The organism is Schumannella soli, assembly GCF_006517435.1.
GTDB lineage: Bacteria > Actinomycetota > Actinomycetes > Actinomycetales > Microbacteriaceae > Schumannella > Schumannella soli.
In genome coordinates this window covers 57,672-114,000 of record NZ_VHQG01000001.1, presented here as the reverse complement: position 1 = coordinate 114,000, position 56,329 = coordinate 57,672, and the positions used below count along the sequence as shown (strand labels likewise).

At 72.3% G+C, this 56,329-nt stretch carries 52 protein-coding genes and 1 tRNA gene (2 of these 53 only partly in view); 35 read left to right on the top strand and 18 right to left on the bottom strand.

Annotated features, from left to right (window positions below; genetic code table 11):
- The 4 genes from FJ657_RS00505 to FJ657_RS00490 all read left to right on the top strand — a co-directional run.
- Positions 1-561 carry the 3' portion of a hypothetical protein gene (locus FJ657_RS00505; RefSeq protein WP_141161755.1) on the top strand. Its footprint begins 591 nt before the window's first position, so only the last 561 of its 1,152 coding nucleotides appear in the window; the start codon falls outside the window, past its left edge; it ends in the stop codon at positions 559-561.
- 63 nt (positions 562-624) lie between these two features.
- Complete coding sequence (locus tag FJ657_RS00500; protein WP_141161754.1) at positions 625-1,989, top strand: MFS transporter; 1,365 nt, start codon at positions 625-627, stop codon at positions 1,987-1,989.
- Between the two features lie 141 nt (positions 1,990-2,130).
- Positions 2,131-3,225, top strand: a complete 1,095-nt coding sequence (locus FJ657_RS00495; protein WP_141161753.1) for a hypothetical protein — start codon at positions 2,131-2,133, stop codon at positions 3,223-3,225.
- 10 nt (positions 3,226-3,235) lie between these two features.
- Entirely contained in the window at positions 3,236-4,201 is a 966-nt protein-coding gene (locus FJ657_RS00490) for a hypothetical protein (RefSeq protein ID WP_141161752.1), read from the top strand.
- A gap of 20 nt (positions 4,202-4,221) precedes the next feature.
- Here FJ657_RS00490 and FJ657_RS00485 read toward each other — a convergent pair whose 3' ends face one another.
- Positions 4,222-5,175, bottom strand: a complete 954-nt coding sequence (locus tag FJ657_RS00485) for a GlxA family transcriptional regulator (protein WP_141161751.1) — start codon at positions 5,173-5,175, stop codon at positions 4,222-4,224.
- 249 nt (positions 5,176-5,424) lie between these two features.
- Between FJ657_RS00485 and galE the strand changes: the two genes are divergently transcribed.
- The 4 genes from galE (at position 5,425) to FJ657_RS00465 (ending at position 11,439) form a co-directional block, all read left to right on the top strand.
- The gene (gene galE / locus FJ657_RS00480; RefSeq protein ID WP_141161750.1) at positions 5,425-6,393 is read left to right on the top strand and encodes a UDP-glucose 4-epimerase GalE; all 969 of its coding nucleotides are present in this window, start codon (positions 5,425-5,427) and stop codon (positions 6,391-6,393) included.
- Between the two features lie 141 nt (positions 6,394-6,534).
- A complete protein-coding gene (locus FJ657_RS00475) occupies positions 6,535-6,864 on the top strand; it encodes a WhiB family transcriptional regulator (protein ID WP_141161749.1) in 330 nt (109 codons plus the stop codon).
- 158 nt (positions 6,865-7,022) lie between these two features.
- The gene (locus FJ657_RS00470; RefSeq protein WP_141161748.1) at positions 7,023-9,881 is read left to right on the top strand and encodes a glycosyltransferase; all 2,859 of its coding nucleotides are present in this window, start codon (positions 7,023-7,025) and stop codon (positions 9,879-9,881) included.
- Complete coding sequence (locus FJ657_RS00465; protein ID WP_141161747.1) at positions 9,874-11,439, top strand: DUF5719 family protein; 1,566 nt, start codon at positions 9,874-9,876, stop codon at positions 11,437-11,439. Before FJ657_RS00470 ends, FJ657_RS00465 begins: the two co-directional genes overlap by 8 nt.
- A gap of 172 nt (positions 11,440-11,611) precedes the next feature.
- On the opposite strand, the gene FJ657_RS00460 is transcribed toward FJ657_RS00465, so the two are convergent.
- Positions 11,612-12,046, bottom strand: coding sequence for a metallopeptidase family protein (locus FJ657_RS00460; RefSeq protein ID WP_141161746.1), 435 nt, complete (start codon positions 12,044-12,046; stop codon positions 11,612-11,614).
- Between the two features lie 120 nt (positions 12,047-12,166).
- Here FJ657_RS00460 and FJ657_RS00455 point away from each other — a divergent pair, with 120 nt between their 5' ends.
- From FJ657_RS00455 to ahcY, 3 genes are all read left to right on the top strand, one after another.
- Positions 12,167-12,379, top strand: a complete 213-nt coding sequence (locus FJ657_RS00455; protein WP_141161745.1) for a DUF3499 family protein — start codon at positions 12,167-12,169, stop codon at positions 12,377-12,379.
- 34 nt (positions 12,380-12,413) lie between these two features.
- The gene (locus FJ657_RS00450) at positions 12,414-13,829 is read left to right on the top strand and encodes a phosphomannomutase/phosphoglucomutase (protein WP_141161744.1); all 1,416 of its coding nucleotides are present in this window, start codon (positions 12,414-12,416) and stop codon (positions 13,827-13,829) included.
- Positions 13,830-13,930: 101 nt separating this feature from the next.
- Positions 13,931-15,406: an adenosylhomocysteinase gene (ahcY, locus tag FJ657_RS00445; RefSeq protein WP_141161743.1), complete on the top strand. Its 1,476-nt coding sequence runs from the start codon at positions 13,931-13,933 to the stop codon at positions 15,404-15,406.
- A 63-nt stretch (positions 15,407-15,469) separates the two neighbouring features.
- Here ahcY and FJ657_RS00440 read toward each other — a convergent pair whose 3' ends face one another.
- Positions 15,470-16,330, bottom strand: a complete 861-nt coding sequence (locus FJ657_RS00440) for an RDD family protein (RefSeq protein ID WP_141161742.1) — start codon at positions 16,328-16,330, stop codon at positions 15,470-15,472.
- A 17-nt stretch (positions 16,331-16,347) separates the two neighbouring features.
- Between FJ657_RS00440 and FJ657_RS00435 the strand changes: the two genes are divergently transcribed.
- Entirely contained in the window at positions 16,348-17,340 is a 993-nt protein-coding gene (locus tag FJ657_RS00435) for a stage II sporulation protein M (protein WP_141161741.1), read from the top strand.
- Positions 17,341-17,379: 39 nt separating this feature from the next.
- Here the strand turns inward: FJ657_RS00435 and FJ657_RS00430 are convergent, their stop codons facing one another.
- The 5 genes from FJ657_RS00430 to FJ657_RS00410 all read right to left on the bottom strand — a co-directional run bounded on the left by FJ657_RS00430 (position 17,380) and on the right by FJ657_RS00410 (position 24,079).
- Positions 17,380-18,696, bottom strand: a complete 1,317-nt coding sequence (locus FJ657_RS00430; protein ID WP_141161740.1) for a DUF58 domain-containing protein — start codon at positions 18,694-18,696, stop codon at positions 17,380-17,382.
- A 3-nt stretch (positions 18,697-18,699) separates the two neighbouring features.
- Positions 18,700-19,641: an AAA family ATPase gene (locus tag FJ657_RS00425; RefSeq protein WP_255447159.1), complete on the bottom strand. Its 942-nt coding sequence runs from the start codon at positions 19,639-19,641 to the stop codon at positions 18,700-18,702.
- A gap of 1,095 nt (positions 19,642-20,736) precedes the next feature.
- Entirely contained in the window at positions 20,737-21,993 is a 1,257-nt protein-coding gene (locus tag FJ657_RS00420) for a DUF4350 domain-containing protein (RefSeq protein ID WP_141161739.1), read from the bottom strand.
- On the bottom strand, positions 21,990-22,691 hold the full coding sequence (locus FJ657_RS00415) for a DUF4129 domain-containing protein (RefSeq protein WP_181408812.1): 702 nt from the start codon (positions 22,689-22,691) through the stop codon (positions 21,990-21,992). Before FJ657_RS00415 ends, FJ657_RS00420 begins: the two co-directional genes overlap by 4 nt.
- Positions 22,682-24,079, bottom strand: a complete 1,398-nt coding sequence (locus FJ657_RS00410; RefSeq protein ID WP_141161737.1) for a DUF7847 domain-containing protein — start codon at positions 24,077-24,079, stop codon at positions 22,682-22,684. The genes FJ657_RS00415 and FJ657_RS00410 overlap by 10 nt, the downstream gene beginning before the upstream one ends.
- 136 nt (positions 24,080-24,215) lie before the next feature.
- On the opposite strand from FJ657_RS00410, the gene mtrA reads away from it, so the two are divergent.
- The 6 genes from mtrA to secA all read left to right on the top strand — a co-directional run bounded on the left by mtrA (position 24,216) and on the right by secA (position 32,962).
- Positions 24,216-24,899: an MtrAB system response regulator MtrA gene (mtrA, locus tag FJ657_RS00405; protein ID WP_141161736.1), complete on the top strand. Its 684-nt coding sequence runs from the start codon at positions 24,216-24,218 to the stop codon at positions 24,897-24,899.
- 34 nt (positions 24,900-24,933) lie between these two features.
- Positions 24,934-26,559: an MtrAB system histidine kinase MtrB gene (gene mtrB / locus FJ657_RS00400; RefSeq protein WP_141161735.1), complete on the top strand. Its 1,626-nt coding sequence runs from the start codon at positions 24,934-24,936 to the stop codon at positions 26,557-26,559.
- Positions 26,556-28,262 carry an LpqB family beta-propeller domain-containing protein gene (locus tag FJ657_RS00395; RefSeq protein ID WP_141161734.1) on the top strand — a complete coding sequence of 569 codons (1,707 nt, stop codon included), beginning with the start codon at positions 26,556-26,558 and terminating at the stop codon, positions 28,260-28,262. Before mtrB ends, FJ657_RS00395 begins: the two co-directional genes overlap by 4 nt.
- A gap of 112 nt (positions 28,263-28,374) precedes the next feature.
- Positions 28,375-29,157 (top strand): ComF family protein, encoded by a 783-nt coding sequence (locus FJ657_RS00390; RefSeq protein WP_141161733.1) that lies wholly within the window; start codon positions 28,375-28,377, stop codon positions 29,155-29,157.
- Positions 29,158-29,295: 138 nt separating this feature from the next.
- Entirely contained in the window at positions 29,296-29,955 is a 660-nt protein-coding gene (gene hpf, locus FJ657_RS00385; RefSeq protein ID WP_141161732.1) for a ribosome hibernation-promoting factor, HPF/YfiA family, read from the top strand.
- 184 nt (positions 29,956-30,139) lie between these two features.
- Positions 30,140-32,962, top strand: coding sequence for a preprotein translocase subunit SecA (gene secA, locus FJ657_RS00380; protein ID WP_141161731.1), 2,823 nt, complete (start codon positions 30,140-30,142; stop codon positions 32,960-32,962).
- A 191-nt stretch (positions 32,963-33,153) separates the two neighbouring features.
- Here secA and FJ657_RS00375 read toward each other — a convergent pair whose 3' ends face one another.
- A complete protein-coding gene (locus tag FJ657_RS00375) occupies positions 33,154-33,606 on the bottom strand; it encodes an Rv3235 family protein (protein WP_219995834.1) in 453 nt (150 codons plus the stop codon).
- Between the two features lie 185 nt (positions 33,607-33,791).
- On the opposite strand from FJ657_RS00375, the gene FJ657_RS00370 reads away from it, so the two are divergent.
- Complete coding sequence (locus FJ657_RS00370; protein ID WP_141161730.1) at positions 33,792-34,385, top strand: hypothetical protein; 594 nt, start codon at positions 33,792-33,794, stop codon at positions 34,383-34,385.
- 86 nt (positions 34,386-34,471) lie between these two features.
- Here FJ657_RS00370 and FJ657_RS00365 read toward each other — a convergent pair whose 3' ends face one another.
- A complete protein-coding gene (locus tag FJ657_RS00365; RefSeq protein WP_141161729.1) occupies positions 34,472-34,759 on the bottom strand; it encodes a helix-turn-helix domain-containing protein in 288 nt (95 codons plus the stop codon).
- Positions 34,760-34,858: 99 nt separating this feature from the next.
- Here FJ657_RS00365 and FJ657_RS00360 point away from each other — a divergent pair, with 99 nt between their 5' ends.
- The 3 genes from FJ657_RS00360 to FJ657_RS00350 are packed head-to-tail and all read left to right on the top strand — an operon-like array spanning position 34,859 to position 38,554.
- Positions 34,859-35,494, top strand: a complete 636-nt coding sequence (locus tag FJ657_RS00360) for a hypothetical protein (RefSeq protein WP_141161728.1) — start codon at positions 34,859-34,861, stop codon at positions 35,492-35,494.
- Entirely contained in the window at positions 35,491-37,056 is a 1,566-nt protein-coding gene (locus FJ657_RS00355) for a CpaE/TadZ family protein (protein ID WP_141161727.1), read from the top strand. Before FJ657_RS00360 ends, FJ657_RS00355 begins: the two co-directional genes overlap by 4 nt.
- Before the next feature lie 4 nt (positions 37,057-37,060).
- Complete coding sequence (locus FJ657_RS00350; RefSeq protein ID WP_141161726.1) at positions 37,061-38,554, top strand: sensor histidine kinase; 1,494 nt, start codon at positions 37,061-37,063, stop codon at positions 38,552-38,554.
- A gap of 149 nt (positions 38,555-38,703) precedes the next feature.
- On the opposite strand, the gene FJ657_RS00345 is transcribed toward FJ657_RS00350, so the two are convergent.
- Entirely contained in the window at positions 38,704-38,952 is a 249-nt protein-coding gene (locus FJ657_RS00345) for a WhiB family transcriptional regulator (RefSeq protein WP_141161725.1), read from the bottom strand.
- Positions 38,953-39,135: 183 nt separating this feature from the next.
- Between FJ657_RS00345 and FJ657_RS00340 the strand changes: the two genes are divergently transcribed.
- Genes FJ657_RS00340 through FJ657_RS00330 form a run of 3 tightly spaced genes read left to right on the top strand, consistent with a single transcriptional unit; the run spans position 39,136 to position 41,979 of the window.
- Complete coding sequence (locus FJ657_RS00340; protein ID WP_141161724.1) at positions 39,136-39,624, top strand: hypothetical protein; 489 nt, start codon at positions 39,136-39,138, stop codon at positions 39,622-39,624.
- Positions 39,566-40,384 (top strand): ABC transporter ATP-binding protein, encoded by an 819-nt coding sequence (locus FJ657_RS00335; RefSeq protein ID WP_141161723.1) that lies wholly within the window; start codon positions 39,566-39,568, stop codon positions 40,382-40,384. Before FJ657_RS00340 ends, FJ657_RS00335 begins: the two co-directional genes overlap by 59 nt.
- The gene (locus FJ657_RS00330) at positions 40,366-41,979 is read left to right on the top strand and encodes a transporter (RefSeq protein ID WP_141161722.1); all 1,614 of its coding nucleotides are present in this window, start codon (positions 40,366-40,368) and stop codon (positions 41,977-41,979) included. The genes FJ657_RS00335 and FJ657_RS00330 overlap by 19 nt, the downstream gene beginning before the upstream one ends.
- 20 nt (positions 41,980-41,999) lie before the next feature.
- Here the strand turns inward: FJ657_RS00330 and bcp are convergent, their stop codons facing one another.
- Positions 42,000-42,476: a thioredoxin-dependent thiol peroxidase gene (gene bcp, locus FJ657_RS00325; protein WP_141161721.1), complete on the bottom strand. Its 477-nt coding sequence runs from the start codon at positions 42,474-42,476 to the stop codon at positions 42,000-42,002.
- 98 nt (positions 42,477-42,574) lie between these two features.
- Between bcp and FJ657_RS00320 the strand changes: the two genes are divergently transcribed.
- The 8 genes from FJ657_RS00320 to FJ657_RS00285 all read left to right on the top strand — a co-directional run bounded on the left by FJ657_RS00320 (position 42,575) and on the right by FJ657_RS00285 (position 49,543).
- Positions 42,575-42,650: transfer RNA gene (locus FJ657_RS00320), tRNA-Lys, on the top strand.
- 226 nt (positions 42,651-42,876) lie between these two features.
- Positions 42,877-43,794 (top strand): ribokinase, encoded by a 918-nt coding sequence (locus tag FJ657_RS00315; protein ID WP_141161720.1) that lies wholly within the window; start codon positions 42,877-42,879, stop codon positions 43,792-43,794.
- Positions 43,791-44,792: an ABC transporter permease gene (locus tag FJ657_RS00310; protein ID WP_141161719.1), complete on the top strand. Its 1,002-nt coding sequence runs from the start codon at positions 43,791-43,793 to the stop codon at positions 44,790-44,792. Before FJ657_RS00315 ends, FJ657_RS00310 begins: the two co-directional genes overlap by 4 nt.
- 95 nt (positions 44,793-44,887) lie before the next feature.
- Positions 44,888-45,913, top strand: coding sequence for a sugar ABC transporter substrate-binding protein (locus tag FJ657_RS00305; protein WP_141161718.1), 1,026 nt, complete (start codon positions 44,888-44,890; stop codon positions 45,911-45,913).
- Complete coding sequence (locus FJ657_RS00300) at positions 45,913-47,445, top strand: sugar ABC transporter ATP-binding protein (protein ID WP_141161717.1); 1,533 nt, start codon at positions 45,913-45,915, stop codon at positions 47,443-47,445. The genes FJ657_RS00305 and FJ657_RS00300 overlap by 1 nt, the downstream gene beginning before the upstream one ends.
- A gap of 26 nt (positions 47,446-47,471) precedes the next feature.
- Positions 47,472-47,927 carry a D-ribose pyranase gene (rbsD, locus tag FJ657_RS00295; protein WP_141161716.1) on the top strand — a complete coding sequence of 152 codons (456 nt, stop codon included), beginning with the start codon at positions 47,472-47,474 and terminating at the stop codon, positions 47,925-47,927.
- A gap of 40 nt (positions 47,928-47,967) precedes the next feature.
- The gene (gene deoC / locus FJ657_RS00290) at positions 47,968-48,675 is read left to right on the top strand and encodes a deoxyribose-phosphate aldolase (protein ID WP_255447047.1); all 708 of its coding nucleotides are present in this window, start codon (positions 47,968-47,970) and stop codon (positions 48,673-48,675) included.
- Positions 48,676-48,787: 112 nt separating this feature from the next.
- On the top strand, positions 48,788-49,543 hold the full coding sequence (locus tag FJ657_RS00285; protein ID WP_141161714.1) for a GntR family transcriptional regulator: 756 nt from the start codon (positions 48,788-48,790) through the stop codon (positions 49,541-49,543).
- A 307-nt stretch (positions 49,544-49,850) separates the two neighbouring features.
- On the opposite strand, the gene FJ657_RS00280 is transcribed toward FJ657_RS00285, so the two are convergent.
- The 4 genes from FJ657_RS00280 to FJ657_RS00265 form a co-directional block, all read right to left on the bottom strand.
- A complete protein-coding gene (locus FJ657_RS00280; RefSeq protein ID WP_141161713.1) occupies positions 49,851-50,258 on the bottom strand; it encodes an ArsR/SmtB family transcription factor in 408 nt (135 codons plus the stop codon).
- Between the two features lie 35 nt (positions 50,259-50,293).
- Positions 50,294-51,226, bottom strand: a complete 933-nt coding sequence (locus FJ657_RS00275) for a cation diffusion facilitator family transporter (RefSeq protein WP_141161712.1) — start codon at positions 51,224-51,226, stop codon at positions 50,294-50,296.
- A gap of 155 nt (positions 51,227-51,381) precedes the next feature.
- A complete protein-coding gene (locus FJ657_RS00270) occupies positions 51,382-51,702 on the bottom strand; it encodes a nuclear transport factor 2 family protein (RefSeq protein WP_141161711.1) in 321 nt (106 codons plus the stop codon).
- Positions 51,703-51,852: 150 nt separating this feature from the next.
- Positions 51,853-52,404 carry a carboxymuconolactone decarboxylase family protein gene (locus FJ657_RS00265; RefSeq protein ID WP_141161710.1) on the bottom strand — a complete coding sequence of 184 codons (552 nt, stop codon included), beginning with the start codon at positions 52,402-52,404 and terminating at the stop codon, positions 51,853-51,855.
- Positions 52,405-52,573: 169 nt separating this feature from the next.
- Between FJ657_RS00265 and FJ657_RS00255 the strand changes: the two genes are divergently transcribed.
- Complete coding sequence (locus FJ657_RS00255) at positions 52,574-53,584, top strand: AraC family transcriptional regulator (protein ID WP_181408811.1); 1,011 nt, start codon at positions 52,574-52,576, stop codon at positions 53,582-53,584.
- 384 nt (positions 53,585-53,968) lie between these two features.
- Here FJ657_RS00255 and FJ657_RS00250 read toward each other — a convergent pair whose 3' ends face one another.
- A complete protein-coding gene (locus tag FJ657_RS00250; RefSeq protein WP_141161707.1) occupies positions 53,969-55,546 on the bottom strand; it encodes an HNH endonuclease signature motif containing protein in 1,578 nt (525 codons plus the stop codon).
- 364 nt (positions 55,547-55,910) lie between these two features.
- Entirely contained in the window at positions 55,911-56,183 is a 273-nt protein-coding gene (locus FJ657_RS00245; protein ID WP_141161706.1) for a hypothetical protein, read from the bottom strand.
- Here FJ657_RS00245 and FJ657_RS00240 point away from each other — a divergent pair.
- On the top strand, positions 56,155-56,329 hold the 5' portion of the coding sequence (locus tag FJ657_RS00240) for a DUF2510 domain-containing protein (RefSeq protein WP_141161705.1). 761 nt of this gene lie beyond the right edge of the window; 175 of the gene's 936 nt are visible here — the first part of the coding sequence; it begins with the start codon at positions 56,155-56,157; its stop codon lies beyond the right edge, outside the window. The two genes, FJ657_RS00245 and FJ657_RS00240, sit on opposite strands and share 29 nt — an antisense overlap.

Sequence of the window (56,329 nt, the reverse complement as noted above, 5' to 3'; positions counted from 1 at the left end):
GAGCGTCGGGACGAGTTCGCGGCGATCGCGACGCAGGCAGCGTCGGCGATCGCCGGCACGGTGAGCATCGCCGCGCCGTGGAGTGCGCCGTACCCGAGCTCGGTCGTCCTGCCCTCCGAGTGCACGGACATCGATCCCGACGGCGTCATCGCTCGGAGCCTCGGGATCGACCGGCTCACGTGGTTCGCGACCGGGGGCGACGGGTACGGACTGCTCGAGAACGCCACGGTCTGGCAGGGTCCCTGGCTCTTCTGCGGCTCTGAGTCGATCGCGGGCGGCGCGAGCCCGCTGATCTCGTCTCTGCCGCTCAGCCGGTGGTCATGGGATCGGCTCGCAGGGCGGCTGGCGGCGGACGGCGCCGAGCGCATCGACGTCGCGGGCGCGGAAGGGGCGCTCCTGGCCGCGAGTCCCGCCCAGAATGGCGACGGGTCGCTGTCTCTCTCGCTCCTGCGCGGTGACGCTGTCATCCAGTTCTCGACCTACCACCCGTCGGATCCCGACGCCGCTCGCCGCGAGCTCGTGAGCGCGGTCGAGGCCTGGCTCGCCCGCTACGGAGGCTGACCCCGAGGCTCACGCTGGCGACTCGCCCTTCCGCCTGTCGGAGGTCATGTTTACAGTGTTCACATGCGGACCTTCGGGCAGATCCTGGTCAACACCGCCGTCGCCAACGTCACGACGAGCTTCCTCTGGTTCGCCCTGACCTTCTGGGTGTACCTCGAGACGCGGTCGGTACTCGCGACGGGCATCATCGGCGGCGCGTACATGCTGCTCGTGGCGCTGTTCTCGATGCTCTTCGGCACGATCGTCGACCGGCACCGCAAGCACCGGGTCATGGTGTTCGCCGGTGCGACGACGCTGATCTCCTTCGGCGTCGCCGGCGTGCTCTACCTGCTGTTCCCCGAGTCGCGGCTGCTCGATCTGGGCGGGCCGATGTTCTGGATCTTCTCGGCGATCATCCTGTTCGGCGCGGTGATCGAGAACATGCGCAACATCGCGCTCTCGACCACGGTCACCCTGCTCGTGCCCGAGGAGCGTCGGCCGAACGCCAACGGCCTCGTCGGCACCGTGCAGGGCCTCGCCTTCATCGTGACGAGCGTGTTCAGCGGTCTCGCGATCGGCCTGCTCGGGATGGGCTGGACCCTGCTGATCGCCATCGCGCTGTCGGCGCTCGCGCTCATCCACCTGCTGTTCCTCAGCGTGCCCGAGGAGCAGCCCGAGCGGGAGGGGGAGCGCCAGCCGCTCGTCGACATCCGCGGCAGCGTGCGGGCGGTGCGCGCCGCGACCGGGCTCTTCGCCTTGCTGATCTTCTCGACCTTCAACAACCTCATCGGCGGCGTCTACATGGCGCTCATGGATCCCTACGGCCTCGAGCTGTTCCCGGTCGAGATCTGGGGCGTCGTCTTCGGCGTCGCGGCGACGGGCTTCATCGTCGGCGGGCTGCTGATCGCGAAGTTCGGGCTCGGCAGGAACCCGATCCGCACGCTGCTCATCCTCGTGATGGTGATGGGCGTGCTCGGCGCGCTGTTCACGATCCGTGAGTGGTGGTGGCTCTACGCCGTCGGCATCTGGCTGTACATGATGCTCATCCCGGCGGTCGAGGCCTCCGAGCAGACCGTGATCCAGCGGGTCGTGCCGTTCCGCACGCAGGGGCGCGTCTTCGGCTTCGCGGCGGCGTTCGAGTCGGCGGCCGCGCCGATCACCGCCTTCCTCATCGCGCCGATCGCCGAGTTCGCGATCATCCCCTTCATGAAGTCGGATGCGGGGCGCGCGCAGCTGGGATGGCTCGTCGGCGAGGGGGAGGCGCGCGGCATCGCGCTGGTCTTCCTCGTCGCCGGTCTCGTCATGGTCGTGGCGGCGGCGCTCGCCTTCCTGACCCGTTCGTACCGCACGCTGTCGCGCCAGTATCTCGAGAGCCCGGCGCCGCAGCCGGATAGGACGGGCGACGGCTCCGGAGTGCCGGGAGGCGGGGTGTCGCCGGTCGTCAGCTGAGGGCGGTGCTCGACGGCCGCGGCGGGGTCTGCGGGCCGCCCCTGGCGCGTATTCCGCGAGCGGCATGAAAGATGAGCATTGTTGCGATTCTGTGATTCCGACAGCTGTCGGATGGACTCCGTCCGCCAGTAGATTCCGGACATGCCCTCCGCTCGCGCAGCCTTCGCGACCATCGCGACGCTCGCCTCCCTGACCCTCCTGGCCGGCTGCGCTCCCGCCGCCGACCCTGGCTGGGCCTCGAGCCCGAAGCCCGGCGCTTCCGCCTCGGCGGCGATCCCCGCCGGTGCGCTCTTCGACGGCGACTGCAGCCGCCTGCTCCCGCTCTCGGACGTCACCCGCGTCACCGGTGTCGCCGGCGAGCTCGATCGCAATGTCGGCGGGCACGGAGCCGCGCCGCGCGCGGTGGCCGGTCTCGACTGCGAGGGCCTGATCCGCGTCGGTTCGCACGACGACTGGGTGCAGTACTCCGTCGGAGTGGTGCCGGCTGGAGTCGGGTCGGCGCAGCAGATCGCCGTAGCCACCGGCGCCCAGCAGGGCTGCCCGGCCCCGGAGACGGCACCCGGCAGCGGCGTGCCGCAGTGCTTCTTCAGCGCGGTCCGCCACGGCTGGTGGTACGACTTCCGACTGAGCGTGTCGGTGGAGGGCAGCGATGCCGCCTCGGTGGAGCGCCAGGCCGCGGCCGCCCCCCAGCTCGTCGCCGTCATCGAAGCGGCGCTCGACGGCGTCACGGCCCCGTCGCTCACGCGCGTGCCGTCCCGGTCGCCGCTCGACTGCGCCGCGCTGGGCGTCGCGGGCGGCGTCGAGCGCGTGCTCGGAAGCGGGCTGATCTCCCCGGCCTCGCCGGACCAGTCCTCGTCCGCGGCCGATCCCTATCCGCACTACCACCAGCTCTCCGACGCGGCGTCGGCGCGGGCCGGCGAGACGACGTGCTCGTGGCGACGCGCCGACGACGAGACCGGGTATCAGGCCATCGGCGTGACCGTGCTGCCCCGGTCGACCGCGACGGTCGACCAGTGCGCGGAGTCCGGCGAGGCCGTACAGCTCTCCGGAGTGAAGCGGGCCGTGCGACTGCCCTCGATCAGCCTCTCGGCCGACCTGTGCGCCGGTGACGGCACGAGCAGCCTCGTCACGGCATCGCCGTATGGCCCGGACGGGACCGACTACGACTGGACCGACGCCGCGCTCGCGACCGCGGCGACGTGGATCCCCGGGATGCTCGCCTACGCGAGCCGATGAGAGGACGCCCATGAACTCGCGACTCGGATCGATCGCCGCGCTCGCCCTGCCCGTCGCGATGCTCGTGACGCTCGCCGGCTTCACGGCCGCACCGGTGGCATCCCCGTCGCCGAAGCCCACGGCTTCGACGAGCCCCAGCGCCGAGCCGACTCCGCCCACGACGCTCGACGTCGCCTGCGCGGACCTCGCCGACGCGGATGCCGTCGCGGCGGCACTCGGTGTCGCGGTCACGACAGCTGCGTCGACCGACATCTTCGATACCCGGGGATGGGCGGTCCTCGCACGCGGTGGCGTCAGCTGCGTCTGGGCAGCGTCCGATGGCGTCGCTGCCAGCCTCGCGATCGACGTGCTGCCGGTCGCCGCGGTCGAGGTCGCGGCCGATGTCGCTGCCGGCGTCGACTGCCCCTCCGGCAGCGAACTCTGCGGGATCTCCGTCGCCGACGATCGATTCTGGGTCACCGGGCTCGCCGAGAGCGTGCACGCCATCGACTTCGCCGCGACCACGGCCATCGGATCCGCAGTGCTCGCGCGCCTCGGTGGCGTCGCCGTGCCGGTCGTCGCGCCGGTTCCGACGGATTCCTGCGAGGACGTCGCCGCACGCATCGACGTGCCCGCTCTCGCGGGACGTACCGACGTCATCGCGCGCGGCGGCAACTGGCCGGCGCCGTGGACGGCGGGCTATGCGGCCGCGGCCGAGGCGGGCGGCTGGCTCTCCTGCATGCTCTTCGACGAGGCCTACGAGTACACGGTGCTGTTCTACGTGCTGCCCCGCGGCAGTGCGGTCGTCGACGAGCTCATCGCGGCCGGGAATCCGGAGATCCCCGTCGACGGCGCTCGGCGCGCGGTTCGGGTCCCCGATCTCGGGCTCTTGAGCGAGAAGGGCGATCTCGTGAACGTGCGGTGGGCCGCCACCACCGCGGCGAGCCCCGACCTGACGCCGCTCGGTCTCGCCCTGCTCGGCGCGGTGCGCTCCTGACCGCGGCTCCGTCGGCGCCCTCAGCTCGCGACGCGCGCGCCGAAAGCGCGGCGGTAGTCGGTCGGGGTCGTGCCCAGCACCTTGAGGAAGTGGTGGCGCATGACCGCCGCCGTGCCGAAGCCGACCCGCTGCGCGAGCGGTTCGAGGCCCAGGTCGCTCTGCTCGAGCAGCTCCTGCGCCCGGATGAGGCGCTGACGGTTGAGCCAGGCGGCGGGCGTCGTGCCGAACTCGGCGCGGAAGCGGCGGGCGAAGGTGCGGCCCGACATGAGGGCGCGACGGGCGAGGTCGTCGACGGCGAGCTCCTCGTCGAGGTGCTCCAGCATCCAGTCGGCCAGGCTCGCGAGCGAGTCGTCGCGGCATTCGGGCACGCTCACCTCGATGAACTGGGCCTGCCCGCCGTCGCGCTGCGGCGGCACGACCATGCGCCGGGCGACGACGTTGGCGGCCGCGGCGCCGAACTCGATGCGCAGCAGATGCAGGGCGGCGTCGATGCCCGAGGCGGTTCCGGCGCTCGTGATCACGCGGCGGTCCTCGACGAAGAGCACGTCGGGGTCGACCTCGGTCTGCGGGTACTCGGCGGCGAGCCGGTCGGAGTGCATCCAGTGCGTCGTCGAGCGGCGCCCGTCGAGGATGCCGGCCTGCGCCAGCACGAAGGCTCCGCTGCAGACGCTCAGCACCCAGGCGCCGCGTGCCTCGGCGTCGCGGATGACCTGCAGGTAGCGCTCGTCGGTCTGCTCGATCATGTGCGCGGGCACGGTGATGAGGTCGGCGTCGGCGCAGGCCGAGAGGTCGTCGTCGATGTTCATCGAGAACCCCTGGCTGGTTGGCACCGGGCCGGGGTCGGCGGTGACGACGTGGTGTTCGAACACCGGTCCGCCCATGGCGCTGCGGTCGATGCCGAAGACCTCGCACATGATGCCGAACTCGAAGGGCGCGGTGCCGGGGATGACGAGGGTGGCGACTTTGCGCAGCATGCGGACTCCGAAGGATGCGACGGGCGGGTCGGGGTGGATGGGCGGGCGCTTGGCAGGAATGTGCCGAGATGCGGCTATCCTGCCACTCGTGGCGGGATCTGTCGATGCCTAGCGTTTCTGCCATGTTCAGCATCGCCTTCCTCCTCCTGCTCGCCGCCGGCGGCCTCGTCGGCATCGCCTCCGCCATCCGCTCCGTCGCCCGCGACGGTTATGGCCGACGCCCAGCCGTGCCCCGCTAGCCTGGGCGGCATGACCTGGCTGGTGACCGGCGGCGCCGGATACATCGGCGCGCACGTGCTGCGCGCCCTCCGCGACGCGGGCCTCGAGCCCGTCTCCTTCGACGACTACTCCTCGGGGCACGAGGGCTTCGTGCCCGACGACGTGCCGGCGATCCGCGGCAGCATCCTCGATGGTCAGGCCCTCGAGCGCGCGATCACCCAGCACGGCGTGACCGGCGTCATCCATGTCGCCGGCTTCAAGTACGCCGGGGTCTCGGTGCAGCGCCCGCTGCACACCTACGAGCAGAACGTCACCGGCACGGCGACGCTGCTCGCGGTCATGGCCGACCGCGGGGTCGACCGCATCGTGTTCTCGTCGAGCGCGGCCGTGTTCGGCACGCCCGACGTCGATCTCGTCACCGAGGACACGCCGAAGAACCCGCAGTCCCCGTACGGCGAGTCGAAGCTCATCGGCGAGTGGCTGCTGCGCGACCAGGGCGTCGCGGCGGGGCTGCGCCACACGAGCCTGCGCTACTTCAATGTCGTCGGCTCCGGCGACCCGGCCGTCTACGACACGAGCCCGCACAACCTCTTCCCGCTGGTCTTCGACGCGCTCGTCGAGAGGCGCACGCCCAAGATCTTCGGTGACGACTACGCGACGCCCGACGGCACGAACGTGCGCGACTACATCCACGTCGCCGACCTGGCGGTGTCGCACGCGGCGGCCGCGCGACGGCTGGATGCGGGCGAGGCGCTCGAGCCGGCCTACAACCTGGGCAGCGGCGACGGCGTCTCGGTGGCCGAGATCATGGCGGCGATGGCGCGCGTCACGGGCATCGAGTTCACTCCGGAGATCGGCCCGCGCCGTGCCGGCGACCCCGCCCGCATCGTGGCGACCGGCGAGCTCGCGGCGCGCGATCTCGACTGGGCGATGCGCCACACGCTCGACGACATGGTGCGCTCGGCGTGGGATGCGCGGCGCGGCGCGTCGCAGCGCTGACTGAACGAGACACGAAATATCATCCGCGACTTGACTCGTGAGAATCACACGGGTGTAATTACACCCAGCGATCCGGATTCGGTCGAACCGAAGACGGGGCGATCCGAACTGGGAACCGGACGCATCGAGGGGAGAGGCCTGATGGCGATCGACGAGTACCGCCCGCATGTGCCGGACGACTGGTTCGTCGACCCCGTGCGTCTCGGCATCCCGGGCGTCCGCAAGGCGGCCGTCGACGAGGAGGAGAACCAGCTCTCGTGGCAGTCGGACGCGCTCTGCGCCCAGACCGACCCCGAGGCCTTCTTCCCCGAGAAGGGCGGCTCGACCCGCGACGCGAAGAAGATCTGCACCGGCTGCGAGGTGCGCTCCGAGTGCCTGCAGTACGCGCTCGAGAACGACGAGCGCTTCGGCATCTGGGGCGGCCTCTCCGAGCGTGAGCGCCGCAAGCTGCGTCGCAACCGCATCGCCTGAGCCTCGCGCCGCCGCAGCCGTTCGTCTCGCGAGCCGCCGGCCGCGTCGCATCCCGGGCGCACGAGCGGGCGATCGGCTGACACCTAAGCGGGGGTCACGTCTCCGGCGCTGGGCGCGTCATCCCGTGCCTCGTCGCGCCCGCGCCTAGCCTCGACACGATGCAGCCCCGAGTCACCGCGATCGTCGTCGCCCACAACGGCGAGGAGCACCTCGGCCGCACCCTCGCCGCACTCTCCGCCCAGACCCGTCCCGTCGATCGCACGGTGCTCGTCGACGTCGAGTCGGGCGACGGCACGGCCGCGCTGCTCGACGCCGCGGCGGGTTCCGCGCCGGCGGCGGAGAGCATCCGCGCGACGGGCCGCACCTTCGGTGCCGGAGCCCGCGCGGCGACGCGCACCCTGCCGCCCGCCGAGGGGGCCGACGAGTGGATCTGGCTGCTCGCCGCCGACACCGCCCCCGAGCCCGCCGCCCTCGCCGCCCTGCTCGGCGCCGTCGAGGTGGCGCCGTCGGTCGCGATCGCCGGGCCGAAGGTCGTCGACCGCGACGATCACGCGCTGCTGCTCGAGTACGGCGGCACGATGACGGCCCTCGGCACCAGCGTCGCCCTCGTCGACCGCGAACTCGATCAGGCCCAGTTCGATCGCGACGACGACGTGCTCGGCGTCGGCGCGACCGGGATGCTCGTGCGCCGCCACGTCTGGGACAGCCTCGAGGGCTTCGACGCGGGCCTCCCGTCGACCGACTCGGGCCTCGACCTCTCGGTGCGCGCGCGTCTGGCCGGTCATCGCGTCGTGCGCGTCCCCTCCGCCCGGGTCGAGCGCGTCAGCCCGCCGCAGGACTTCGGTCGCCGGCGTCCGACCCGCGTGTCGACCCGCCGCCGTCTCGCCCGGCGCGCCCAGCTGCACCGCCGCTTCGCCTACGCGCCCGGCGCCGCGCTGCCCATCCACTGGCTCGCGCTCGTCCCCCTCGCGCTGTTCCGCTCGATCGGGCACCTGCTCGCGAAGCGTCCCTCGGCTGTCGGCGGCGAGTTCGCCGCGGCCTTCGCCGCCGCCTTCGCACCGCGCGGAGTCGGGGCGGCGCGCGGGCGCATCCGCCGTCACCGCGAGCTGGGATGGGCCGCGGTCGCCCCGCTGCGCCTCACCGGCATGGCGCTGCGCGAGCGGCGTTCGTCGCTGCGCGAGCGCGCCGAGGAGACCCGCGCGGGGGAGGCTCCGCTCGTGCGGGCGGAGTTCTTCGCCGGCGGGGGCATCTGGACGGTGCTCATCGCCGCCGCGCTCGGTGCCGGCCTGTTCTGGTGGCTGATCGGCGCGAGCGCGGTGCAGGGCGGCGGGCTGCTGCCGCTCTCCGGATCGATCGGCGAGCTCTGGAGCAACGCCCTCGGCGGGTGGCGCGAGGTCGGCGTCGGCACGCGCGGGCCGGCCGATCCCTTCGCCGTGCTGCTGGCGCTGCTCGGCTCGATCACGTTCTGGTCGCCGTCGGTCGCGATCGTGACGCTGTGGATCGTGGCGCTGCCGCTCGCGGCCCTCGGCGCCTGGTGGTGCGCGACCCGCATGAGCCGCCGTGCGTGGCCGCCGGCCGTCGCGGCGCTGCTCTGGGCTCTCGCCCCGCCGCTGCTCGTCGCGCTCGGCGATGGACGCATCGGCGCCGTCATCGCGCATCTGGCGCTGCCGTGGTTCGTGCTCGCGCTCATCGAGGGCCGTCGTTCGTGGAGCGCCGCCGCGACGGCGGGGCTCCTGCTCGCCGTGACGGCCGCCGCCGCGCCCTCGCTGCTGCCCGCCCTGCTGATCGCGTGGTTCGGCTGGCTGGTCACGCATCCGCGGGCCCTGCACCGCCTCATCGCCGTGCCGCTGCCGACGCTCGCCGTCTTCGCTCCGCTCGCCCTCGCCCAGCTCGGTCGCGGCACCCCGCTCGCGATCTTCGCCGACCCGGGAGTCGTGCTGCACTACGCCGCCTCGAGCGGCTGGGGGCTCAGTCTGCTCGAGCCGCGCGACGGCGCGAACGGATGGGAGGCGATCGCCGCGGCGGTCGGCCTCGGCCACGTCTACGGCCAGGTGCTCGTGGCCGCGCTGCTCGCTCCGCTCGCGGCGACCGCGCTGGCGGCGCTGTTCCTGCGCGGTTCGCAGCGGGCCATCCCGGCTCTCGTGCTCGCGCTGCTCGGTCTGCTCACGGCGGTCGCGGCCGGGCACCTGGTGCTCGTCGCCGACGGGGCGGATGCGGTGGCGCTCTGGCCGGGCGCGGGCCTCAGCCTCTTCTGGATGGGGCTGATCGCCTCGGGTGCGGTGGCCCTGCAGTCGCTCGACAGGCTCGGCGTGCTCGCCGGCGTCATCGTGCTGGTCTGCTCGGCCATCGCGGTGGGTCCGCTCGGCGTCGGACTCGCTCTGCGGCAGACGCCCGCGCAGGCGGGCACCGGGCAGACGCTGCCGGCGGCCGTCGGCGCGCAGGCGGCCAGCACCCCGCGCATCACGACGCTCGTGATCACGCCGCTGGCCGACGGCACCGCCTCGGCCGAGATCGTGCGCGGATCCGGTGCCGCCCTCGACCGTCAGTCGACCTGGGTCGCGACGAACCCGCGTCTCAGCGCCGACGAGCGCCGCCTCGCGACGCTCGCCGGCAACCTGTCGTCGCGCAGCGGACTCGACCCGCGCGATCAGCTGCGCGACCTCGGCATCGTCTACGTCGTCGTGCCGAAGGCCGTCGACGGCGCGAGCACCGAGCAGGCGGCCGTGCGCGTGCGCATCACCGAGGCGCTCGACGGCACGGCGGCGCTGACCCCGGTCGGCGCGGGGCAGACCCGGTCGGGCGACGCGCTCTGGCGCGTGCCCGGTGCGGAGCCGGCCGAGATCCCGGCGGCGCCGTCGGTCGCCCCGGCCCCGGTGCTCACGACCGTGCAGCTGATCGTGCTCGGCGCGACCGTGCTGCTGGCCGTGCCGACCCGACGACGTCGGCGCGTGGTCTCCGAGACCGGCCTGCCGGGCGAGGACCCCGCCGACACCTTCGCGGAGGATGAGGATGCCTGAGCCGACGAACGAGCAGCCGACGGGCGAGCAGCCGGCGGTCGAGCAGCCGACGGTCGAGCAGTCGGCTGACCCGAAGTCGCCGGCCGCGAAGCCGCCGGCCGCGAAGCCGCGCCGCGACCGCAGCGCGGCTGACAGCGCCGCGCGACGGCGCGCCCTCGCCGGTCTGCGGGCGACGACGGGCGGCGTCGGCGTGCTCGTCGCCGCGGCGGCGATCGCCGCCGTCGGGCTGCTGCCCCTGCCGAGCTTCGGCGAGCCCTCCCCGGGGCTCTCGGTCACGCCGCAGCGCACCGCGCTGCAGCAGGTCTGCCCGGGCGCCATCCTGCGACTCGGCGACGACACCGGGCAGGATGCCGGCACCGCGACCGCGGTCGACGGCGCCGTCGTGCGCGAGAACGCCACCGTCGGCTCGGTCGACAGCACCGGTCTGCCGGGCGCGGCGTCGGCGGCGCGCGTCATCACCTCCGCGCCGGCAGAGGACGCGCTGCTCTCGGGCGCGCAGTCGCAGCGCCTCTCGGGCTCCGACCTGACGGGCTTCGCCGCGGCGGGCTGCCGCGAGGCGAGCTCGACCGCGTGGCTCGTCGGCGGATCGACGACGGTCGGCCGCACGACGCTGCTCACGCTGAGCAACCCGACCGGCGTCGAGGCGACGGTGGCGCTGCGCATCTGGGGCGAGAACGGCGCCGTGTCGGCTCCCGGCATGTCGGGCATCATCGTGCCGGCGCGCTCGCAGCGGGTGCTGTCGCTCGCCGGATTCGCCCAGAACCTCGCTTCGCCGATGGTCGAGGTCGTGAGCCGCGGCGGCCAGATCGTCGCCGCGCTGCAGCAGAGCATCACCCGTGGCGTCGACCCCGGCGGTGTGGACCTCATCGGCGACACCGCGGCGCCGTCGACCACGCAGACGATCCCGGGCGTGCAGATGCCCGGGCCCGACACCGTCGGCGCGCAGCTCGGCGAAGACGGCTACGCCGATCTCGCCTCGGCGCTGCGCCTCGGCAACCCCGGAACCGAGGATGCGACCGTCGACGTGGCGATCGTGCCCGAGAAGAAGGGCGCCGAGGCCACGACCCAGCGCATCCCCGTACCTGCCGGGACGACGGTCGACGTGCCGATCGAAGAGCAGCCTGTCGGCGCCTACACCGTGTCGCTCGAGTCGGACGTGCCGGTGGTGGGCGCGATGCGCACCTCGGTCTTCAGCCCGGCGGCCAACGCGCAGGCCGCCCCGAAGACCGACTTCGAGTGGAGCGTCGCCGCCCCGGCCCTCGCCGAGCGCTCGGCCTTCACGGCCGCCGTCGGCGACGCGCCCCAGCTGCACCTCGTGAACCCCGGCCGCACGGCCGTCTCCGCGACGCTGCAGTCCGCGCAGGCCGCGAAGGCCTCCGTCCTCGAGGTGCCGGCCCGGGGCACGCTGACGGTTCCGCTGACCTCGGGGTCGAGCTACACGCTCGGCGACGCCGCCGGGCTCATCGGGTCGGTGAGCTATCGCGGCAGCGGAGCAGTCGCGGGATACGTCATCGCCTCACCGGGGCCGACCTCGAGTCCGATCACGATCCGCCGCTGATCTGATTTGAGCTGAGCTGAGCTGAGCTGGGCTGAGCTGGCCCGAGCCGAGCCGAGCCGAGCCGAGCCAAGCCGAGCCGAGCCAAGCCGAGCCGAGCCGAGCCGAGCCGAGCCAAGCCGAGCCGACCGGAGCGGCGCCGGGCGCGCGAGCCGCGGCCGGCGACCGACGCGGCTCAGAAGTGCCGGTACCGTTCGGGCGCGATGTCCCAGGGGTCGCGTCCCAGCAGCTCGGCCGTCGCGCGGAACACGCAGCTCTCGATGAAGCTGCGGCGGTGCCAGTCGTCCTCTTTGTGCAGGTGCGCCATCCGCTGGATCGGCAGCCGGTAGAGCACGACACGGCGCGCCTTGCGGTCGACCCGCCAGCGGTCGACGCCGGCGGGACCGGCCGGGCCGAGCGGCAGCCCGGCGATCTCGAACGAGACGCCCGCGAGCTCCTCGGGCCACAGCCCGCGCACGTACTCGACCGCCTCGGCTGCGCACGACTCGAAGAAGGAGTTGCGGCTGGTCAGCAGCGGCAGGTCGGGCCCGGTGACGGGGGAGCGCATCCCGCGCCCGTGACGCTCTCCGGCGCCGCGACGGACGCGCGAGCGGCGGGACGAGCGGGGCATGGCGTCAGTCTAGGTCGGCGGGAGGGCGCGAGCCGGCGACGATCCGCCGGCGGTGCTGTCCCTCGCACCGGGGCCGTCGGCGCCCGGCCGGTGTCGGCGCCAGGTCGTAAGCTGACGACGATGAGCGACCGCACCTGCAGCAAGGTCGCCTGCACCGAGCAGGCGGTCTCGACGCTCACCTACGTGTACGCCGACTCGATGGCGGTGCTCGGCCCGCTCAGCACCCAGCACGAGCCGCACAGCTACGACCTCTGCGCCAAGCACGCCGGCCGCCTCTCGGTGCCGCAGGGCTGGAGCGTCATCCGGCACGTCCCGGCCGGCGGCGACCTCTAGCCCGCTCCCACCGCCGCTTCCCTACGATGGTGGCGTGACCCATCCCGTGCGCCTGGCCGACTTCGTCAAGAGCTACGACATCCGCGGTCTGGTCGGCTCGCAGCTGACCGAGGAGGTCGTGGCCGCGGTCGGCGCGGCGTTCGTGGATGAGCTGGGTGCCGCCGGGTCGTCGGTGCTGGTCGGTCACGACATGCGCGACTCCTCGCCCGCGTTCGCTGCGGCGTTCGCCCGCGGGGCCCAGTCGCGGGGTGCGGATGTGGTGAGCCTGGGCCTGTGTTCGACCGATGAGAGCTACTACGCCTCGGGCGCGCTGAAGCTGCCGGCGGCGATGTTCACCGCCTCGCACAACCCGGCGACCTACAACGGCATCAAGCTGTCCCGGGCCGGCGCTCAGGCGATCTCGATCGACACCGGCCTCGGTGCGGTGCGCGACCGGGCGCAGGTCTACCTCGACGAGGGACTGACCGCCCTCGACGGCGAGGGCGGGGAGTCGGTGCGGAATGTGCTGCCCGACTACGCCGCGTACCTGCGTTCCCTGGTCGATCTGTCCGGCATCCGCCCGCTCAAGGTCGTCGTCGATGCCGGCAACGGGATGGGCGGCCTGACGGTGCCGGCCGTGCTCGGCGCCGCCGCGGGGCTTGACGAGCTGCCGCTGGAGATCATCCCCCTGTATTTCGAACTCGACGGCACCTTCCCGAACCACGAGGCCAACCCGCTCGACCCGGCGAACCTCGTCGATCTGCAGGCGGCCGTCGTCGAGCACGGCGCCGACCTCGGCCTCGCCTTCGACGGCGACGCGGACCGCTGCTTCGTCGTCGACGAGCGCGGGAACCCGGTCACCCCGTCGACCGTGACCGCGATCGTGGCGCTGCGCGAGATCGCCCGCATCCGCACCACCGACCCGGATGCCGACATCGCGATCATCCACAACCTCCTGGTCTCCCGCGCCGTGCCCGAGACGATCGAGGAGGCCGGCGCGACGCCGATCCGCACCCGCGTCGGCCACTCCCTCATCAAGGACCGGATGCGCGAGACCGGCGCCCTGTTCGGCGGCGAGCACTCGGCGCACTACTACTTCCGCGACTTCTGGGGCGCCGACAACGGCATGCTCGCCGCGATGCACGTCCTCGCCGAGTTCGGCGCACAGCAGCAGCCCCTGTCCGCGTTCGCCGAGCGCTTCGACCCCTACACCCAGAGCGGCGAGATCAACTCCGTCGTCGACGACGTCCCCGCCGCCTACGCCCGCATCGTCGAATCCTTCGCGCACGAGGGCGAGTTCGACGAGCTGGACGGGCTGACCGTGTCGGGGCAGGACGGCCAGGACTGGTGGTGGTTCACGGTGCGTCCGTCGAACACCGAGCCCTACCTGCGCCTCAACGCCGAGGCCCGCACCGCGGCGACCCTCGAGCGCCTGCGCGACCGCGTGCTCGGACTCATCCGCCAGGACTGATCAGGATCGCCGCGCGATCCCGGGTCGGAGCCCGAATATCGTGCGGCGAGACGAGGATCGCGCGGCGATCCAGCATCCGCACGTCTGCGAGAATCGTTCCCATGCCTCTCGTCGACACCGCAGCCCCCTTCGTCGTGCGCGACCTCGCCCTCGCCGAGGCCGGACGCCACCAGCTCCGCCTCGCCGAGAACGAGATGCCCGGCCTGATGGCCCTGCGCGACGAGTTCGGTCCGACGCAGCCGCTGAAGGGCGCGCGCATCGCCGGCAGCCTGCACATGACCGTGCAGACCGCCGTGCTGATCGAGACCCTGGTGGCCCTCGGTGCGCAGGTGCGCTGGGCGAGCTGCAACATCTTCTCCACGCAGGATGAGGCGGCCGCCGCCGTCGCGGTCGGCCCGACCGGCACCGTGGACGCCCCGGCCGGCGTACCCGTCTTCGCCTGGAAGGGCGAGACGCTCGAGGAGTACTGGGCCTGCACCGAGCGCATCTTCGACTGGAGCGCCGAGGCCGCCGCGGCGGGCGCCGACTGGACCGGCCCGAACATGATCCTCGACGACGGCGGCGACGCCACCCTGCTCGTGCACAAGGGCCGCGAGTTCGAGCTCGCCGGCGCCGTGCCCGCCGCCGAGGCCGGCGACCCGGAGGAGTGGCGCGTCATCCTCGGCGTGCTCTCCCGCTCGCTCGACGCGAGCCCCGACCGCTGGCAGCGCACGGCCGCCGACATCCAGGGCGTCACCGAGGAGACCACGACCGGCGTGCACCGCCTCTACGAGCTGGCGCGCGCGGGTGAGCTGCTGTTCCCCGCGATCAACGTGAACGACTCGGTCACGAAGTCGAAGTTCGACAACAAGTACGGCATCCGCCACTCGCTGCCCGACGGCATCAACCGCGCGACCGACGTGCTCATGGGCGGCAAGGTCGCCTTCGTCGCCGGCTACGGGGATGTCGGCAAGGGCGCCGCGGAGGCCCTGCGCGGTCAGGGCGCCCGCGTGATCGTCAGCGAGGTCGACCCGATCAACGCCCTGCAGGCGGCCATGGACGGGTACCAGGTCGCGAAGCTCGAGAGCGTCATCGATCAGATCGACATCCTCATCACCGGAACCGGCAACAAGGATGTCGTCACGGTCGACCACCTGCTCGGACTCAAGCACCTCGCCGTCGTCGGCAACGTCGGCCACTTCGACAACGAGATCGACATGGCCGGCCTCGAGGCCGTCGCGGGCGCGGAGAAGATCGAGATCAAGCCGCAGGTGCACGAGTGGCGTCTGCCGACGGGCCGCAGCATCCTCGTGCTCAGCGAGGGCCGGCTCATGAACCTCGGCAACGCGACCGGGCACCCCTCCTTCGTGATGAGCAACAGCTTCACGAACCAGGTGCTCGCGCAGATCGAGCTCTACGCCTTCCGCGACCGCTACGCGACCGACGTGCACGTGCTGCCGAAGCACCTCGACGAGAAGGTGGCGCGCCTGCACCTGGATGCGCTGGGGGTCGAGTTGACGACCCTGTCGCCCGAGCAGGCGGCCTACATCGGTGTCGAGGTCGACGGGCCGTACAAGCCCGAGCACTACCGCTACTGAGCGGGGGAGCCGACGCCGTTGCCGGGTGACCGGTGAACGGCGAGCGGTGAGTGCGCGTCGGCGTCAGCCGCGGTCGGGGAACCCGTGCGGGGTGCCGCGCAGTGCCGGCTGCAGGCGCTGCAGCCCCGCGGCCTCGAGCTGCAGGGCGGCGCTCTCGCGGTCGCGGCGCAGCACGGTGACGGCGGCGAGGAACAGCTCGGCGTCGGCTCCGACGGGGATCGGCGACACCCACACGGCGGTCTCGTCGGCGAGCGAGCGGGCGAGCAGCACACGGCGGTCGGGCGTCATCTTCGGCGCCTGCGCCAGGAACTGCGCGATGCGCCGGGCCAGCGGTGCGGGCAGCCGGCCCACGTCAGCCGTCTGCGCCCATCCGCCCAGTTGGAACGGCACCCCGAACACGGGCTTCTGCGCTCGCGAGACCCGCTCGTACTGCGCATAGGTTCCGGCGAGCAGGTCGCCGAGGCGCTTGCTGCGGCGGTTCAGCAGCCCGGTCAGCGCCGCGGCGCCGAAGCTCGTGAACCAGAAGTCGAGCAGACCGACGACGCTGCGGATGAAGGCGTGTCGGAATCCGATCGCCCCGCCGTCGTCGCGCACGATGCGGGTGCCGAGCGCGAGACGCCCGAGCGACTTGCCGCGGCTCGCGAGCTCGACCACGATCGGCGCCACGATCAGGCAGGTCACGAGCAGCACGACGCTGAGGATGGCCCCCTCGGCCTCGCCGATCCGATCGAACAGGCCCGAGAACGACAGCGCGATGATCGTGCCGACGTAGCCGCCGCCGTAGACGAGGGCGTCGATCGCGCATCCGCCGGCGCGCACCGCGAAGCTCGCGGGCCGCAGATCGAGGGCGACCGCCTCGCCGACGACGAGCTCGTCGACGGTGTCGTCGTAGTCGACCGAGTCCGCCTCCGGCGTGCGTGCCATGCGTATCATCGAACCACATGGATCTCGACGCCTACTCAGCTGCGCACGGCCCGAAATGGGATCGCCTCGCGCACCTCGGCGGGATGCGTCGCCTCGACGGCCGCGAGGCGGACGAGCTGATCGATCTTTACCGGTCGGGCGCGACCGAGCTGTCGACCATGACCTCGACGATGGGGCGCAGCATCCCCGCCGACCGGCTGTCGCTCGCGATGTCGCGCGCGCGGCTGAAGTTCACGGGCACGCCTGCCAACCCGCTGCGTCAGATCGCGATCTTCTTCACCGCGTCGCTGCCGGCGGCGCTCTACCGGGTGCGCTGGATCACCTTCTGGGTCACGGTCGCCTGCGTGGCCGTCGGGGTCGCCTACGGCGTCTGGCTCGGCAGCGACCCGCGCAACCTCGTCGCGGTCGTCGGGCAGACGAACATCGAGGCGTACCCGAAGCAGTTCGTCGACTACTACTCGAACCGCTCCGAGGCGGCGTTCTCGGGTCAGGTGTGGACGAACAACGCCTTCATCGCGGCGCAGTGCATCGCCTTCGGCATCCTCGGCGTCTGGGCGCCGTACGCGCTGTTCCAGAACTCGCAGAACGTCGGGATCTCGGGCGCGATCATGGCGCACGAGGGCCGGCTCGACGACTTCTTCCTCTATATCGCTCCGCACGGCCAGCTCGAGCTCTACTCGATCTTCCTGGCCGGGGCGACGGGCATCCTCATCTTCTGGGCCTGGGTCGCGCCCGGTCACCGCACCCGGGCGCAGGCGCTGCGCGAAGACGGCCGCGCCCTGTTCACGCTCGTGATCGGCACGACGCTCATGCTGCTGACCTCGGGCCTCATCGAGGGAATCGTCACGCGCCAGGACTGGCCGTGGCCGATCAAGATCGGCATCGGCACGGTCGCGCTGCTGGCGTGGATCGCATATCAGTGGATCGTCGGCCGTCGCGCCTTCCGGGCCGGTCAGACCGGCGACCTGGAGCGCTTCGAGGCCGGCGAGGAGAAGCTCGTCGCGGGCTGAAGCGGGCGGCTGCCCGGCCGGCTGGCCTGGCGCCGAGCGCTACAGCCGGCCGGCGGCCTTGAGCGCGAGGTAGCGGTCGGCGAGCGCCGGCGGCAGCTCCGACGGGGATGCCGTCACGACCTCGGCACCGAGCTGGCGGATCGCGGCCGCAACGCGCGAGGCGTCCAGCAGTGCCCGCTCTGCGGCGGCGGCGCGGTAGACCTCGTGCCGGTCGGCGCGCTGTCGCGTCGCCTCGAGCACGTCGGGGTCGGTGACCGAGGCCACGACGACGAGGTGCTTGCGGGTGAGCTGCGGCAGCACCGAGAGCAGGCCCGTGGATGCTCCGGGGGCGTCGATCGAGGTGAGCAGCACGACGAGGGCGCGCTGCGAGGTGATGGAGCGCACGATGCCGGGCACACCCGTCCAGTCGGCCTCGATCAGCTCCGGCTCGACCGGCGCCATCGTGTCGACCATGCGGGCGAGCAGCTCGGCGCCGGTCTGGCCCTGAACCCGCCCGCGGATGCGCCGGTCGTAGATCGCCAGGTCGACGCGGTCGCCGGCACGGGAGGCGAGAGCGGCGAGCAGCAGGCTCGCCTCGAAGGCGGTGTCGATGCGCGGCTCGTCGGCGATGCGGGCGGCGGCCGTGCGACCGGAGTCGACGATGAGCACCACGCGGCGGTCGCGCTCGGGACGCCAGGTGCGCACGACGAGCTTGAGCGCGCTCGGCAGCAGCGGGTCCCGTCGGCGGGCGGTGGCGCGCCAGTCGATCGAGCGCACGTCGTCGCCGCGCACGTACTCGCGCAGGCTGTCGAACTCGGTGCCCTGACCGCGGATCATGACGCTCGTGCGCCCGTCGAGCTCACGCAGCCGCGCGAGCCGCGAGGGCAGGTGCTTGCGCGAGTTGAACGGCGGCAGCACGCGCACCGCGCCGGGCGCCTGCAGGGTCACCTGACGTGCGGCGAGACGCAGCGGCCCGAAGGAGCGAACGGTCACGTGCTGCGCCCGGCGCTCGCCGCGGCGGAACGGCGTCAGCGTCTGCTGCACGGCGCGGCGCTCGCCGCGGGGGATGCTGACCTTGCGCCGCGTCGGGGTCGCTCCGGCCGACGGCGTCCAGGCGTCGCGCAGCACACCGCGCACCGTGCGGCGGCCCGTGTTCGTGACGAAGAGGGTCGACGAGACCGACTCTCCGAGACGCATCCGCGCCGGCAGCTCGCGCTCGAGCCGCAGCCGTCGCGGCGACCCCGCCAGCACGAGGTCGACGACCGTGAGCACGATCACGCCGCCCACCCAGATGCCGACCCACGCCCATCCGCCGCCCGCGATCACGGGCACGGAGCCGAGCGCGAGCAGCAGCACGAACCAACCGGAGACGGCCATGGCTCAGATCGGCACCCGCACCTGCTGCAGGATCGACCGCAGCACCGTGTCGGCGCCCACTCCTTCCAGTTCCGCTTCGGGGCGCAGCTGGATGCGGTGCCGCAGCACCGGGATCGCCATCGCCTGGATGTGGTCGGGCGTCACGCCGGCCGCGCCGATCATCCACGCCCAGGCCCGCGACGCGGCGAGCAGCGCGGTCGTGCCGCGCGGGCTGACGCCGAGCTTGACCGACGGGCTCGTGCGGGTCGCGCGGGCGAGGTCGACGGCGTAGCCGAGCACGTCGGGCGAGACGGGCACCTGCCGCACGGCGGCCTGCGCGGCGGCGAGCTGCTCGGCGTCGAGCACCGGGGTGACGCCGGCGGCGGCGAGGTCGCGCGGGTTGAAGCCGGCGGCGTGGCGGCTGAGCACCTCGACCTCGGCGTCGCGCTCGGGCAGCTCGAGCACGAGCTTGAGCAGGAAGCGGTCGAGCTGCGCCTCGGGCAGCGTGTAGGTGCCCTCGTACTCGACCGGATTCTGCGTGGCGGCGACGAGGAAGTGCTCGGGCAGACGGCGGGTGACGCCGTCGGCCGAGACCTGGCGCTCCTCCATCGCCTCGAGCAGCGACGACTGCGTCTTCGGAGGCGTGCGGTTGATCTCGTCGGCGAGCAGGATGTTGGTGAACACCGGCCCCTCGCGGAACTCGAAGTCGCCGCTCTTGGCGTCGTAGACGATCGAGCCGGTGATGTCGCCCGGCATGAGGTCGGGCGTGAACTGCACGCGCTTCGTGTCGAGGCTGAGCGCGTGGCTCAAGGTGCGCACGAGCAGCGTCTTGGCGACGCCGGGAACGCCCTCGAGCAGCACGTGGCCGCCGGCGAGCAGGGCGATCAGCAGGCCCGACACGGCGCCGTCCTGGCCGACGACCGACTTCGCGACCTCGGCGCGCACACGGGCGACCGCGTCACGCAGCTCGGCTTCGGAGGCGGCGGGCGGGGCGGATGCGACGAGCTGATCGGATGCGGCGGGCTGCTCGGCCTGCGTCTCCGCCGGAGTCGCGGGGTACGCGGCATCGCCCGACGGGGTATCGGACGGCGGCGCGTCGGCGTGCTCGGCGTCGCCGGGCTGGGCGGCGCGACGTCCGGAGGGACGCGGCGCGGCGGCGTCGTCGATCCCCGGAGCGAAGGCGGCCGGCTCGGCCGCGACGCCGGTGGCCGGCTCGGCGGCGTCCTGCTGACCGGGGAAGGGGACGGACGCGGACGCCTGGTCGGTCGGCGGCGTCGCCCACGCGGGGGCCTCCTCGGCGGGGGGCGTCGCCCAGCTCGGGGCGGCGTCCGTCGTCGGGGTGGGCGGAGCGTTCCAGTCGGGCGCCGATTCGAGGGGCACCTGCTGCTCCGGCATCGGGGCGGGCTGGTTCTCCCAGGCCGGATGCTCGACGGAGGCAGGCTGAGCCGGCTCCGGCCAGACCTGCTCGGGCTGAGCCGGCTCGAACGGACTCGGCTCGGACTGCGGCTGCTCAGTCGACGGCTGCTCGGGCCGCTGCTGCTCCGCCTGCTGCTCCGCCTGCGGCGCCCAGCTGGGCTGCGCGAATTCGGCTGGCGTCGCCTCCGGCTCGGCGGCGGGCCCGGCCGGCGCGGCGGGTGCCGGCGGCGCCGACCAGATCGGCTGCTCGGGGGCCGACAGCGACGCCGGCTCGGGCGGCGGCGCCGCGGACCAGTCGGCCCATCCCGTCTCCGCCGCCGACGGCTCGGCGCTCGGAGCGGGTGCCCACGGCGCGCCCGGAGCCGGCTCGGCCGCCGTCGCATCCGTCGAGGGCGTCGCGGGCGCGGCGTCGCGGGCGTCCTTGCCGTCCGCTGCCCCGAACGGCGACGCGCTCGACGCCTCCTGCTGGAGTGAGTCGGGCTGCTGCGCGTCCGGGTGCGGTGCGGGCTGCTGCGCCCACTCCGGCTGGTCGCCGCGCTCGTCGCGCTGCTCGTTCCCGTGGGGGTTCTGCGGGTCGGTCATGGAGGCGTCCTTCGCAAGCGGGTCGGTGGTCGGTGGTCGGTGGTCGGTTCGGCCGGGGCCGGGTCAGTGGGGCAGCCGCGCCGCGACGTCGTGTTCGAGACGCCGCAGCCGATCGGAGAGGTCGACGAGCTCGCCGTCGCTGCGCGGCTCGGTGTCGACGAGCAGCGCCCCGATGTCGGTCGGCGGCCGCCCGGTGAGCTCCGCGACAGCCAGCACGACCTCGGTCACGGTGGCGGCGCTGGGCAGCCCGACGGCGCGGGCGAGGCGGTCGATCGTGCCGAGCCGCAGCGCGTCGAGAGCGCGCAGTCGCGCCGACGATCGGGCGTAGAGCCGCGCGCGGCCCTCCATCGTCTCGCTCGCCCGCACCGTCACGGGCAGGTTCTCGACGACGAGCGGGCCGAAGCGGCGACCCCGCCACAGGATCGCCGCGGCGCCGACCGCGAAGAGCAGCACGGCGAGCGGGATGTAGAAGCCGGGCTGCAGCGTGCCCTCGGTCGCGGTGGCCGGCAGGTCGTCGAGGCCCGGGCGGTACCAGACGAGGGTGTCGCGCTCGCCGAGCAGGTTGATCACGAGCGCCGCGTTGCCGACCTGGTCGACGCCCTCGTTCTGCAGGGCGCGCGAGGCGCCGAGCACCGTGACCTCGGCGCCGTCGTGCTGGGTCTGCACGACGCTGTAGCCGTTCTTCTCGTCGCCGAGGCAGCGTGCATCCACCTCGTCGGTCGCGCTGTAGGCCTTGCCGGTCACCTCCACACGGGCGGCGCGCTCGACCGCGGGCAGGGCGCAGTCGGCCTCGCGCACGCCCGACGCCGAACCGCGGGCGTTCACACCGGGGGCGAGGCTGAGCAGGCGCAGCCCGGGTTCGACCAGCACGATGCGGTCGGCGACCTCGGGCAGCTCGGCGATCTGCGTCGGCGACAGGATGCCGTTCACGTCGTAGACGAGCAGCGTGGTCTCGCCGGCGCCGCCGGCGGCCGCGCGGGCGCGGTCGAGACTGTCGGCGGCGGTGACCGTGACGCCGTGGTCGCGCAGCACCTGCGCGAGCGCACGGGATCCCTGCGGGCCCGGATCCTCGATCGAGAACGGGTCGCCCTGCGAGCCGCCGCGGGCGAGAAGGGTGCCCGCGAGCAGCAGCGCGAGCACCACCACGACGAGCACGACCCAGCCGAGCGCGCGGCGCAGTCGCGAGCGCACGGTCGGGGTCAGCGCGACGGCGTCGCGGGAGCCGGATGCGGACCCGGATGCGCCGGCGGACGCGGTCGTGGCCGCCCCGTCCGTCATCGTGGCGCCGGCCGATACCGCGCTCGTCTCCGTCGCGGTCATCGCGGCACCACCTGCGCCGGCTCGGCCGCGTCGAGACGCGGGCGCGCCGAGGCCAGCTCCCGGTCGAGCGCGACGAGCCGCTCGTAGTCGTCGCGGCTGCCCGCCGCGCCGAGGTAGCGCACGCCGTCGAACGCGGTCGCGCCGGCCCCGAGGGCATCAGCCTGCGCGGGGAACACGGCGGCGGCGCGGCGGGCCGCATCCGTCGCCGTCGTGCCCGGCATGAGCGTCACGACGGTGCGCTCGGTCAGCGCGCGGGCGATCGCGCGGAAGCGCTCGCCGATCGCGAGCGGCCAGTCGCCCGCCTTCGCGGCCTGCTCGGAGGCCCGGCGGATGGTCGACGCATCCCGCTCGTCGCTCTGGCCGAAGAGCTCGCCGCCGGAGAGCCGGCTGCGGCGATTGACCCGGGGAACGCCCCAGATGAGCAGGGCGATGACCACGGCGACCACCACGGCGCCGAGGATCAGCAGCACGCCGAGCGGCGGAGCGCCCTCGGCGACCGGCACCTGCAGCGAGTTGAACCAGTCCCAGAACCGCTTCGCGATGATGTCGAACAGGGTCGGCTTCGCCGCCTGGTACTCGCTCTTCGCGAGCTCGCGCAGGATCCATTCGCGCGCCTCCGGCCCGTCGGGCGTCACGGGCGGCTCGGCGAAGCGGGGGAGCGCGGGCGCGACGCCGGCGAACCCGGGGATCAGGCCCACGGCGACCCGGAGCTCGGGGGATAGACGGTGCCGCCCGGCGCGGCGGGACCCGCACCCGGGTGCGTCGTCGGCGATCCGGCCGCGCCCGGCGCACCGTATCCGGCTCCCCCGGCCCCGTTCGGCAGCGGCTCGTAGGGATCGCGCAGCTCGGTCTGCCCGGCGGCCCGCGCCTCGACGAAGCGGGTGAGCTCGAGGTCGAGGCCCTCGCGGCGCATCCGCAGATCGAGGTAGAGCAGCGCCGTCGTCGCCGACAGCATGACCGTGCCGATCGCCCCGACGACGAGGCTGAGGATGATCGACGCGGCGTAGACCACGACGATCGTCACCGTGGCGCTCGTCTCGTCACCGCCCGTGCCGAGCAGACCGCCGACGACGCCGAGCACGATGCCGAGCGGCGTCGAGATGATCTGCGAGGCGGCGTAGTAGATGACGTAGACGAGCAGATAGATGCCCAGCGTCTTCCAGAACGAGCCGCGGATGAGCGTCCACGAGCGGCGGATCGCGGCCCGCACCCCGAGCCGCTCGAGCGTGATCGCCGAGGGCACGTAGATCAGCTTCACGCCCAGCCAGGCGCCGACGACGGCGTAGGCGAGCGCGAGGATCACGGCGAGCGCGATCGCCACGCCGATCGCGGCCTCGCCGAGCGAGCCGAGCGCGAACAGCGCGGCCGCGAAGCCGCCGATGACGACGATGTTGACGCCGGTGAACAGCGAGACCCAGCCGATCAGCGCGCCGACGCGCGGGCGGATGCGGCGCCACATCCCGCCCAGCCGCAGGCGCTCGCCGAGGGTGCCGCGCGCGACCTCGAGCGTGACGAGGCCCTGGATGATCGCGGTCACGACGAGATTCAGCGCGAGGCCGACGAGACCCGCGACGATGCCCGCCGCGACGCCGCCGGCGACGATCGCATCCTGATCGGCGCTCGCCGCCGAGTCGACACGAGAGATCGTGGCCCAGAGCACGCCGCCGACGAGCGCCGTGGAGACGACGCCCGCGATCACCTGCAGCAGCAGCGCGATGCCGAAGGTCGGGGCCGGGTTGCGGCGCATGACCTGGAAGGTCGCGCCGAGGATCTCGCCCAGGGTGAGCGGGCGCAGCGGCACGAGTCCGGGCTTGGGCGGCGGGCGCCATCCGCCGTTCTGAGCCGGACCGGGGACGCCGGGGCCGGGCTGCGGTGCTGCGCCCCAGGGCTGCTGCGGTGCGCCCGCCCAGGGCTGCTGGGGGATGCCGGGCTGCGGTGCGCCGCCCCACGGCTGCTGAGGGACACCGGGCTGCGGCGCGCCGCCCCAGGGCTGCTGCGGAGCGACGGGCGGCTGCTGAGCCGGAGCCGCGGGAGGCTGCTGCGCCCCCGGAGGCTGCTGACCGCCCCAGCGCTGGTCGTCGCTCACGAGAGCCCCTCCCGCCCGTGTCGTGGCCCCGAAACGGGGTGATCCTCAGCCATGTTTCCACACTCGACTAATCTGGAGGTGAGAAGTCGGCGGGCCCCCGGGGTCATCCGCCCCCGAACCCGAAGCGACGAGGTACATGAACGCGCGAATCCTGGTTGTCGACGATGACACCGCGCTCGCCGAGATGATCGGCATCGTCCTGCGCGCCGAGGGCTTCGACCCCGCGTTCTGCTCCGACGGATCCGCCGCGCTCGCCGAATTCCGCTCCGTGCGCCCCGATCTCGTGCTGCTCGACGTCATGCTGCCGGGCCGCGACGGCATCCAGGTCTGCTCCGACATCCGTGCCGAGAGCGGCGTGCCGATCATCATGCTCACCGCCAAGACCGACACCGCGGATGTCGTGCGCGGCCTCGAGAGCGGCGCCGACGACTACGTGGTCAAGCCCTTCAACCCGAAGGAGCTCGTCGCCCGAGTGCGCACCCGGCTGCGCCCCAGCCAGCCCGCGGCATCCGAGACGATCGCCGTCGGCGACCTCATCATCGACGTCGCCGGCCACGAGGTGCGCCGCGGCGACGACCGCATCAACCTCACGCCGCTCGAGTTCCAGCTGCTGCTCGCGCTCGCCGCGAAGCCGCAGCAGGTGTTCACCCGCGAGATGCTGCTCGAGCAGGTGTGGGGCTACCACTACAAGGCCGACACCCGCCTCGTGAACGTGCACGTGCAGCGTCTGCGCGCCAAGGTCGAGCACGATCCCGACAACCCCCGCATCGTCACGACCGTGCGCGGCGTGGGATACCGCGCCGGCGGCGGCGCGGCCTGAGCGCGGCGCGCCGAGCCATGGATCGGCTCCGGTCGTGAACCGGCTCTCGCTGCGCCTGTGGCTGGATCGGGCGCTGCGCACCTGGCGCACCTCGCTGCAGCTGCGCACGGTGTTCGCCACCATCCTGCTCTCCGGTCTCGCGGTGACCGTCATCGGCGGGTTCATCTCCACCAGCGTGCGCAGCAACCTCTTCGACTCGCGCCGCGACCAGGTCGTCGCGGAGTCGGAGCGCGCCACCGAGAACGCCCAGAACGAGTTCAGCAACGCCGCCGAGCTGAGCGACTCGCAGGACTTCGATCAGGCCCAGTCGAGCGCGCGCGAGGCGATCGCGCGCAGCACGACGAGCCCGGGCGGAACCCTCGTGGCGATGCTGCGGGTCGCCGGCCAGGACGGGCCCGTCGTCATGCAGAACCTGGTCAGCCGCGGTTTCGACGAAGACACGATGGTCAGCGCGGCGCTGCGCTCGGCGGTGGATGCGGACGCGCGCGGCGAGGTCTACTCGCAGCCGCTCGCGATCGCCGGCGAGGAGGGCGGCGGCGATCCCGGCATCATCACCGGCAGCGTGCTCGACGTGCCCGGCGGCGGCCGCTACGAGCTCTTCGTCGTCTACAACCTGCGCGACGTGCAGACCACGCTCGACTTCGTGCAGCGCACCATCGCGATCGGCGGGGTCGCGCTGGTCTTCCTCATCGCGGCGGTCTCCTACGCGGTCGTGCGCCTCGTCGTGCGGCCCGTGCGCGTCGCGGCCCTCACGAGCCAGCGGCTCGCGGCGGGCGAGCTCGACCAGCGCATCCCGGTGCGCGGCGACGACGTGCTGGCGACGCTGGCGCGCTCCTTCAACGGGATGGCCGACAGCATGCAGCGCCAGATCCGCCAGCTCGCCGATCTCTCGCGCGTGCAGCAGCGCTTCGTCTCCGACGTGTCGCACGAGCTGCGCACCCCGCTCACCACGATCCGCCTCGCCGGGTCGGTGCTCTACGACCAGCGCGACGACTTCCCGCCGGCCACGGCGCGCGCCGCCGAGCTGCTGAACACGCAGACCGAGCGCTTCGAGGTGCTGCTCGGCGACCTGCTCGAGATGAGCCGCTACGACGCCGGCGCCGTGCAGCTCGAGACCGAGCCGACCAACCTGGTGCGCCTCGCGGAAGACGCGATCGAGGCCGTGCAGCCGCTCGCGCTCGAGCGCGGCAGCGAGCTGCGCCTCGTCGCGCCGGGCGGCTACTTCGAGGCGGATGTCGACTCGCGCCGCATCCGCCGCATCCTGCAGAACCTGCTCGGCAACGCGATCGACCACGGCGAGGGGCTGCCGATCGTCGTGCACGTCGACAGCGACAAGGATGCGGTGGCGATCGCCGTGCGCGACTACGGCATCGGCATGACCGGCGAGGAGGTCGAGCGCGTCTTCGACCGCTTCTGGCGCGCCGATCCGTCCCGTCAGCGCCGCACCGGGGGAACGGGTCTCGGCCTGGCGATCGCCCTCGAGGACGCGGTGCTGCACACCGGACGGCTCGAGGTCTGGTCGCGGCAGGGCGAGGGCAGCTGCTTCCGGCTGACGCTGCCGCGCCGCCGCGGGGAGGAGCCGGGGGAGTCGCCGCTCGGCCTGCCGCCCGATGACGGACTCGACTCCACCGTCGCCGCCCCCGAGGAGGCGGACTCGTGACCGCGCGCCGCCCGCTCGCCCTGCTCGCCGCCGCAGCCGCCGCGCTCGCCCTGCTCGCCGGCTGCGTCAGCATCCCCACCTCCGGCGGGGTGACCGCGCACGAGAAGCAGAGCGACGACTCGAGCGACGGCGGCTTCGCCTACCTGCCGCGGGGTCCGCAGAAGGGCGACAGCCAGGAGGAGATCCTGCGCGGATTCCTGCGCGCCGGCCTCGGCCCCGACGATCGCTACGCCGTCGCCCGCAGCTTCCTCACCACCGACTTCTCCTCCTCGTGGAACCCCAACGCCGCCGTCACGATCTCCGACGGCAGCGACGACACGATCGAGCGCGAGACCGACGACACCCTCAGCCTCGCGACGACCGTGACCGCGCGGGTGGATGCGACGGGCCAGTACCGCGCACTGCCGGGCTCGGTCGTCGACTCGATGAGCTTCCGCTTCGTCAAGGAGAAGGGGCAGTGGCGCATCGCCGAGGCCCCCGACGGCACCGTGCTCTCGCCGGGCAACTTCTCGCTCATCTTCGCCGCCTACCCGCTCTACTTCTTCGACCCCAGCGGCGACTTCCTCGTGCCCGACCTGCGCTGGTTCCCGACGCTGCCCTCGACCTCGGAGCGCATCGTGCGCACTCTGCTGCAGGGGCCGGCATCCTGGCTCGGATCGGGCGCCGTGATCAGCGCGTTCCCGAGCGGAACGCAGCTCGGCGGCAACCGGGTCACCGTCGGCGACGACGGCACCGCCCGGGTCGACGTGAGCGACGGGGTGCTCGGCGAATCCAGCGTGCAGAAGCGGCGGATGCTGCTGCAGCTCGAGACGAGCCTGCGCAGCCTCAACACGGTCACCAGCGCCGAGATGACCGTCGGCGACATCGTCGTGGATGTGCCGGGCGGGCCCGCCACGGGCGTCGACTCGGATCCGCAGGTCGACAGCTCGCCGCTCGGCATCCGCGAGGGCGCCTTCGGCTACCTGGCGCCGGGCGGGGTGCGCGACCTCGGCGGGCTCAGCGACCGCGTCGTCGCGCTCGCGCCGACCGCCGTCGCCCTCGACCGTGACCAGAGCTCGGTCGCCCTGCTCTCGGCGGCCGGCGTGTCGCGGGTGGTCGCGACGAGCGCCTCCGGGGTCGTCGACGGCCGTTCGGGCCTCGTCGCGCCCGGCATCGACCCGCAGGGGTTCATCTGGTCGGCTCCGGCCGCGAACCCGGCAGCGCTCATCGCCGTCGACGGTCAGGGCACCCAGCACGCCGTCGCGCTCTCGTCGCCGCCCCCGGCGGGCGCCCGTCTGGCCGACCTCGAGGTGGCGCGCGACGGCGCGCGGGTGATCCTCTCGCTCAACACCCCCACCGGCCCGGTCGTGCTCGTCGCGGCCGTGCAGCGTGACGGGCAGGGCGTCCCCGTGCGGCTCGGCGCGGCGCTCGAGCTGCCGCTGCCGTCGACGACGGGCGCGATCGTCGACTCCGCCTGGGTCGACGGCACGAACGTCGCCGTGCTCAGCAGCCGCGCCGATGGCGGCGATCAGGTGCGGGTGCTGCAGATCGGCGGCAAGTCGACCGACACCGGCCGCCTCGACTCGGGGGTGCGCATCGTCGGCGGCAACGGCGGGTCCGGGGGCCTGCGCGTGCTCGGCGCCGACGGACGCGTCATGCAGCGCGGCGGCGCCGGCTGGCAGGCGACCGGGCTGACCGCCTCGGTGCTCGCGACCCAGCAGTAGCGGTCCGACGGGCTCGGCCCGGTCATCCCTCCCCAGCCGTGGGTGGAGCGTGATCTGCACGGATGCGGGTCAGCGAGTCCGAGGAGGACGCGTGGCCCCGCACGCTGGGTGGATGAGCGATCCCGAATCCCGAGCCGAGCCGTCGGAGCGCGGGCCGCGGCGCTGGGCCGCCGTCCGTTCGGCGCTGCTCGACGCGCTCGCCGTCGTGCTGCCCGTGGACTGCGTCGGCTGCGGCGTCGCCGACCGCGCGCTCTGCGACGACTGCCGCGGTGAGCTGGATCCGCTGCCGCACGAACGGCGCCTCGACACCGGGTCCGGGCCGCCCTTGCTCGTCGTCGCGGGTCTCTCCTACGGCGGGGTCGCTCGCCGTGCGCTCGTCGCGCTCAAGGAGCAGGAGCGAACCGAATTGCTCGGCGCCCTCGCGCCGTCGCTCGCCGCGGCCGCGTCCCGCCTCGCCGAGCTGCTGCCCGAGGGCCTGACCGAGTCCGCCGGACCCGCCGAGCCGATCCCCACGCTCGAGCTGTGCCGGGTGCCCGCGTCGCGCCGAGCCTTCCGCCGCCGCGGTCGCGAGCCGGTGGCGCAGCTGGCCTCCCGCGCCGGACTCCGCACGCGCTCGCTGCTGAGGGTCGCCGCGCGCTCGGCCCGGCAGAAGCAGCTCGGTGTCGACGCCCGCGCCGAGAACCTGCGCGGGGCGATGCGCGCCACGACGCGGCTCGACGGCCGCCGCCTGGTGCTCGTCGACGACGTCGTGACGACCGGAGCGACGCTGCTCGAGGCGGCTCGCGCGGTGCGCGAGGCCGGCGGCGAGGTCGTCGGAGCGATCGTCGTGGCGTCGACGCCGAAGCTGTTCCGAGGGTCTCGTCGAGGCGCCGCGCGAGGGGAGGGTGAACGCTGACGCACTTCCAAGCAGATGCACCGAGAACGGGTCGTGACAACGCGGGGTCGGCGGGGATAGCGTGGCTCCACCAACACGGCGTGAAGGGATGACCGCCTGGAACCGGGCGGAGCACACGCCGGAGACAGGAGGTCGCGCATGGACGTCACGATCACCGGCCGGGGGGTCGGAATCCCGGAGCGGTTCGAGGATTACGCCACCGAGAAGGCCGACAAGGTCGCGAAGCTCGCCGAGAAGGCGCTCGCTCTCGAGATCAAGGTGTGTCGCCATCATGAGAAAGCCGGGGGATCGACCGGCGATGATCGCGTCGAGCTGACCCTCATCGGACCGGGACCGATCGTGCGCGCCGAGGCCGGCGCCGGCGACAAGTACGCCGCCTTCGACCTCGCGCTCGACAAGATGGTCGAGCGCATCCGACAGGCGAAAGACCGCAAGAAGGTGCACCGCGGCCAGCACCGCCCCACCTCGCTGCGCGAGGCGAGCGCCGACGGCTTCCGCACCGCCGGTCTCGAGGCGGCCTCCGCCGAGGCGATCGAGGCCGTCGCGACGGGCAGCGTCCCCATCCAGGTCGAGGAGGAGCAGGACTGGAGCCCGGTCGTCATCCGGCAGAAGGTCTTCCCCGCGAGTCGCATGACGCAAGAGGATGCGGTCGACCACATGGAGCTGGTCGGCCACGACTTCTTCCTCTTCATCGACGCGCGCACCGACCGCCCGAGCGTCGTCTACCGGCGCAAGGGCTGGGACTACGGCGTCATCGGACTCGAGGAGTCGGCCGACGAGCTGGTCGGCCAGCGCTGACGACATCACGACGGTGCGGGGCGGCGGCTTTCGGGTCGCCGCCCCGCGGCATGTCCGGGGCGCTCGCTGCGGCGGCCCCGCTCGGGGGCCAGCGAGGCCCAGGATCCCGGCGCGGCGGATTGGTAGAGTAACGCGCTGGTAACAGCGGCGATGCCGCGTGCCGCTCAACGGAAACGGAGTCGCTGTGGCGAACGTGCTCGAGAAGGTCCTCCGCGTCGGCGAGGGTCGCGTCCTGCGACGCCTCAAGAACTACGCGAAGGCGGTCGATCAGCTCGAAGAGGCCTTCGAGGAGCTGACCGACGAGGAGCTGCGCGACGAGACCGTGCAGCTGCGCGAGCGCTACGCCAAGGGCGAGTCGCTCGACGACATGCTCCCCGAGGCCTTCGCGGCCGTGCGCGAGGCGGCCAAGCGCACCCTCGGCATGCGCCCCTTCGAGGTGCAGGCGATGGGCGGCGCGAACCTCCACCTCGGCAACATCTCCGAGATGAAGACCGGTGAGGGCAAGACCCTGACCGCGGTCTTCGCGGCGTACCTCAACGCCATCCCGGCCCGCGGTGCGCACGTCATCACGGTCAACGACTTCCTCGCGAGCTACCAGTCCGAGCTCATGGGCCGCGTCTTCCGCGCCCTCGGCATGACCACGGGCTGCATCGTCTCCGGCCAGACGCCGGAGGAGCGCCGCGAGCAGTACGCCGCCGACGTCACCTACGGCACCAACAACGAGTTCGGCTTCGACTACCTGCGCGACAACATGGCCTGGCAGGCGAGCGACATGGTGCAGCGCGGCCACTTCTTCGCGATCGTCGACGAGGTCGACTCGATCCTCATCGACGAGGCCCGCACGCCGCTCATCATCTCCGGCCCGTCGTCGGGCGAGGCGAACCGCTGGTTCGGCGAGTTCGCGAACATCGCCAAGCGCCTCGTCGAGAACGACGACTACGAGGTGGATGAGAAGAAGCGCACGGTCGGCGTGCTCGAGCCCGGCATCGAGAAGGTCGAGGACTACCTCGGCATCGACAACCTCTACGAGTCGGCGAACACCCCGCTGATCTCCTTCCTCAACAACTCGATCAAGGCGCGCGCCCTGTTCAAGCGCGACAAGGACTACGTCGTGATGAACGGCGAGGTGCTCATCGTCGACGAGCACACCGGCCGCATCCTCGTGGGGCGCCGCTACAACGAGGGCATCCACCAGGCCATCGAGGCGAAGGAGGGCGTGCAGGTCAAGGCCGAGAACCAGACCCTCGCGACCATCACGCTGCAGAACTACTTCCGTCTCTACGAGAAGCTCTCGGGCATGACCGGAACCGCCGAGACCGAGGCGGCCGAGTTCATGTCGACGTACAAGCTCGGCGTCGTGCCCATCCCGACGAACAAGCCGATGGTGCGCAAAGACCAGCCCGACCTCGTCTACAAGAACGAGAAGGGCAAGTTCGACCAGGTCGTCGAAGACATCGTCGAGCGCCACAAGGAGGGCCAGCCGGTCCTCGTCGGCACGACCAGCGTCGAGAAGAGCGAGTACCTCTCGCGCCTGCTCGCCAAGAAGGGCGTGCGCCATGAGGTGCTCAACGCGAAGAACCACGCGCGCGAGGCCGCGATCGTCGCGCAGGCCGGCCGTCTCGGCGCCGTGACCGTCGCCACCAACATGGCCGGTCGCGGAACGGACATCATGCTCGGCGGCAACGCCGAGTTCATGGCGGTCGCCGAGATGAACGCGAAGGGCCTGAGCCCCGCCGAGACCCCCGACGAGTACGAGAAGGAGTGGGACGGCGTCTTCGCCGCCACCAAGAAGGTCGTCGACGACGAGGCGGAGAAGGTCATCGCCGCGGGCGGTCTCTACGTGCTCGGCACCGAGCGTCACGAGTCGCGCCGTATCGACAACCAGCTGCGCGGTCGTTCCGGCCGTCAGGGCGACCCCGGTGAGAGCCGCTTCTACCTCTCGCTCGAAGACGACCTCATGCGCCTGTTCAACACGGGCGCCGCCGAGGCGCTCATGTCGCGGGCGCCCGACGACGTCGCGATCCAGTCGCGCACCGTCTCGAACGCGATCCGCTCCGCGCAGTCGCAGGTCGAGTCGCGCAACGCCGAGATCCGCAAGAACGTGCTCAAGTACGACGACGTGCTCAACCGCCAGCGCGAGGCGATCTACAGCGACCGCCGCCACATCCTCGAGGGCGACGACCTGCAGGACCGCACGCAGAAGTTCCTCGACGACGTGATCGGCGAGGTCGTCGACGAGCGCACCTCGGAAGGCCAGAGCGAGGACTGGGATCTCGACGGCCTGTGGACCGAGCTGCGTCAGCTGTACCCGGTCTCGATCACGATCGACGAGGTCGTGACCGAGTCGGGCGGCAGCCGCGGCAAGCTCACCTCCAAGTCGCTCAAGGAGGAGGTCGTCTCCGACGCGCACATCGCCTACGAGCGCCGCGAGGCGGAGCTGGGCGAGGGCGCGATGCGCGAGCTCGAGCGCCGGGTCGTGCTGAGCGTGATCGACCGCCGCTGGCGCGACCACCTCTACGAGATGGACTACCTCAAGGACGGCATCGGCCTGCGCGCGATGGCGCAGCGCGACCCGCTCGTCGAGTACCAGCGCGAGGGCTTCACGCTGTTCCAGCAGATGATGGGATCGATCCGCGAGGAGACCGTCGGGTTCCTGTTCAACCTCGAGGTCGAGGTGACGGCGCACGGCGACCACCAGCACGTGGATGCGAAGGGTCTGAACGGCGAGGAGGCCCCGCAGCAGCAGCTCAGCTACTCGGCCCCGAGCGACGACGCCTCGGGCGACGTCGAGGTGCGCAACCAGCGCGGCCAGGTCGAGCGCGCCGCGACGGCGCGGGCGCAGCAGAAGCAGGCGGCGCAGCAGGGCGGCGGCGCCGCTGCTCCGGCTCAGCCGCAGCAGCCGGCTCAGCCGGCGGCGCGCGGCGCCTTCGGTCAGCGCACCGACGGCGACGGTGCGGCGGCGCCGGCGAACCGTGCCGACCGCCGGGCGGCGCAGAAGAAGAAGTGAGCAGGGCGGCGGGGCGCCGAGGCGTTCCGCCGCCGGGCCGACACGCCGCGAGGGCGGGCGATCGAGATGATCGCCCGCCCTCGCGTCGTGGTCGGGGTCGTGCTCGGCGTGGCTGCTGCTGCTGTTCGCACTGGCACTGGCACTGGCGCCGGCGTGTCCGTGGCAGTGGGTCGCCGCCGCGGCGCCGAGCGTCAGAGCACGTGGATCGCCGTCGCGCGCCAGCGCCGGTCCAGGCCCTCCAGTCGGAAGGCGACAGCCCGCGCCCGCCCGCGACCCAGCACGATCACGGTCGCCTCGACCACACCGTCGGCCGGGTGCGTGACGATCACCGAGCCGATGGCGACGGCAGGCCGCACCGGCTTGGCGCCGCGGGCCTGCCGCGCGCGGGTGCTGAGCACGACCCGTTTCAGCAGGTGCTTGTAGACGTTGTCGTCGACCCAGCGTGCGATCTGCTCGAGCTCGCGCGCTCCGGCGAGGATCTCGATCACGCACCGAGTGAGGTTCTCGAGCAGCGGCTGCGGGTCGGGCAGATCGTCGGTGCGGGACGGCTGGTGCCCGAACCAGGTGTCGGCGTCGTAGCGACCGCGTGGAGCCCGAGCCGAGGTGCCGTCGACGACGGCGAGAGCGGGGCGGGCTTCGGACATGCGGTTCACCTGGCCTAGAGAGAGGAAGGAGTGCGTCTACCCCCGTTCGGGGGTGATGTTCACTCAACCATGCCGGCGGCGGATGCGTCCAGAGGATCAGTCACATTGTGGAGAACTGTGACGGCATCCGCGACGCCTGTGGATAACGCGCCCGCGGCATCCGGGTCTGTCGCTACCGTGCCCGCATGCGCTGGGACCGCCTGTTCGACGATCTGGAGAGCCAGCTCGAGCAGGAGCTCGACGCGGAGCAGTCCGATCTCGTCGCCGAGGAGGAGCGCCTCCGCCTCGGCCGCCTGGCCCTGCGCGATCGTCTCACCGAGATGGTGCGCGCTGACGCCGGAGCCGAGCTCGACCTGCTGCTGCGCGACGGCTCGCGCATCCTGCTCGCCGTCGCATCGTCGGGACGCGACTGGGTCGCGGGAGAGCTGCGCGGCGACACCCGGGTGCGCGCCGCCTGCATCCTGCCGCTCTCGTCGATCGGCGCCGTCGCGCCGCGCGGCGACCAGCTCGCCGTGAGCCTCGGCGCGCCGCCGGTCGGCGATCCCCAGCCCGCTCTCTCGGCACGCCTCGGGCTCGGCTTCGTGCTGCGTGAGCTCAGTCGACGCCGCAGTCCGGTCGATCTGGTGACCAGCTGGGGCCGCCTGCACGGCACGATCGACCGGATCGGCCGCGACCATCTCGACCTCGCCGAGCACGAACCCGGTGCGCAGCGCCGCGGGCGAGCCGTGCGGCGCACGCTGCTCGTCCCCTTCGGCGAGGTGCTGCTCGTGCGCTACTGAACGACGGACCGGTCGGGCACGGATGGCGCCGGCGGCGCGCACGTCGGCCTGCTGCCTCGGCGCGGGCGCGGGCGCGGGCGTGGACGTCAGAATCGCGCGTCGCGGCCGAACATCTCGACGATCCCGGCGGCGTCGCCGAGGTCCGACTGGTTCCAGCGGTTCAGCCGGCGCGTCTCCTCGTACTTCGCCTCGATGTACGACTCGAGCACGGAGCGCTCGACGCGCCACTGCCCGCGCGCGCCGACCTTGATCGCCGGCAGCTCGCCCGTGCGCACGAGCGTGTAGGCCTGGCCGAGCGAGATGTTGAGCACCTCCGCCGTGTCGGCGAGGGTCAGGAAGCGACCAACGCTCGCGGAGGAATCGGCACCGGCCATACGTCGAGTATGCGCCCGGCTCGTGCGCGTCGGAGCGGTCGGCCGTGGGCTGTGGATAACTCCCGCGCGGCGTCGTCGATCGGCGTCACCATGTCATCCGTGACCACCGAATCGCCTCGTCGCCGACGTCTCATCGACCCGCGCCTGCTCATCGGACTCGCGCTCGTGCTCGTCTCGGTCGCCGGCGTCGTCGGCGTCGTCGCGGCCACCGACCGCACGGTGCGCGTCTACGCCGCCGGCGGCACCCTCACGCCCGGCGAGCGAGTGGGCCGCGACGATCTCGTGCTGCGCAGCGTCGCACTCGACGGCGCCGATCCGCACTACCTGCGCGAGGGCCAGCTGCCGCGCGACGGGCTCGTCGTCACCCGCACGATCCACGGCGGCGAGCTCGTGCCGCGCGAGGCGGTCGGCGGCGACGACGAGGTGGATGCGGCGCGGCTCGTCGTGCAGGTCGACGGCCGCATCGGCTCGGCCATCACCCCGGGCGCCGTCGTCGACGTCTGGGGCGCGACCGCCGCCGAGCGCGGCGCCGACGACGAGACGGCCGCTCCACCCAGCGTGCTCGCCGCCGACGCGATCGTCGTGCAGGTGCTCGATGACAAGGGTCTCGTCGCCGGGTCGTCGAGCGTGGCGGTCGAGCTGAGGGTTCCGCGCGAGCGGATCGCGCGCCTCCTGCAGGCCGTCGCCGACGACCAGCGGCTCTCGCTCGTCGCCGCGGGCGGGGGAGCGGCGTGACCGCGGTCGGGCTCGCGCTGCCGCTCGCCGACGAGGAGCGGCTCGTGGCCGAGGCCGCGCGGCACGGGCACCGTGTCGTGCTGCGCTGCTCGGGCGCCGACGAGCTCGCTTCGCGGGTCGCGGCGACGCCGCCCGAGCTGGTGCTGGTCGCGGCCGAGCCGCAGTACCTGACGGCGCGGCTCGTCGAGGTCTGCGACCGCGCCGGGGTGCGGATGGTGGTCGTCGCCTCGGAGGGGCGCGAGCGCTGGGCGCGGTCGCTCGGCGTGGTCGACGCGATCACGGGTCCCGCGCGCTGGGAGCTGCTCGAAGATCCGAACCGGGTTCCGCCGCCGCGGGAGGATCCGACGCCGGCGACCGGGTCCCGAGGCTCTGCGGCAGACCGCCGGGCCGTCGAGCCGGCACGGCGGAGGGAGTCGCGGTGGCGCTGGTCGCCGCGACGGCGTCCGGACGGCGATCGCCCGGATGCGGGGGCGAGCGCGGGTGCGGGTGCCGGCGCCGCCGTCGTGTCCGCGGGTGACGCGGCTTCGGCGAGGGGCTTCGCCTCGATCACCCGGGCTGCCGCCGCGACCGACCCCGCGTCGAGGGCCGGCTTCTCGTCGGCAGCCGGCTTCGCCGAGGAGCCCGACTCCGTCGCGCTTTCCGCGCCGACGCCCCGGCAGGCCGTCGTGATCGCCGTGTGGGGCCCGCACGGCGCCCCGGGCCGCACGGCCATCGCGATCGCGGTCGCCGCCGAGCTCTCGGCGTCGGGCGCGCGTGTCGCTCTGGCCGACGCCGACACCCACGCGGCGGCGATCGCGCCGTCGCTGGGGCTGCTCGACGAGGCGCCCGGCTTCGCCGTCGCCTGCCGGCTCGCGGGCGCCGGCTCGCTCGACGGCGAGGAGTTCGAGCGGCTGGCGCGCACCCACGACGCTCCGGGCTCGCGCATCCACGTGCTGACCGGACTGACCCGCGCCGCGCGCTGGCCCGAGATCAGCGGCGACCGGGTGCGCGCCGTCATCGCCGCCGCCCGCGACTGGGTCGACTACCTCGTGATCGACGTCGCCGCGAGCCTCGAACACGACGAAGAGCTCACGAGCGACGTGCTCGCCCCGCGCCGCAACGCCGCGACCGACGCCGTGCTCGGGGCCGCTGACCACGTGATCGAGGTCGGGCGCGCCGACCCGGTCGGACTCGCCCGCTTCCTGCACGCGCACGCCGAGCTGCTCGAGGTCGCCGCGCCGCCCCGCACCTCGGTCGTGCTCAACCGGCTGCGTGCGAGCGCGATCGGGCTGGATGCGGCGGGCCAGGTGCGTCAGACGCTGCAGCGCTTCGGCGGCATCGAGCATCCGGTGCTCGTGCCCGACGACCCCGCCGCCTTCGACGCCGCCGTGCTCTCGGGCACGACGCTCGCGGGCGCGGCGCCGCGCTCCGCCGCGCTGGCCGCCATCCGCGAGTTCGTGCAGTCCGAGCTGCTGCCGCCGTCGGCCGCGACGCCGCGGCGCGTGCGCCGCCGCCGGGAGGAGCGAGCGAGTCGCGCAGCGCGCGGGGGTGGACGGAGCGTGCGGGCTCAGCGGCTAGCCTGAACCGGTGAGCACCCTCTCCGAGACCGTTCTCGCCCAGGAGCGGTCGTCCCAGGCCGACGTCGACTGGCTGCAGGTGCTCGTCGCCGACGGTCAGCTGCTGGCCGACCTCGCCTTCGCCGACATCGTGCTCTGGGTGCCCACCGACCAAGGCGGCTTCATCGCCGTCTCGCACTCGCGTCCGTCGTCGGCGGCGACCCTGTTCTACCGCGACTTCGTCGGGCAGCAGATCAAGCCCGAGTGGAAGTCGCAGGTCACCGAGGCCTTCGAATCGGGGGCCATCGTCGACACCGCCGCGCCCGACTGGTACGAGGAGACGCCGACGCGCGTCAGCGCCATCCCCGTCATGCGCCGACTCGACCCGAGCAGCACCACCACGACCGACTCGCCGATCGCCGTCATCACCCGGCACTCGAACCTCAGCGAGGCGCGCACCCCCAGCCGCCAGGAGCTGACGTTCAACCAGTGCGCCGCCGACCTGTTCGAGATGATCGCCGCCGGCGACTTCCCCGACATGCAGGCCCCCGCCGGTCCGCGCCGCGGAGCCCCGCGCGCCTCCGACGGCCTCATCCGCCTCGACGTCGACGGCGTCGTCACCTTCGCGAGCCCCAACGGCCTCTCCGCCTTCAACCGCCTCGGCTTCGACGGCGAGCTCGAGGGCCTGTCGCTGGCCGAGGTCACCACCGAGCTCATCAAGGGCAAGCTCATCGTCGACGAATCGCTGCCGCTCGTCGTGACCGGCCGCGCGCCGTGGCGCACCGACATCGAAGCCGCCGGCGTCACGATGACGCTGCGCACCATCCCGATCCGGCACGGTCTCACCCGCGTCGGGGCCATGGTGCTCGTGCGCGACGTCACCGAGGCGCGCCACCAGGAGCAGGAGCTCATCACCAAAGACGCGACGATCCGCGAGATCCACCACCGCGTCAAGAACAACCTGCAGACGGTCGCGTCGCTGCTGCGCATCCAGGCCCGCCGCAGCCGCAGCGAGGAGGCGACCGAGTCGCTCACCCAGGCCATGCGCCGGGTCGCCGCGATCGCCGTGGTGCACGACACGCTCAGCACCGGCCTCAGTCAGAACGTCGACTTCGACGAGGTCTTCGACCGGGTCGTGATGCTGACGGCCGAGGTCGCGGCGAGCCACAACTCGCACGTGCGCCCGGTGAAGACCGGCGAGTTCGGCGTGCTGCCCAGCGAATACGCGACGCCGCTCGCGCTGGCGCTGACCGAGCTCGTCACGAACGCGGTCGAGCACGGGCTGCGCGATCGCGACGGTCAGGTCGACATCGAGGCCATGCGCGGCGAGCACAGCCTGCGCGTCTCGGTGCGTGACGACGGAGCCGGCCTGCCGGAGGGTCGGGTCGGATCGGGCCTCGGCACGCAGATCGTGCGCACCCTCATCCAGGGCGAGCTGAGCGGATCGATCGAGTGGCACTCGCGCGACGGCGAAGGCACCGAGGTGCTCATCGAGGTGCCGTTGCGCTGGCTCGAGAAGCGCTGACGAGAAGCGCTGACGAGAAGCGCTGACGCTGAGTCAGTCTCAGACTTCGCCGGGAGACGACTCACGCCGCCACCCGGTCACGAAGGTGACGCGGGATGACGGCGTGAGTTCGCGTCGGCGACGAGGCCGCGCGAAGATGAGGTGTCGGCTCAGGAAGCGCGGCGGGCGCGAGCGGCGCGGCGCTTGAGAGCGCGGCGCTCGTCCTCGCTGAGGCCGCCCCAGACGCCCGAGTCCTGGTTGGTCTCGAGGGCGTACTGCAGGCACATCTCGGTGACCGAGCACTGAGCGCAGACCGACTTGGCCTTCTCGATCTGGTCGACGGCGGGGCCCGTGTTCCCGACGGGGAAGAACAGCTCGGGATCAGCGGTCAGGCAGGCGGCATTGTCGCGCCAGTCCATGGTGGTGCTCCTTGGGTTGTTGCGGGGACACGCTGAAGCAGGGAATGAATCCGCACGATTCAGCGAAGATGAGATGACGTGGATTTCGGGAGGACGTCGACCTCATCGTCGGCGCTCAATCAACCGTCAGTCACTGTTTCATACTTGTTACGTCAGATCAATAGGTTCGAATGGAGTGCGCCTGTGAATCGCCAGCATCGCCCGCCTGTCGTGACGGTGGCCGTCGTCTTGCTGGCGGGTGAAGCTCTCGTGGCGCTCGCGGGAACCATCTGGGTGATCGTCGGACTGATCGCGGGCGGAGCCGACTCGCTCGCGAGCGCCTGGGCGCTGCTGGTGCTGGCGGTGCTCGCGACCGCCGCGCTCGCCGGGCTCGCCGTCGCGACGCTGCGCGGACGTGCGTGGGCGCGCACCGCCGTGATCGTGACCCAGCTGCTCACGATCCTGGTCGGCGTGAGTGCGCTATGGGGCGCCGGGTCGCAGCCCGAGATCGGCTGGCCGCTCATCCTCGTCGGCGTCGCGCTCTTCGCGCTCATGCAGGTGCCGGCCGTGCGCCACCACCTGCGGCTGCGCGGCGACGGCACGGTGCGACTCGAGCCCGGGCAGCAGGAGGCGGATGACGCGGGCCCCGACGGCGCGGGCGCGGGCGACGCAGGCGCGAGCCGGCGTGGTTGACGAGCCGACCGCGGCGCTCGAGCTGCGCGGCCTGCGCAAGAGCTTCGGGGCGAAGGCGGCCGTCGACGGCGTCGATCTGACCGTGCCGGGCGGCTCGTTCTTCGGTCTGGTGGGCCCGAACGGCGCCGGCAAGACGACGACCCTGTCGATGGCGACGGGCCTGCTGCGGCCGGATGCGGGGACGGCCCGGGTGCACGGCCTCGACGTGTGGTCGGATCCTTTCGCGGCGAAGCGCATCATCGGCAATCTGGCTGACGGCGTCGAGCTCTTCGACCGGCTGACCGGCGAGCAGCTCATCGTGTACACCGGCCTGCTGTTCGGTCTGGACCGGGCGACCGTCGCGAGCCGCGCATCCGATCTGCTCGATCTGCTCGATCTGACGTCGAGCGCGGGGTCGCCGGTCAGTGACTACTCGGCGGGCATGCGCAAGAAGATCGGTCTGGCGGCCGCGCTCGTCCATTCGCCGCGGCTGCTCGTGCTCGACGAACCCTTCGAGTCGGTGGATCCGGTGTCGGCGGCGAACATCCGCGACATCCTGGCCGGTTTCGCCCGCTCCGGCGGCACGGTCGTGGTGTCGAGTCACTCGATGGATCTGGTGCAGCGGATGTGCGATCACGTCGCGATCGTCGCCGCCGGCCGGGTGCTCGCCGCCGGCACGATCGACGAGGTCCGCGGCGAGGGCACGCTCGAGGACCGCTTCCTCCAGCTGGTCGGCGGTCGCCGCCACGACGAGGGGCCGGAGTGGCTGCGGGGGAGCTGAGCGAGCGCGCCGCGATCGCCCTGCTGCTGCGGCTGCGGTTCCGCGTGCTGCTGAACACGCTGCGCCGCAACGTGCTGCAGCTCGTGCTCGTGATCCTCGGCGGCGTGCAGGGCACCGTCGTGGCGGTGCTCGCGATCGTCGGACTCGTGCTGCTGGGCCTGCTGGGCGGCGACGAGCCGGGGGCGCTGCTGGTGCGGCAGCGCACGGTCGTGACCGGCGGGCTCGTGCTGACGCTGGGCTGGATGATCGTGCCGCTCATCACGAGCGGCGTCGAGAACACGCTCGACCCGCGGCGGCTGGCGCGCTTCCCGATCCGCGTCGGCACCCTGATGCGTGCGCAGGTGCTGGTCGGCCTGACCTGGATCCCCGGGGTGCTGACGCTGCTGGTCGCGCTGGCTGCGGCGGCGGTCTGGCGGGGCCCGGCGATCCCGGTCGCCATCGTCTGCGCCGTGCCCGGTGTCCTGATCTGCGTGGTCGGCAGCCGGCTCGCGGCGTCGCTCACGACCGCGGCGATCGCGTCGCGGCGCACCGGGGTGCGGGCGGGCGTGATCGCGGCGGCCCTGACGGTGCTGGTGCTGCCGATCGCGGCGGCGGTGCTCGTCGGGATGCGCGCGGCCGAGCCCGTCGACGGTGTCGTGGATGCGCTCGCCTGGTCTCCGCTCGCGGTCATCTGGTCGGCTCCGGGGCTGGTCGCGACAGGGCATCCGCTCGCCGCGCTCGGCGCGGTCGCCCTCGGTCTCGTGGTGCTGGCCGTGCTGGTCGCGGCCTGGCGCGCCTCCGTGCTCGCGGTCGCCCGCACGACCGGCGACGCGGGCGGTCGCGCCGTCGCCGCCGGTCGGCTCGGAGCGCTGCGCTGGATGCCGGCGAGCCCGGCCGGCGCGATCGCGGCGCGGTCGCTGACCTCGTGGTTCCGCGACACCCGCTACACGCGGCAGCTTGTGGTGGTGCCGCTGCTGCCCGTGCTGCTGATCTTCTGGGCGCGGCTGGTGGATCAGCCGGCGCTGGCGATCGCCGTGGCGCCGATGGTCGCCGGGCTGCTGCCGCTGACGATGTTCAGCGCGATCTCCTACGACGGCACCGCCTTCGCCGGGCAGCTGATGGCGCCGGTGCCGGGATGGGCGGACCGGATCGGCCGCGCCGCCGCGATCGGACTCATCGCCGGGCCCGCCACCGTGGTGATCGCCGTCGTCGGGCTCGCGGTCGTCGGCCGGCTCGACCTGCTGCCGCCGATCCTCGGCATGAGCGCGGCCGTGCTGCTCGGGGCGCTCGGCGTGATCTCGGTGTCGTCGGCGCTCGTCGTCGTGCCGGTTCCGCGCACGGGCCGCAATCCCTTCGCCGGGTCGGCGGGCGCCGGGATGACGTCGGTGATCGGGTCATATGCCGTCACCGGCATCACCGCGGCGGTCGGCTTGCCGACGCTCGTGCCCGGGGTGCTCGCGATCGTGTTCGACCGGCCCGTCCTGGGCTGGGCGACCCTCGTGGTCGGGCTCGTCGAGGGCGCGATCCTGCTCGCGATCGGCGTGCGCGTCGGCGGACGGCTGCTCGACCGACGCGGACCCGAGATCCTGACGCGGCTGCGCAGCACCGGGGTCTGACGCTCGGGCGGGCCCGGTGCTCAGGCGGCGGCGAGTCCCAGCTTCTTGCGCAGCATGTTCACGTGGCCGGTGGCCTTCGTGTTGTAGAAGGTCTGCTCGACCTTGCCCTCGGCGTCGATCACGAAGGTCGAACGCAGCACGCCCGTGATCGTCTTCCCGTAGTTGAGCTTCTCGCCCCAGGCGGCGTAGGCCTCGTGCACGGCGTGGTCAGGGTCGCTGAGCAGCGGGAAGGGGAGGTGCTCCTCTTCGCGGAACTCGGCGAGCTTCTCGACGCTGTCGCGCGAGATGCCGAGCACGGTGTAGCCGGCGGCCTGCAGCGGCGCGGAGCTGTCGCGGAAGTCGCACGCCTGGGTCGTGCACCCGGGGGTGAACGCCTGCGGGTAGAAGTAGAGGATGACGCGTCGCCCGCGCAGCGACGACAGCGTCACGGTGTCGCCGTGGTCGTCGACGAGCGAGAAATCGGGGGCGAGGTCTCCGGGCTGCAGGCGTTCGGTCACCCGTCGAGCCTACGGTCGCGAGCGGTGGTCAACGGCACGCGAAAGACCTGCTATCGTTGTCCCTCGGTTCGGTTCTTCGCAATCGGATCGAACGGCATGCACCTCTAGCTCAATTGGCAGAGCAACTGACTCTTAATCAGTGGGTTCCGGGTTCAAGTCCCGGGGGGTGTACCACGAAGGCCCGGATCCTGACGGATCCGGGCCTTTCTAGTTGCGGGGATGCGTCTGCTCCATCCGCGCCATCTCGGGTGCTGCCTTCATCGATGGACAGCTGCACGCTTGTCGGTCGCCCGTGTGGGCCGCTGGGGACACTGTTGCGCCTCAGCTCTTGACAGTGGACATATGTAGACATACCGTCCTCATGTACAGAGTTGTTCATAGACATGAAGGATCCGCATCGATGAAGATCGCGGTCGTCGGCAGCTACGGCGCCGGCCTCACCATGCGAGTTCCCCGCTCGCCCGCCGCCGGCGAGACCCTCGCCGGCGGGGAGTTCTCCGAGGGCCCGGGCGGCAAGGGATCGAACCAGGCCATCGGCGCGGCGCGCCTGGGCGCGCAGGTCTCCCTGCTCACCGCCGTCGGGGATGACGCCTTCGGGGCAGCCGCCCGCGAGCTGTGGCAGGCCGAGGGGATCGACGCGAGTCACGTGATCGTCGGCACCAAGCCCACGATGGTCGGATTCATCCTCGTCGAGCCCGACGGCGAGAACCGGATCGTCATCGCCTCCGGCGCGCTCGACGAGCTCGACGCCGACGCGGTGGGCTCGTTCTCCGCCGCGATCGCCGACGCCGACATCCTCGTCGTGTCGATGGAGATCCCCGAGCCGGCCGTCATCGCCGCGCTGCGCCTCGGGCGCGAGCACGGCACGACGACCCTGCTGAACCCGGCGCCGGCGCGCCCGCTGCCCGACGAGGCGTGGCCGCTCATCGACATCCTCACCCCCAACCAGACCGAAGCCCCCGTACTGCTCGGGCTCCCCGCTGATCACGGCCTGCGCGAAGCCGACCTCGTCGCCGAACTCGGGGCCCGGGTCGCAGGGGATGTCGTGCTCACCCGCGGCGGAGCCGGCGCGCTCGTGCTGTCGGGCGGCGTCGTCACCGAGGTGGCCGCGCAGAGGGTCGAGCACGTGGTCGACACCACCGGAGCCGGCGACGCGTTCACCGCGGCGCTCGCCGTCGGACTCGCCGGCGGCGCCGACCTCGTCGACTCCGTCCGCCTCGCCGGCTGTGCCGGCGCCCACGCCGTGACCGTGCTCGGCGTGATCCCCGCGCTCGCCCGACGCGCTGACCTCGACCTCCCGATCGGAGAGAACGCATGAGCACCACCGCAGTCCCGACCCGGACGGCCCCCTTTGACCTCCGCCGACTGCTGCACCTGCGCGAAGCGGGCGTTTTCGCCGCGCTCGTGCTGCTGTTCGTGCTCGGCGCGATCGTCTCGCCGAGCTTCCTGCAGAGCTCGAACCTGCTCTCCGTCGGGCAGCAGGTCGCCCAGATCGGGATCATGGCGATCGGCGCGACCTTCGTGATCGTCAACGGCGAGATCGACCTCTCCGTCGGATCGACCTACGCCCTCGCGGCGATCTCCACCGGAATGGCGATCACGGCCGGCGTGCCGTGGGTGCTCGCGATCCTGATCGGCCTCGGCGTCGGCGTGCTCGCCGGGCTGGTCAACGGCCTCGCCGTCGTGCTGCTCGGGGTCCCGTCGTTCATCGTGACCCTCGGCAGCCTCAGCGTGTTCCGCGGCGTCACGCTGCTGATCTCGAACGGCGCCCCGATCTCGCTCTCGGCCGACACCCCCGGCGTCGCGGACTTCACGCTGCTCGGGCAGGGCAAGCTCTTCGGCGCGATCCCGATGCAGCTCATCTTCTTCGCCATCGTCGCCGCGATCGGCATCCTCGTGCTCTCGCGGTCGCGACTCGGATTCAACACCTACGCCGTCGGCGGCAACCCGGAGGCGGCGCGACTCGTCGGCATCAACGTGAGGGCGGTCAAGCTCTCCGCCTTCGTGATCTCGGGACTCACCGCCGCGATCTCGGGGGTGCTCGGGCTGTCGTTCCTGTCGTACGTGCAGGGCGTGACCGGGACGGGCCTCGAGCTGACGGTGATCTCGGCGGTCATCATCGGCGGCGCCGCGCTCTTCGGCGGCTCGGGCACGATGTGGGGCACCATCATCGGCGTCTTCTTCATCGGACTGCTGCAGAACATCCTCAACATCAAGGGGATCTCGTCGTTCTGGCAGACGGTCGTCACCGGTCTCGTGATCGTCGTCGCGGTCGCGGCCGACACCTGGCAACGCCGACGCAAGACCCGCGCCTGAGCGCCCCGCGACTCCGTCCGCGCACCCGGCGAGACGGCCGCAAGACCCGCGCTCGCGCGGAACCCTTCACCCGAGGACACGACAAAGGAGTATCGATGTCCATCTCCACCACCCTGAGGCGGATCATGCTGGTCGGCGCCGTCGCCGCCACGGCAGCGCTCGCCCTCTCCGGCTGCGGTGCGATCACCACCGATGCCGGCGACAGCAAGGCCGGCTTCCAGCTGGCCGACTACATCCAGAAGCGCGTCGACGAGAAGAAGCCGCTGCGCATCAAGCTCAGCTACCACGATCCGTCGCTCGCCTTCGCGACGCCGATCTCGGCCGGCATGAAGAAGGCCGGCGAGGAGATGGATGCCGACGTCCAGCTGATCGGACCCACCGGCGGCGACGCCGCGAAGCAGGTCTCCGAGTTGCAGACGCTCATCCAGCAGCAGTCGGTCGACGGGCTCGCCGTCTCCAGCGCGTCGAGCGATGCGCTGAAGCCGGTGATCCAGCAGGCCTACAACGCGGGCATCCCGATCATCTCCTTCAACACCGACAACGCCGGATCGAAGCAGATGGGCTTCGTCGGCCAGGACCTGAAGGGCTCCGGCAAGTCGGAGGCCGAGCAGCTCGTGAAGACGCTCGGCGCGACCACGACCGGCAAGGTCGTCGTCTTCTCGCTCGACACCGGCGCGGGCTGGTCGCACGACCGCTTCGACGGGTTCAAGGAGGGCATAGCCTCGGCGTCGGGGCTCGAGGTCGTCGGGCCGGTGAACGTCGGCAACGAGCCGAGCGCCGCCTACAACACGGTCGAGTCGACCATGTCGGGCCAGAGCGGCGTCGTCGCGATCGCCGGCCTGGACTGCTGCTCCACCACCGCGGCGGCGAAGTGGGTCGCCGACTCCGGCAACACCGGGAAGATCACGACGGTCGGCTTCGATCTGCTTCCCCAGACGGCGACCTATGTGAAGGACGGCGTGGTCTCGTTCACGATCAGCCAGAACCCCGAGAAGCAGGGTTACGAGGCCGTCAAGGTGCTCGTCGACTACCTCAAGAAGGGCACGAAGATCAGCGGCGTCGACACCGGCGCGCAGTTCATCGACAAGGCCAACATCGCCGACGCCACGGTGGAGGGCTGATGTCGACGCCTCCCTCGCTCGCGATCCGCGTCGAGCACCTCAGCCGCAGCTTCGGCCCGGTGCGCGCCCTCGAGGATGTCAGCTTCGACATCACCGCGGGCGAGGTGACGGCCCTGCTCGGTGAGAACGGAGCCGGCAAGTCGACGCTGCTCAAGATTCTCGCCGGTCTGCAGCCGCCGAGCGAGGGAGGCGTCACCGTCTTCGGCGACACCGTCACCGCCTTCGAACCGAGCACGATGCTCGGCAGACACGGGGTGGCGATCGTGCCGCAGGAGCTCGCGCTCCTGCCCGACCGGTCGGTGGCGGAGAACATCCTCTCCGGCATCGAACCGGGTGGGCGGGCGTTCCCGTCCCGCCGCCAGATGCGGGCGCGCGCGGTCGCTCTTCTCGCCGAGCTGAAGCTCGACATCGACCCGGACGCCTCGGTGCGCGGCCTCGACCTCGCGACGCAGCAGCTCGTCGTCGTGGCGCGGTCGATCGCCCGGAACTGCCGGGTGCTGATCCTCGACGAGCCCACCTCGGTGCTCACCCCGGCCGAGTCCGAGCGTCTCTTCGAGCTCATGGGCCGACTCAAGGCGCAGGGCACCACGCTGATCTACGTCTCGCACCGCATGCCCGAGGTCTTCCAGCTCGCGGATCGCATCGAGGTGCTGCGCGACGGCCGTCATGTCGGATCGTGGCGCCGCGACGAGGTCACGCCCGAGCAGGCGGTGGCGGCGATGGTGGGGCGCGAGCTCGACCGGTTCTCGAGCCGGGCCGAGCAGCGGGCGGGAACACCCCGTTCGGCGGCCACGCCGGCGCTCCGCGTCGCCGACCTGAGCGGCCCCCGTCACGAGTCCGTCACCTTCAACGTCGCCCCCGGTGAGATCGTGGGCGTCGCCGGCCTGCCCGACAGCGGGCGGGTGGAGATGCTGCAGAACGTCTTCGGCGCCATCCGCAGCCGTGGCGGGACGGTCGAGCTCGGGGGAGCCGCGTACACCGCTCGCACCCCGATCGCGAGCGTCGAGCACCGCCTCGGCTACGTGCCCGGCGAACGTCGGGCTCAAGGCCTGCTGACCACCATGACTGTCGCCGAGAACATCGGCGTGCTGACGGTGAAGGCGCTGACACGAGTCGGCCTGGTGCGGCGTGGTGAGTTCACGGGGCGTGCTCGCGAGCTCGCGACGAGGCTGCGCGTCAAGACCGCGAGCTCCGACACCCCGATCGTCAACCTCTCGGGCGGCAACCAGCAGAAGGCGATGATCGCGCGCTGGATCTCGATCGACCCGCGCGCACTGCTGCTCGACGAGCCGACGCGCGGCGTCGACGTCGGGGCCAAAGCGGAGATCTACGAGCAGCTCTTCGCCTTGGCGGAGACCGGCGTGGGGATCCTGTGCTCCTCCTCCGACCTCCCTGAGCTGCTCACCATCACCGACCGGATCGTCGTCATGGCGCAGGGCAGGGTCGTCGACGTCGTCGACACCCGCACCGCGACCGAGGAATCAATCATGACCGCCGCGACCGGCGCGGTCGACCACACGTCCGCGGCCTGAGCCGCCCGACCCCAGGAGACACACCAGTGAAGCGCACCGGCATCCTCAACGCGCCGCTCAGCGGCGCGCTCGCCACCCTCGGCCACACCGACCTGATCATGATCGTGGACGCCGGGTTCCCGATCCCGCCGACGGCGAACCGGATCGACCTCGCTCTCGCCGAGAACCTGCCCGACCTCCGCACCGTGATCGGCCTCATCGCCGACGAGATCGTCGTCGAGGGCGTCGTGCGCGCCGACGATGTGCCATCGAACAACCCGCGCCTCGACGAGTGGCTGCTCGAGCGCTTCGCCGGCGCGGAGTTCAGCACCCGCTCGCACGCCGACATCCTCGGCCGCACGGCCGCCGAGGCGAAGGTCATCGTGCGCACCGGGGCCTTCGAGCCCTGGGGCAACGTCGGACTCTTCTGCGGGGTCGACGTGCCCCGCTGGTTCGGCGGCGATGGCGTCGTCGCCCCCGATTACTACGCCGACCGGCTCTGACGAGTCCGTGCCGACCCCGACCCAACAGAAAGCGAACACCGTGACCGACACCACCATCGACTTCTCGACCCTCACTCCCGCCGAGCTCGCCCCCTTCATCCAGCACACCAAGATCGAACTCGGCTCGACGCGTGACGAGATGGTCGCCCACGCCGAAGAGGCCGTGAAGTACGGCTTCAACGCGGCCATGGTCCCCGCCTCGTGGGTGCCGCTCGTGGCCGACGTGCTCAAGGGCACCGACCTCGGCATCGCCTCCGCGCTCGACTTCCCGACCGTCGGTGTCATGACCAGCGCCGGCAAGGCCGCCGAGGCTGCCGAGATCGCTCGCCTCGGCGCGACGCAGATCGACATCGGCGTGCAGATCGGCTGGCTCAAGAGCGGCATGTACGACGAGTTCCGCGAGGACATCGCCGGAGTCGTGCGCGCCTCCGGCCTGCCGATCAAGGTCATGCTCGAGCTGCCGCTGCTCACCGACAGCGAGAAGGATGCGGCGATCGAGCTGGCTCAGGACGCCGGCGCCGCCTACCTGAAGAACTCGTCGAGCGGCGCCGTCGAGGTCGCGAACCCGACCAGCATCCGCTACCTGGTCGAGCGCGCTCGCCCGGGCGTGCTCGTCAAGGCCTCCGGCTCGATCAAGTCGCTCGCCCAGGCTCGCTCTCTGCTCGGCGCCGGGGCCGTGCTGCTCGGCACGAGCGCCGGAATCGAGATCGTGACCGACTCCAGCGACGAGAACACGCGAAGCTATTGACCGATTCGCCGCGGCCCGGGTGCGCAACCCGGGTCGCGGCGGGCGGCAGGCCTCGACGCAGTGCCGCGACGACACCTCCGACCACGAGGTCGGCCGACAGGAAGCCGTGCAGATGAGCAGTGAGCAATGGACGAACGAGCTCGACCGCGAGCTGCCGCGACCTCTGCATGCGCAGATCTCCTCGGCGTTCCGCGACCGCATCGCGGGCGGCGAGTGGCCCGATCACTACCGGCTGAAGCCGGAGCCCGACCTCGCCGACGAGATGGGCGTCAGCCGGGGCACGCTGCGCCGGGCGATCACGACCCTCATCGCGGAGGGTCTGCTCGTGCAGGTGCGCGGGCGAGGTACCTTCGTGACCGCCCGGGCGATCGAGCCGTCGATCGCGCAGCGCCTGACGAGCCTCTCGGAGGACTTCGAATCACAGGGAGTGCGGTGGGAGACCGATGTGCTCGAGTCGATCGTCGGTCCGGTTCCGCGTCCGATCGCCTCGCTGCTCGGCATCTCGGTCGAGCAGCCGGCGCTGCGCCTCGAACGTGTGCGCCGCACCGACGCCGGCCCCGTCGTCTATCTCGTCAACTACGTGCGCACCGATATCGCGGTCGGGATCGAGCACGTCGACTTCTCGGAGCACAGCCTGTTCGCGTCCCTCGAGCAGAATCTCGGTCTCACGATCGAGAGCGGACGGCGCACCTTCTCTGCGGTGACGGCCTCGGCCGAGGTCGCCGCCGCCTTGGACGTCGAGGTGGGGGCGCCGACGCAGTACATCGAGCAGATCACCTACCTCGCCGATGGTCGCTCGATCGAGTACTCCGACATCTGGATCCGCACCGATCGACTCCGCGTCACCTCACTGCTGTCGCGTCGCTGATCGCGACGTTGCGGGGGCCCCGCGGCCTTCGCCCTCTCCGTGCGTCGAGGCACGCGACGACTCCGCCATTCCGGCAATCGCGTCCGCTCGCTTCGACGAACTGGCAGGTGCGCGCTCGCTCAGGTTGCCTAGGGTCGACTCGACCGCTCCTGACGGATCGCGGTCGACGTCGACGGACATCGTGGTGGAAGCCCGTCGAGGTTCATCGGCGCGAGCCCGCCACATGGGAATCGTGCGGGCTCGCGCCGATGTCGTCGGGGCGTGGCATGCACCGGTTCAGCTCGGTCGGCGCCGCCGAGACCGCCGCTCAGTGCTCGTCGCCGACGGGGTGCAGCGGATTCGCGTGGCCGACGTGGTCGAGCGCGAGCTGCAGCAGGGCGCGCACATGCGCGTCGTCGATTTCGTAGTGCGCCTCGCGACCGTGCCGGTGCACGCTGACGACGCGGTGGGCGCGCAGCAGGCGCAGCGCGTGCGACACTGACGACTCGCTCGAGCCGACCGCCGCGGCGAGGTCGCGCACGCGCATCCGACCGTTGAGCAGGGCCGAGAGGATGCGCACCCGCGCCGGGTCTCCGAGCAGCGAGAAGACGTCGGCGACGTGCTCGACGGCGTCGTCGTGGGGGAGCGCGGCGCGCGCCGCGGCGGCAGGCACCGGCGTCGGCACGGCTGTCACCGCGACCGCCGCTGCGGCATCCCCCGCCTCGCTGCTCGTCATCGCGCTCACCCTAACCCCGCCTCGCGTCCCCTGCGTCAGACCGGCAGCTCGCGCTCGCCGCGGAAGGTCGCGGGCTCGCACTGGATCGTGGCGTGGTGGATGCCGTTCTCGTCGAGCACGGCCTGCGTCGACTCGAGCACGGTCGCATAGTCGGCGCCCTCGGCGACGCGGACGTGACCGGTGCAGTTCTCGATGCCGGAGGTGAGCGTCCAGACGTGCAGGTCGTGCACGCTGTCGACGCCGGGCAGCGCCTCGATGCGGGCGACGAGCTTCGGCACGTCGACGTGCTTCGGCGCGACCTCGAGCAGGATGCGCAGCGCCTGCCGGGTGAGCAGGAAGGTGCGCGGCAGGATGAACAGCCCGATCCCGACGCCGATGATCGGGTCGGCCCACGGCCATCCGGTCGTCCAGAGGATGATCGCGGCGACGATGACGCCGACCGAGCCGAGCATGTCGCCCAGCACCTCGAGCATCGCCCCGCGCAGGTTGATGCTGTCGCGGGCGCCGGTGCGCAGCAGCAGGAAGCTGACGACGTTGACCGCGAGGCCGACGATCGCGGTGACGAGCAGGGGAGGGCCGGGCACGTGCGGCGGGTCGCCGAACCGCAGCACGGCTTCGACGATCACGTAGCCGGCGACGCCGAAGAGCAGCACGCCGTTGGCGAGCGCGGCGAGCACCTCGAGTCGATAGAGCCCGTAGGTGCGCTGGGCGGTCGCGGGGCGGCGGGCGAGCAGGATGGCGGTGAGCGCCATCGCGAGGCCGAGCACGTCGGTGCCCATGTGGCCGGCGTCGGAGATGAGGGCGAGCGAGTTCGTGGCGAAGCCGACGACGAACTCGACGACCATGAACGCGCCGGTGAGCGCGACGGCGATGATCAGCGCGCGGAGGTGTCGGCTTCCGGCGCTGCCGCCCGCGCCGCCCGGCGGCTCTGCGCCGATGGCGGGACCGTGGCTGTGCCCCGTGCCCACATCCGCTCCCGTCTGCTCATATGAACAACCATTCACATATTGGGCGTGGTGCGGATGTCTGTCAACCCCGCGCCGGGCGGCGACCTGCGTGAGGCGCCCGGGCAGCGGGTCTCGGGTTGCGCGCCTCGGGCTGCGCGTCTCCGGCGGTCAGCGGGTCAGGGCGTGATGAGCATGCGCGAGATCCGGTCGCCGTCGACGGTGAAGCGAATCGGGCTCGTGCGGTTGTAGCCGTCGCCCGACACGGTCACGGTGACGACCCAGTCGTCGCCGACCTGCTCGGCGTCGACGAGTTCGAAGCGCGAGCGCTTGCCGATGTTGTCGGAGGCGTTCCACGCGCGGGCGCCGTCGTGGCCGTGGAAGCCGCGCCCCCAGTCCTCGAGGTACGCGTCGTCGGTGAAGTTCGCGACGAAGCCGTCGTCGTCGGCGGCGTTCGTGGTGTCGATGAAGCGCTGGATGGCGGCGGGGATCTCGGTCATGGCTCGAGCGTCGCACCGGCGGCGGCGCGCATCCAGGGAGCAGTGATCCGCGGAGGCGCGGTCTGGCGCGCCGCGCATCCGCCGGTGCAAGTCGGCGGATGCGCGCTCGTGACCCGCGTCGCGGCGGAGGGCGCGACGCGGGCCTGCGGGTCAGGCGGCGGTGCCGCTGCGGAACGGGATCGACGGGAAGTCGACGGGGGTGCCGAGGGCGACGTTCACGTAGTTGGTGAAGATGTTCAGGGCGACCTGGCCGATCGTCTCGACGATCTCCTCGTCGCTCCAGCCGGCGGCGCGCACCGCATCCACGTCGCTCTCCGCGATCTGTCCGCGCTGGTCGACGAGCGCGAGGGCGAAGGTCAGCAGGGCGGCGATCCGGGGGTCGTCCGACTGGCCGGTCTGGGCGCTCGCGAGGGCGTCGCGGCTGACGCCGGCCTTGCGGCCGAGGGCGGTGTGTGCGGCGAGGCAGTACTCGCAGCGGTTGCGGTCGGCGACCGCGACGGCGAGCTGCTCGCCGATCGCGGCGCCGAGGGTGCCGCCGCCGAAAGCGCCGAACGAGCCCCACATGCTGGTGAGGGCGGCCGGCGAGTTGGCGACGGCGCGGAACATCGCCGGAACAGCTCCGAAGGCGGCGTGGATCTGGTCGAGCTGCTGCTTGACGGTGCCGGTGGCGGTCTCGGGCTCGACGAGGGCGACGTGGGTCATGGGGCTCCTTGGGAGGTGATCGGGGTGGTCGTGATCGGGGTGGTGATCGCCGCGGGGTTCCGTGGCGTCCCGCCGCTGTCTGCGGGGGAGTGAGACCAGCATCCAATTCGTGTCAGGATGATCGGTGCCGATTGATCCGCACTAGTTGCCTATTCGTCCAGGAGTCGCCATGTCTGACGCGGTGATCGCCGCACCTGCCGCACCTGCCGCACCTGCCGCACCTGTCGCGCCTGCCGCGCCTGCCGCACCTGCCGTTGCGCCCGATGCGGCTGGAGTGCCGGCCCGCCCGGTCTCCTCGGACGGGCGCGTCGCGGACGCCACCGCATCCGCGCCGGATCGTCTCGCTGCTCTGCTCGAGCATTTCCGGGTGCGCACGAAGCTGTTCCACACCGGCCCGCTCTGCGGGGTGACGACGTTCGCGGCGCAGCCCGGCCGCGGGTTCCTGCACGTGCTGCGCGAGGGCGAGATGGAGGTCACGCACCAGGAGCCGGATGGGCGGATGCGGCGCACGGTCGTCGACCGGCCGAGTCTCGTGTTCTACCCGCGTCCGCTCGAGCACGCGTTCCACAACGCGCCGACCGACGACTCGGATTTCGCCTGCGCGGCGGTCGATTTCGAGGGCGGTGCGACGCATCCGCTCGTGCGCACCCTGCCGTCTCTGGTCGTGCTGCCGCTCGACGCGGTCGGCACGCTCGCGCCGGCGCTCGAGCTGCTGTTCGCCGAGGTGGATGACGTGGGCTGCGGCAGCCGGCTCGTCGCCGATCGCCTGTTCGAGGTGGTGCTGATCCGACTGCTGCGGTGGATCCTCGACAACAGCGGCGATCTCGATCTGCCGCCGGGGCTGCTGCTGGGGCTCGGTGACGAGCGGCTGACGGCGACGCTCGTCGCGCTGCACGAGAATCCGGGCGCGCCGTGGACGCTCGAGCGGATGGCGCGCACGGCGGGGCTCTCGCGCAGCGCGTTCGCTGAACGCTTCCGCGCGACGGTCGGGCAGCCGCCGAACGACTACCTGATCGAGTGGAGGCTGACGCTCGCGCAGCAGAGGCTGCGCGCCGGGGCGTCGGTGCAGTCGGTCGCGGTCGATCTCGGCTACGCGAGCGTGTCGGCGTTCTCGCGGGTGTTCAGTCAGCGGCTGGGGTGCTCGCCACGTCGCTGGCTCGCGGGGGCCGCCGCGGCCTGATCTGATGGCGGACGTGGCCGACGCAGTCGTGGGATGGTGCGGTGGCAGTCGCGGACTGGCGTAGTGGCGGTCTGGAGCAGTCGCAGGCTGTCGCGATTGCGGACGGGTGCGGTTGCGCTGTGGCGCGGTTGCGATCTGGCGTACTCGCGGCCCGACGTAGCGGACTGGTGAGGCTGCGCTCTGACGTCGTCACGGTCTGTCGCAGCTCGCAGCTCGCAGCTCGCAGCTCGCAGCTCGGAGCTCGCGAGCGGCGCGTCGTGGGTCGCAGGTCACGGCTCGGGTGATGGGGAAAGGCGAGCGACTCGCGGGTGCTGAAGCAGACCGGAGCGCGACTCGATGCCGCCGTGACGGCTGCTCAAGGTGCGAGGCGCAGTCGGTGGCCGCTCAGAACGGAGCGGTGTCGCGATCGAGGTGATCGCTCGGATGGTCGATCCGGTGCTCTGAAGTCATGACCGAGTTCGGCGCCGATGAGCGCGTCTCGCCGATCTGTCCGCCCGGGGCGCCACTGTGCTCAGGCGGATCGAGTCGATCGTCGAGATGCTCGGGTGGGTCGTCGAGTTCGGCCGGCCGATGCCGGGCGTGGTGGCGGATGGGATGTGCGTACGGAACGAAGGCGACAGGCGGAGCGGGGGCGTCTTCGCGGTAGGTGCGCCCGGTCGGGGAGATCCATTCCAGGACCCCGCCCGCATGCTGTCTCACCCGCCAGGGCGTGAACTGCTTCATCGAATGATGTCGCTGGCACAGGTGAGCGAGGTTGGTGAGAGCGGTCGGGCCGCCGAGGGCGGCGTCGATCGTGTGGTCGAGTTCACACCGGATCGCCGCCATGCGGCATCCGGGGAAGCGGCAGTGCAGATCCCGGGCGCGCAGGTGCCGGCGCTGTTCGAGCGAGGGACGGTAGCGGTCGACTGCGACGGTGGCGCCGTCGACCGGGTCCGTGAGGAGGCGCGTCCACGAGGCTGTTTCGCCGGCGAGGTAGCGGGCCGTGCCCGCGTCGATCGGTGAGCGTCCGATCAAGTCGGCGGGCTGCTCATCGTCACCCAGGAGGGTCAACGCGGAGACGTTCACTTGCACCTGTGCACGAATCGCTCCGAGGGCACCCGGTCCGTCGCCGTGGACGGTCGGATCGAGTGCCGGCGCCCCGGCGAGGATCAGGTCAGCGAACACGTCCGCGCGGATCTGATCGACCGTGCGACGATCGGCGTTCTCCGGGGTTGTGGAGGGGCGTGACGCCGGATCGCGGGCATCGTTCGCGTCCTGTATCGCGTGCGCCATCCGCGTCAGGCGATCCAGGATGCCGTCGCCGATCACCGTCGGGACCGTGGCGATGACATCGCACATCCCGTCCCGCCCGGGGATGAACCGGACCGCACGCTGGCGGGTGGCGTCCTCGTGGCGTTCGGTGAAGGACTGTTCGGTGAGTCTCTCGGCGTAGAGCTCCAGCCCGGCCCGCACTCGGTTCGGGGTGTCATTCAAACTGCGGTCGATCGCCTCCCGCTCGAACTCGGCCCGCCGATCCACCGGAACCACACGCCCAGCCTCCACGATCACCGTCACGTGGCCGCGGGTGATGAACCCGTGCTCCCACGCCGACAACGCCGCAGGGTAGAACTCGACGATCTCCCTGGCTTCCCCGATGCGGCGCTGCACGGTCCGGTCGGGGGAGCGCAGGATCCCGCCGATCTCGGCGGCGATCGATCGCAGCGCCATGTCGTGCGCTCGCACGTTCGCGGGCGAACCCGCCGCTTCGGTCTCGGCGAGCTGGCCGGCGCGGGCGAGCATCCGCACCTCCGCCACCTGCGCGGCCGCCAACTGCAGGGCCGCTGACTCCGCCTCGCCCACTAGCCCCGACAACGACACGACCTCGCCAGACGCATCGTCGACCGGAGCCGTTTCACCGCCGACCGCACCGTCAGCAAACGGCGCAGCGCCGTCGCTTCCGGGAGCGATCGTGGGGCTCTTCATACCTGCACTGTGTCAGCCACCACCGACATTCGCCGGAACACCACCCCCGATCAGAACCGCAGATCAGATGCACATTCCACCGGCATCGGCCAGAACTCTTCCGTCTACCGGAACCGCGCATCCGAGGCACATTCCACCGACATCAGAACGCGCCGCTCCGCACCACGGATCTGCTCCTCCTGCCCCGCGGCCAGCGCCTTCTCGACCGTTCGCCGCCGCAGCTGTGCGTCCCCGCGGCCGCGCCGCCACCTGACGTCCCCGCGGCCGCGCCGCCACCTGACGCCGCCGCGCCCGCGTCGCCCGTGCCTCCGCCGCCGCGCCCGCCCCGCCCCGCCCCGCGACTGTCGCGCTCGCGGCCCTGGCCTCACTCGCGTTCCGACTCGCCTTCGCCTTCGCCTTCCTCGTCGCCTTCCCCCTCGTCGGCCCCGAGCACGTGCCCGATCCCATCCAGCGCGACCCGGAGCTTGCGGCCGAACCACTTCGACGCATCACCGCTGGTCGCCTCGACGAAGGCGTCGCGGGTGACGCGCGGCATCGCCGCCATCCACTCGCCGTCGGCGACCCGCTGCGTGTCGTCGAGGCGCGCCGACAGCTGCTCGCGGCTGCGCGTGCCGTCGATCGTGCTGGTCGTCGGCATCGCGATCGCGCTCGCCGGATTCGTGAGCCTGCCGTTCGACCTGGGCCTGCCGCTGTTCGTCGTCGCGAACGCCGCACTCGGCCTCGGCCTCGGGCTCGCGATGGTCGGCTACACGGTCGGCCCGACGCTGCTCGTCTCGAAGCGGG

Bases quoted from the DNA above. Each gene is read 5' to 3' on its own strand.
- FJ657_RS00500 (WP_141161754.1), top strand. From the start codon at position 625: ATGCGGACCTTCGGGCAGATCCTGGTCAACACCGCCGTCGCCAACGTC.
- FJ657_RS00495 (WP_141161753.1), top strand. From the start codon at position 2,131: ATGCCCTCCGCTCGCGCAGCCTTCGCGACCATCGCGACGCTCGCCTCC.
- FJ657_RS00490 (WP_141161752.1), top strand. From the start codon at position 3,236: ATGAACTCGCGACTCGGATCGATCGCCGCGCTCGCCCTGCCCGTCGCG.
- FJ657_RS00485 (WP_141161751.1), bottom strand. From the start codon at position 5,175: ATGCTGCGCAAAGTCGCCACCCTCGTCATCCCCGGCACCGCGCCCTTC.
- galE (WP_141161750.1), top strand. From the start codon at position 5,425: ATGACCTGGCTGGTGACCGGCGGCGCCGGATACATCGGCGCGCACGTG.
- FJ657_RS00475 (WP_141161749.1), top strand. From the start codon at position 6,535: ATGGCGATCGACGAGTACCGCCCGCATGTGCCGGACGACTGGTTCGTC.
- FJ657_RS00470 (WP_141161748.1), top strand. From the start codon at position 7,023: ATGCAGCCCCGAGTCACCGCGATCGTCGTCGCCCACAACGGCGAGGAG.
- FJ657_RS00465 (WP_141161747.1), top strand. From the start codon at position 9,874: ATGCCTGAGCCGACGAACGAGCAGCCGACGGGCGAGCAGCCGGCGGTC.
- FJ657_RS00460 (WP_141161746.1), bottom strand. From the start codon at position 12,046: ATGCCCCGCTCGTCCCGCCGCTCGCGCGTCCGTCGCGGCGCCGGAGAG.
- FJ657_RS00455 (WP_141161745.1), top strand. From the start codon at position 12,167: ATGAGCGACCGCACCTGCAGCAAGGTCGCCTGCACCGAGCAGGCGGTC.
- ahcY (WP_141161743.1), top strand. From the start codon at position 13,931: ATGCCTCTCGTCGACACCGCAGCCCCCTTCGTCGTGCGCGACCTCGCC.
- FJ657_RS00440 (WP_141161742.1), bottom strand. From the start codon at position 16,330: ATGGCACGCACGCCGGAGGCGGACTCGGTCGACTACGACGACACCGTC.
- FJ657_RS00435 (WP_141161741.1), top strand. From the start codon at position 16,348: ATGGATCTCGACGCCTACTCAGCTGCGCACGGCCCGAAATGGGATCGC.
- FJ657_RS00430 (WP_141161740.1), bottom strand. From the start codon at position 18,696: ATGGCCGTCTCCGGTTGGTTCGTGCTGCTGCTCGCGCTCGGCTCCGTG.
- FJ657_RS00420 (WP_141161739.1), bottom strand. From the start codon at position 21,993: ATGACCGCGACGGAGACGAGCGCGGTATCGGCCGGCGCCACGATGACG.
- mtrA (WP_141161736.1), top strand. From the start codon at position 24,216: ATGAACGCGCGAATCCTGGTTGTCGACGATGACACCGCGCTCGCCGAG.
- FJ657_RS00390 (WP_141161733.1), top strand. From the start codon at position 28,375: ATGAGCGATCCCGAATCCCGAGCCGAGCCGTCGGAGCGCGGGCCGCGG.
- hpf (WP_141161732.1), top strand. From the start codon at position 29,296: ATGGACGTCACGATCACCGGCCGGGGGGTCGGAATCCCGGAGCGGTTC.
- FJ657_RS00375 (WP_219995834.1), bottom strand. From the start codon at position 33,606: ATGTCCGAAGCCCGCCCCGCTCTCGCCGTCGTCGACGGCACCTCGGCT.
- FJ657_RS00370 (WP_141161730.1), top strand. From the start codon at position 33,792: ATGCGCTGGGACCGCCTGTTCGACGATCTGGAGAGCCAGCTCGAGCAG.
- FJ657_RS00365 (WP_141161729.1), bottom strand. From the start codon at position 34,759: ATGGCCGGTGCCGATTCCTCCGCGAGCGTTGGTCGCTTCCTGACCCTC.
- FJ657_RS00345 (WP_141161725.1), bottom strand. From the start codon at position 38,952: ATGGACTGGCGCGACAATGCCGCCTGCCTGACCGCTGATCCCGAGCTG.
- FJ657_RS00335 (WP_141161723.1), top strand. From the start codon at position 39,566: ATGACGCGGGCCCCGACGGCGCGGGCGCGGGCGACGCAGGCGCGAGCC.
- FJ657_RS00315 (WP_141161720.1), top strand. From the start codon at position 42,877: ATGAAGATCGCGGTCGTCGGCAGCTACGGCGCCGGCCTCACCATGCGA.
- FJ657_RS00310 (WP_141161719.1), top strand. From the start codon at position 43,791: ATGAGCACCACCGCAGTCCCGACCCGGACGGCCCCCTTTGACCTCCGC.
- FJ657_RS00305 (WP_141161718.1), top strand. From the start codon at position 44,888: ATGTCCATCTCCACCACCCTGAGGCGGATCATGCTGGTCGGCGCCGTC.
- FJ657_RS00300 (WP_141161717.1), top strand. From the start codon at position 45,913: ATGTCGACGCCTCCCTCGCTCGCGATCCGCGTCGAGCACCTCAGCCGC.
- FJ657_RS00285 (WP_141161714.1), top strand. From the start codon at position 48,788: ATGAGCAGTGAGCAATGGACGAACGAGCTCGACCGCGAGCTGCCGCGA.
- FJ657_RS00280 (WP_141161713.1), bottom strand. From the start codon at position 50,258: ATGACGAGCAGCGAGGCGGGGGATGCCGCAGCGGCGGTCGCGGTGACA.
- FJ657_RS00270 (WP_141161711.1), bottom strand. From the start codon at position 51,702: ATGACCGAGATCCCCGCCGCCATCCAGCGCTTCATCGACACCACGAAC.
- FJ657_RS00265 (WP_141161710.1), bottom strand. From the start codon at position 52,404: ATGACCCACGTCGCCCTCGTCGAGCCCGAGACCGCCACCGGCACCGTC.
- FJ657_RS00255 (WP_181408811.1), top strand. From the start codon at position 52,574: ATGTCTGACGCGGTGATCGCCGCACCTGCCGCACCTGCCGCACCTGCC.
- FJ657_RS00250 (WP_141161707.1), bottom strand. From the start codon at position 55,546: ATGAAGAGCCCCACGATCGCTCCCGGAAGCGACGGCGCTGCGCCGTTT.
- FJ657_RS00245 (WP_141161706.1), bottom strand. From the start codon at position 56,183: ATGCCGACGACCAGCACGATCGACGGCACGCGCAGCCGCGAGCAGCTG.